This is a genomic window from Streptomyces sp. NPDC003635, assembly GCF_053587635.1.
The window spans coordinates 32,017-86,008 of sequence record NZ_JBSFOK010000002.1 but is presented as its reverse complement, the minus strand read 5'-3'; the positions used below and the strand labels follow the sequence as shown (position 1 = coordinate 86,008).

Here is a 53,992-nt window from a genome sequence, read left to right as displayed (position 1 = left end):
CTCCTGGACGGCCTTCGGGTCGGTGTTGCGCACGGCGTCGATCCGGGCCGGGGCCTCGGTGCGCAGCTGCTCGACCAGGCCCGGGACCTTCTTGGCCTGCTGGAAGGCGAGGTCGGCGGTGCCGGCGGCGAAGTAGAGGGGGGTCGGGTCGCTCAGGGTCTTGCGGAGGTCGTCGGTGATGGCCATGGTGATGGTCCTCCCGGGGTCGCTTGGCAGATGAGGGTGTGTTGTGGGTGCGTTCCCGCAGGCCCGGTGCGACGACGGCCGGTTGCCGGGCTCAGCCGGCCGACCGCCGCGGCTCCTGCGGGTGCGGTGGGTCGTACGGGTCTTCCGTGTCCTTCACATCGGCTATGCCGGCCGCGTCGGCGTCATTGCCGGAGCCGCCGTGGTCGGCGTCGTTGCCGGAGCCGCCGGAGTCGGCGTCCGCGCCGGTGTCCGCGTCCGTACCGGTGAGCGTCGTCGCTTCCTCGGCCGTCGCGATCCCGAAGCCGTTCTCCTTGCGGAAGGACTCGTAGATCTGGAGCAGCACCTGCTTCTGCTGCTCGTTCAGCGTGGGGTCGGCGAGGATGACGGCGCGCGTCTCCACCTCGTCCCGATCCCGCTCGGCGTCCAGGATCCCGGCCCGCACGTACAGCGTCTCGGCGGAGATCCGCAGCGCCTTGGCGACCTGCTGCAGCACCTCCGCGCTCGGCTTGCGCAGCCCGCGCTCGATCTGGCTCAGATACGGGTTGGACACCCCGGCGGCATCGGCGAGCTGCCGCAGCGAGAGCTGGGCGTTACGCCGCTGCTCGCGCAGGTACTCACCGAGATTGCCGACGTTGAGCGTTGCCATACCCCCACCTTGCCCCACCCCCGCTAACTATTGCAAGCAGCCGCTTGCAAAAGTGTGCCACGTCATGTCCCGGCGTCAGGTCCGGTCGGTCCGGCGGGTGTTCAGCGCAGGGTGAGGCGGGTCTCCGCGTCGATGTGGGTGAGCTTCTCGGGGTTGCGGACGTAGTAGATGCCGGTGATGCGGTCGTCCTCGAAGCGGATGGCCATGATGCCGTCGGTCACGCCGTCCACGCTGAGGGCGAAGGCCGGGTGGCCGTTGATCAGGGTCGGCTCGTAGGCGATCGTGACCTGGGCCTTTCCGAGGCCGCCGAGGACGTAACGGCCGACCTTGTCGGCGCCGACGATCGGGCGTACGGCCGCCTGCTTGAGGCCGCCGCCGTCGCTCATGAGGACGACCTCGGGGGCCAGGATGTCGAGGAGGCCCTGGAGGTCGCCGGTCTCCAGGGTGCGCCGGAAGGAGTCGAGAGCGGCGCGGGTCCGGCTCGCGGAGACGGCCTCGCGGGGGCGCCGGGCCTCGACGTGCCGACGGGCGCGGTGGGCGATCTGGCGTACGGCGGCGGGTGTCTTGTCGAGCGCGGTGGCGATCTCGTCGTAGCCGACGTCGAAGACCTCGCGAAGGACGAAGACGGCGCGCTCCGTCGGGGCGAGGGTCTCCAGGACGAGCATGAGCGCCATCGAGACGCTCTCGGCGAGTTCGACGTCCTCGGCGACGTCCGGCGAGGTGAGCAGCGGCTCGGGCAGCCACGGGCCGACGTACGCCTCCTTGCGGCGCTTCATGCTGCGCAGCCGGTTGAGGGACTGGCGGGTGGTGATCCGCACGAGGTAGGCGCGATGGTCACGCACCTGTTCCAGGTCCAGGTCGACCCAGCGCATCCAGGTCTCCTGGAGCACGTCCTCCGCGTCGGCCGCCGAGCCGAGCATCTCGTAGGCGACGGTGAAGAGCAGATTCCGGTGGGCGACGAACACCTCGGTCGCCGCGTCGGTGACGTGATCACTCATACCCGCACTCTCCCCTGTCGGCGCCCGCGCTGGCCCAGGCATTCGGCACCCCTGAGACACCGCCCACCGGAGACCTGTGACAGTACGTGACTCGGATCACTCGGGGGTGGGGCGGTGGAGCACCCTGCGCCGTCAGAGGCTCTCCTCCGCCTCCTCCCGCCGCGCCCTGTTCGCCTCGCGCATCACCGCCCACGCGTCCGCCACCGGGCCGAGATGCGTCAGTTTCTCGGGGTTGATCACCGAGCGGATCGTCCGGACGCGGCCGTCCGCGATGTCCAGCGCCATGATGTTGATGACCTTGCCGTCGCGGTCCCGGAAGAGCACGCCCGGCTGGCCGTTGATGTCCCGTGGTTCGGCCGTGACGCCGATCCGGAGGAAGGGATGCGCCAGCGCGCCGAGCAGCCGGGACACGTTCTCGGCGCCCGAGATGGCCCGCGCCCACTGCGGAGCCTTGCCACCACCGTCGCCGACCATCTGCACGTCCCCGGCCAACAGCTCCCGCAGACCGTCGACGTCCCCCTCCCGGAACGCGTCGAAGAAGCGCTCCGCCAGTTCCTCGCGTTCCTTGCGGTCCGCCTCGAACCGGGGCCGCCCGGCTTCCATGTGCCGCCGTGCCCGTACCGCCAGCTGACGGCACGCCGCCTCCGAGCGGTCCACCGCCGACGCGATCTCCGGGAAGCCGAACCCGAACACCTCCCGCAGCACGAACACCGCCCGCTCCAGTGGCGACAGCCGCTCCAGCAGCACCAGCGCCGCCATCGACAGGGAGTCCGCCAGTTCCGCCGAGCGCTCCGGGTCCTCGTACGGGTCGTTCAGCAGGGGCTCGGGGAACCACGGCCCGACGTACGCCTCCCGGCGCACCCGCGCCGAACGCAGCACGTCGATGGAGATCCGGGTGACCACCGCCGACAGGTACGCCTTCGTCGACGCCGGGCGGGTCGCCACCGCCTCCCAGCGCAGCCAGGCCTCCTGGACGGCGTCCTCCGCCTCGCTGACGCTGCCGAGAATCCGGTAGGCGATGGCGAACAGCAGCGGCCGCAGCTCCTCGAACTCCTCACCACGCCTCACACCGACCACCCCGTCCATACCGACCACCCTGAGCACCCCGACCGACGCAACCACCCTGAGCACCCCGACCGACCAGACGAACCCGACCAGCCCGACCAGCCCGAGCACCCCGACCGGCCGACCCCCCGACCACTCCGTCCACGCCGCCGTCCACCCACCCCGGCCATCCCACGCGTCCCCTCACGCCAGCCCCTCCCTGAACCCGTCCCGCCAGGACGGATACCGCGGCTTCCAGCCCAGTTCCCGTTTCGCCTTGGCGTTGGAGAAGCCGCGGCCCTCGGTCATCATCACCACCGCGACCTCGCCCGCCAGCAGCCGCGCCAGCCAGACCGGCACCCGCATCGGCGGGCTCGCGCCCGCGCACGCGGCCAGGTGCGGAAGCCACTCGGCCGCCGGGGCCGGTTCGTCGTCGACGATCGAGTACACCCCGGTCGCCCGCCGCTCGACCGCCAGTACGGTCGCGCTCGCCGCGTCGGACAGATGGATCCAGGAGCAGTACCCACTCCCCCGCCCGACCAGCGGAAACTGCCGTTTCCGAACGAGCGCCACCTGGTCGTCGGTCGCGCCGGCGCCGTAGAACGCGCCGTACCGCAGCACCGCACCGCCCGCCTTCGTGACCGCCTCCTCCAAGTGCCGTACCGCCGCCATGACGGGCTCGGCCGGGGTGCCGGTCAGCGGGTCCGTCGGATCGTCCTCGGTCTTGACCCAGCCGCCCGCACGGATGCCGTTCCACGCGCCGTAGCTCTGCGCGACGACATGCGGCACACCGGTCGCCTCCGCGGCGGCCAGCAGATGGTCCGTGCCTTCCGTGCGCAGCCGGTTGGTGGTGGCGAACCAGCGGTCCATGTGCTTGATGTCGGGCTTCCCGGCGATCGCGGTCATCTCGTGCACGATCGCGTCGGGGCGGGCCGAGGCCACCGCCTCACCGACCGACATCGCGTCCAGACCGTCCATCACCACCGCCCGCGCGCCGAGCCGCTCCAGCACGACCAGCTTGGCCGCGCTGGTCGTGGTCGCGGTCACCTCGTGCCCACGGGCCACCAGCTGCGGCACGAGATGCCGCCCCAGCATCCCGGCCCCGCCTGCCACGAACACCCGCATGACCCTCACCTTCCCTGTCCCGGGAACCGCCTCTCACCCACGAGACGAGTCAGGCCGCCCGCCTGTGACACGCCCGGCTGCCTCCGCGCCCCGCGTACCCACAAAAAAGTGGGTACTTGGCAGCGCTCACCGCAGCCGCGAGTCTGGACGCAGGTGATCAGGAAGCCGCCAGCCGCTCCAGACGGCGGTGGCCCCAGTCGGAGAGGGGACCGAGGAGTTCGGAGAGTTCACGGCCGAAGCCGGTCAGCGAGTAGACCGTCTTCAGCGGGAGGACGTCATGCACCTCGCGGTGCACCAGACCGTCCTCCTCCATCTCGCGCAACGCCTGCGTCAGCACCTTCTCGCTGAGCCCCGGCAGCCTGCGGCGCAGTTCGCCGGGCCGGAGCGGGCCTGATTCGAGCAGCCACAGCAGGCTCGTCTTCCACTTGCCGTCGATCACCGCGATCGCGGCGGTCACTCCACAGACGTTCAGGTCCTGAGCACGGCTGCGCGTCATCCTCGCCCCTTTTGTTCACGTGTATTCAGAAAACGCTGCTTATGGGAGTTGAAGAAGCATGTCCTCGTACGACGACCAGTCTGCCGTCACCGTCCTCGGCCTCGGCCCGATGGGCCGCGCGCTGGCCGGTGCCTTCCTCGCCGCGGGCGTACGGACCACGGTGTGGAACCGCACCCCCGGCCGCGACACCGACCTGGTCGCCCGTGGCGCGACCGGCGCCGGCACGGCGGCGGAGGCGGTCGCCGCGAGCCCGCTGACCGTGGTGTGCGTGGTCAACTACGACGCCTCCGACGCGATTCTGCGCCAGGCCGACGTCACCGACGCCCTCAAGGGCCGTACGGTCGTCAACCTCACCGCCGACATCCCGGACCGCGCACGGTCCACGGCCGCCTGGGCCGACGACCACGGTGTCGCCTATCTGGACGGCGCGATCATGACCCCGACGCCGAGCATCGGGACGCCGGACGCGGTGTTCATCCTCAGCGGCCCGAGGGACCTCTACGACCGGCACCACCCGGTCCTGTCCGCGCTGGGCGGCACCCACACCCACCTCGGTACGGACATCGGCCGGGCCGCCGCGTACGACGTCGCCCTGCTGGACATCTTCTGGACAGCGATGGCGGGCTACGCGCACGCCGTCGCGGTGGCCGGCGCCGAGGGCGTCACCGCCCGGGAGCTGGCCCCCTTCGCGCAGGGCATCGGGGCGATCCTGCCGCCGCTGTTCGAGGAGTTCGCGGCGGACGTCGACGAGGGGACGTACTCCGGCGAGCTGAACCCGATCACCTCTGCCGTCTCCTCGATGTCCCACATCGTGCACGCGTCCGAGTCCCACGGCATCGACGCGAGCCTGATGCGCGTCGTCGAGGGCCTCGCCCGCCGGGTCGTCGCCGCCGGTCACGGCGGTGACGGCTTCATGCGCGTCAGCCAGCTCCTGACCCACCAGGCCCACTGATCCACCGCCTCAGTTCGGCGAAGTCCGCGTCGGTCAGCCCCGTCCGCTGATCGACGCGGTGGAGCAGCGCGGGCCCGGGACAACGGTCCGCGACCCAGGCCCGGTCGGCGTCCCCGATCTCGTCGTCCACCCAGACGAAGGGCCGTCCGGCCGCCCAGGAGAGCAGCGGCAGGGTCTTCCAGTGCAGCCCCGGCGGGACGGTCGCGTCCTCCGGCCAGTCCAGCAGCGGCAGCGGGGGGAGTCCCAGCCAGGGCGCCAGGCAGGTGTTCGCGTCGTCCATCCAGGTCGTGGCCCACACGAGTTCGCAGCCGAGCCCGGCCAACCGCGGCCCGAGCGCCGGGTCGACGCGGGCCAGGAGGGGGTGGAGGGCGGCGGACCCGGCCACGGGACCGTCGTACTCGGGGTACGGCCCCGAGCCGCCGAAGGGCAGCAGCGTTCCGTCGACGTCCAGGAAGAGCAGCATCACTCCAGGATTCCTGAGGCTGCGGGCCCTCAGAACGGCAACCCCCGCGCGTGCACCACGTCGAGCCGGGACACCGCGCGGGTCAGGGCGACGTACAGGCGGTGCGGGCCGCGTTCCTCGGCGGCGGCGATCGCGGCCGGCTCCACGACGATCACGTGGTCGTACTCCAGACCCTTGACCGCGGTGGCCTCGATCAACGTCACCCGGCAGGTCAGCGCCCCGGCCGCCGTCAGGGTCTCGCGCAGCCACGGTACGTCCGCGTCCGCCGCGACGACCCCGACGGCGCCCTCGTGCGCCAGAGCCTCTCCTACGGCGGTGGCGACCGCCTCGGGGAGGCCGGCCGCCCCCGCCTCGCGCATCGTCAGTTCGCCGTCCCGGCGCAGGGAACGGGCCGCCGCGACGTCCACGTCGAGGCGGGACAGCAACCGGTTCGCCAGCTCCGCGACCGCCACGGGCATGCGGAAGCCGTTGGTCAGGGAGACCAGGGCCGCGTCCGGCTTGCCCAGGTGCCCGAGCAGCGCGCCCCAGGACCGGGCCGCCCACGGCGTCGTGCCCTGCGCCAGATCCCCCAGCACCGTGAGCGAGCCGAAGGGCGCGCGGCGCGCGATCGCCCGGCACTCCATGGGCGACAGATCCTGCGCCTCGTCGACGACAACGTGGCCGTACCCCTGTGGATGGTCGACGAGCCCGGACAGCTCGTCGAGGAGGACCAGGTCGGCCGGGGACCAGCGCGCCGACTTCCAGGACCGCGGCGGCCTCGCCCACAGCACCGCCTTCTGTTCGTCGGCGTCGAGCAGCCCGTCGGCCGCGGCGGCCAGCACCTCCGAGCGCGAGAGGAGTTCGGCGAGCACCTCCTCGGGCCGTGCCTTCGGCCATACGGCGTCGACGTACGGCCCCACGCCCTTCGCCCCCGCCATCCGGCGCACCCAGAGATTCGGCCGGGGTCCGCTCCGCCGTTCGGCCTGCCGCCGCAGCGCCCCCACCATCCGGGTCCGCACCCGCTCCCGGCCCACGCCGTACGGCAGGTCCTCGGCCCGTACCTCCCGTACGATCCGCGCGAGTTCGTCCTCGCCGACCCGCCAGCGGTAGGAGCCGTCCGGCACCGCCAGCGCCCCGGCCCCCTCCTCGGCCACCCGCGCGTACAGCGCCCGGCGCAACACCTTGGCCATCCGGGCGTCGTGCTTGACGGCGGCCGCCCGCTCCTCGTCGGCGCCGGTGACCGGCCCGCGGGCGATCTCCTCCAGGAGCGTCGACTGGCGTACCCCCGTCTCGCCGAGCGCCGGGAGCACCTCGGAGATGTAGGCGAGGAAGGTGCGGTTGGGGCCGAGGATCAGCAGGCCGGAGCGCTGGATGCGCTGGGGGTGGGTGTAGAGGAGGTAGGCCGCCCGGTGCAGGCCCACCGCCGTCTTGCCGGTACCGGGGGCGCCCTGCACGCAGACCGATACGGCGAGGTCGGCGCGGACGAGATCGTCCTGCTCGGGCTGGATCGTCGCGGCGATGTCCCGCATCGGCCCGACGCGCGGCCGCTCGATCTCCCGCGTGACGATCTCGCTGACCCGCGACTCCCCGCGCTCCAGGTGCTCGTCCTCCAGACCGGTGAGGTCCGCGGCGGCGCCCCGGCTGCCGGGCGCCCACCCGAACCGCCGCCGTACGGCGACGCCTTGCGGATCGCGGGCGCTCGCCTGGTAGAAGGCGCGGGAGACGGGCGCGCGCCAGTCGACGACGAGCGGTGGGGCGGAGGGATGCTCGGTGATGCGCGACCGGCCCACGTGGTAGCTCTGCCCGTGGTGCGGACCGTCGCCGAAGTCCAGGCGGCCGAAGAACAGCGGTCCTTCGGGCAGTTCCCGCATCGCCCGCGCCTTGCTGCGCAGCTGGTACCCGAGGACTTCGGCGTCGGCCCCGGACGCGGAGACGTCCTCGCCCACGACGACGTGGCTATCGGCCCCGGCGACCATCGCGTCGAGGGCGGCACGGCAGCGGTCGTGGTGGGCGCGTTCGGCGCGGAGGGCGTGCTGGAGGGCGTGGTCGGCGGCGCTCATGCCATCGAGCCTACGGGAAAAGCGTAACCGAGTTAAATTTTTTACCGAGTCAGGTACGGCAGTCCTGCCTCCAGGAGCCGAAACGCCCGGTCAGCCGCCGCCACCGCGTCCTCGCGCATGTCCCGCACCCGCTCCCCACCGGAGATCCGCCGCCAGTTGTCCATCGCGAGGACCCGCTGCACCGCGCAGATCTGCCCCGCGGCCAGCCGAGCGTCCAGATCACCGCCCAGCGCCTCGGCGAGCGCGGCCTCGGACCGCTGCTGGTGGGTGTGGGCGCGGGCGACGAGGGAGGGCGTCCCGTACAGCAGCCGGTGAAAGGCGAGCACCTGAGGATGGTCATTGAGCCCGGTGACGGGATCCCCCCGCTCGAGCCCCTCCAGGAAATGCCGCCGCAGCGCGTCGAGGGGCGCGCCCTCCGCCTGGGCCACCACCCGCGCGGCCTCGTCCTCGTGATCGGAGATCCGGTACAGGACGAGGTCCTCCTTGGCCGGGAAGTACCGGAAGAGGGTCGGCTTGGAGATCTCCGCCGCGGCGGCGACCTCCGCGACGGACACGGCGTCGAACCCCTTCTCCAGAAAGAGCCGAATCGCCACCTCCGACACGGCCTCGTACATCCGCCGCTTCTTCCGCTCCCGCAGGCCGGTCTCGCTCATGGGTCGAGCGTACGGGCCGCCCTCGGCCTCAGGCCGCCGCGCCCCGACGCCAGGGCGGCCGCTCGGCCAGGCCCCACAGGTCGTCGAAGTGCTTGTTCCAGGTCGCCACGGCGGCCTTGGCGTCGTCGCTGTCCTCACGGGACCAGGTGTTGAGGTCCGTGCGGTAGCCCTTGGGGTCGTAGTACTCGGGTTCCGCGCCGATGCCCATGGTGCGGGCGACGACGTCGTAGAGGCCGTGCAGCACCAGCTCCCGGTTGAAGATGCACACCTTGTCCCGCGGTATGCCCGGGTAGAAACGGTATTCGCACTCGACGGTCACCCGCCCGAGCATGGTCACCCGCTGCGCGATCGCGGACAGCGTCTGGTCGTATTCCCGGCACTTCACCTCAAGGCGCTTGCGGAACTCCTCGTCGTCGACCGGCGCACCGCCCTCGCCCACCCGGGCCGGGACGATCATCGGCTGCCGGAAGTCCGGGACCAGGAACCTGATCGAGACGTGCCTCGTGGGACCCGGATCGTCGAGGAAACTCTCCAGCCGGTGATAGAGCGCGTTGTAGAGCGTCTCACCCGTGTAGCCGAGGAAGCTGATCTCCACGTGGCGCGCCAGGAAGGCGTCGGTCACGAACCTGCCGAGGTCCCGTGACTTCACCTGTCCACGCGTCGGCGCCCTGAGCGAAGCGGCCAGGTCCTTCACGGTGTCGTAGAGCACATAGCCCACCAGGCTGAGCAGCGCACCGCCCAGGAAGGCCTTTCCCTCCAGGGCGTCACCGACGGGCTTCACGAACTGGGCCGTCAGTCCCGTGACGAAGATGCCCAGCAGCAACAACCGCGTGACGGTGGGCTCGTAGCGTGCCTGTAAGCGCTTCAGCCGTTCGCCCATCCCATCGTCGGGCCTCCCGCTCGCACCACCGGACATGCGCAGCCCCTCCCCCGGCCGAAGGACGCCGACCTGGTGTCACGTGCCTTCGGGATACCCGTGCAGCGACGGGCCTCCATGGTCTCCGTGCGGCAACGCGCGGGCAAGATAGGGGTTGGCGGTGGACTTCACCTGCAGGCCCAGGTTCGCGGTCGCCTCGATCAGGGTCATGGAGTATCTCTCCACCGCCCGGCGGACGTTCGGGGCCTCCAGACTGTCGCCTGTCACCAGGCGGTCGAGGTCCACATAGGCCGAGCGGACGGTCTCGATCCAGCGGTACACCCGCCAGTCCTTCTGCCAGCCCCTGGTGCAGTCTTCAGGCAGCAGCCTGGACCAGCGGGTGAACAACCGGGTGCGGATGTCAGGCAGGGTCGGGGTCAGGTGCATATGGCGCACCAGGTCGTAGAGCGGATCCCCCACCATCGCCATCTCCCAGTCGATGAAGGTCAGACCGCTGCCGTCCTCACGTCGCACGAGGTTCCACGGGTTCAGGTCGCCGTGCAGGAGCACGGGCCGCCGCGGGGTCATCAGGTGACGGCCGAGGATCTCGCCGAGCCTGAGACTGCTGGGCAGCCCGAGTTCGCGCGCCAGGTCGGTGGTCTGCTTGGGGAGCTCCGAGACCATGCGGATCAGCTCTTTCCGCAGATGTGCGTAGTAGAACTCCCGGTACGCGAAGGGATGATCGAGCTTCTCGCAGTTCACATACGTCAGAGCGCAGAGCTGATTGACGAGATCGTCCGCCTCGTGCGGCAGCAGCCCGCTCTCCGGATGGTCCGGATGCCTGATCTCACCCTTCGGCCCCTCGTAGGAGTGAATCGTGAACTGGTCACCGAGTTCGCTCGTGCCCAGCGCCAGCACCCTCGGCGCTCGCACCAGCACGCCGGACGCCTCGATCGCCCTCAGGACCGCGTGCTCGTGGAGGTACCGGCGCTCCCGGGAGCTGCCCGTGCCCACTTTGCGCCGCACCATCACCGGGTCGGGATACCCGGTCACCCGCACCGCCGTGCTGAGGTGCTCCGTTCCCTTGAACACCCGGTCCGCCGAGGCCGCGCCCTCCTCGAACAGCGCCTCCCGCACCGCCGACGGGGGGAACAGCGGATGCTGCGGCATCCGCGTGTCGGGCTCCCACGAGATCGACGAAACCGCCCGGTCGCGGCTGTGCCGCTTGCCGTGGGAAACGTTCCAGCGGAAGAGGATGCGCTCGATCGCCTTCTGGTCCGGCACGCTCTTGAGCCGCAAGGGCTCTTCCGCCGCCACCAAAGCCCGGTGCACCGCACGAGTCGCCGCGTCCAGGTCCCGCTGGTCGTAGGAGTCACCGAGCGAGGTCGCGGCGCGCATCACGTCCGGGTAGACGGACTGGGCGCGTTCGAAGGCGATGTAGTGCTTGAGGTCCCGGTCGAGGCCGTTGACCGCCTTGAGGCGTCGCTTCGCCATGCTGTCGCGCCACGCCTCCACCACCTCCCACCACTGGTGATCGGGATACCGCATCCGCACCAGATGGGTGGCGAGATCGTGCAGGGGGTCGCCGTAGCTGGCGAGTTCCCAGTCGACGCAGATCAGCGGCGGATCACCGTGGTACGACACGATCACGTTGTCCCGGTGCAGATCGGTGTGGATCAGGCTGAAAGGGCGGCTGATCATCGCCGGCACCCGCTCGGCGAACCGCACCATCGCGTCCTCGGGAATGCCGAGCGTGGCGAACAGGCCACCGAACCTTTCCCAGTTGCGCTGCCTGATCTGCTCCTCCGCCGCATGAGCCAGAGCCCGCAGAAAGGCCCGGCTGTCCCGGCTGGAGCGGGGCCAGTACTGCGGCAGCGGCGGCAGATCCTTTCTGCCCACCTGCGTCATGTCGGCGAGCAGACCGGCCATGGCGGAGATCAGCCCGGAGTCCACCGGCTTGCCGTTGGGGCAGATGCTGGACAGTGGCACGCCCTGCACATAGCTCAGAATGGTCGCGCTGCCGCGCCGGGCCAGGCAGCGGGGCGCATGCGGCAGAACCCTGCTGATGGCGCCGAGGATCTCCGCCTCGTCCTGCCAGGTCCTGATGACCACGGGAAGCGCCGAGCGGATCCGCTCCCGCAGCGTGAAGAGCTCCCCGTCCTCACAGCCGACGAGCCGGCGCTGCGCCTCCGTCAACGGCCGCACCATGTAGTTGAGATTGTGGTGCCCCCGGCCGAACTCGCCCAGGGTCCGGGCATAGCGCACGAGCTGGTCGTACGGCAATGGCCGCGTGCGGGGCACTGGTGGACCACCCAAGGGGCACTCCTGCTGAACAACTATGCAAGGAAACTGAATTCCATGCCGTGATGGGGCGGAGCCACTCTAATGTTTCGTACACGTCCCTGAGTCCAATGCCGCTGGAGAACGGCGACCTTCACCACACCGTGACCGGACAGTCAGCGGGCCAGAAGGGTCCACCAGGAGTGAAAGGCCGCCTGCCAGCTCTCGATGAAGACCGACCCGGTGGAGTTGGGGTCGCCCTCGTCATTGACGTGTCGGGTCAGCGTCGACCCCAGGCCCAGAACGTCCAGGGCCTCGATCTCCGTCTCGTCGTCCAACAGGATGGAACGCTCGACCACCTTGTACGGACCGAACAGTGCCTCGGTGTCCCGCAGGAGGTAGAGCTTGAACGGGGGGACCAGCGGTATCTTCCGGACCTCGACGGTCACCGACGGCACCAGCCCTTCCGTCTCCAGGTCCCGCAAGGCGTCCCGCAGCGAGGCCGTGTGCCGCCGGATGATGCCGTGCAGCCGCTCCTGGAGTCGCCGGTCGATCTCGGCCGGATCACCTTGGTCCTGCACTGACGGATTGGACCGGGGGTACGGCAACTTGACCGATTCGTCGGGCAGGATCATCCGCAGCTCGATGCGCTCGGGGCTGATCTCTTTGGTACGGACCCGCTCGGCCTGCACCCGGATGTGTGCGTCGAGGCTCTCGGAGGTGAGCGTGAAGACGTCCAGTTGCACCGACCGCTGGGCGAAGACCCGGGCGATGAACGGCCCCAGCGCCGGCCTCAGTCGCGGTGCGGTCTGAGGCTGGGTCGTCGAGTGTATGGGCGGCTCGCTGACCCACGTCCCGCTGCCCTGACGGGAAGCGACCCACCCTTCGCTCTTCAGCTCACGCAGAACGCGCTGCACGGTGTCGCGCGAGACGCCGAACTCCTCGGCGAGCGAGCGCTGCGCGGGCAACGACGAGCCCACTGGGTAGTCGCCGTTCGCCATGCGGGCGCGCAGCGTCTCCAGGAGATGGGATCCCGATCCCCTGCCGACGCCGTCGCCGCGTTCCCCGCTCACAGCGCGACCGTACCTCTTCGGCCGCACGAGCAAACCACTTCCAGTCACATTGGAAGCCGAGTTGACGGTTCCACATCCCGGAGTTGAGGGTCAGTTAAGGGATCAAGCCGTCAGGGCACAACCAATTCAGTGCAGTCAGTCCAATTGGACCGATAGTTGATCGGTTCTATGGAATGGTGAGGGATTGGATTGGGGTGGGGACCCATGACGGTGGTCCAAGTACTCTTCAGCACCATGTTGGCGCCGGGCCTGGAGCAGCTGATCCAGACCCGTTACGGGGTACTCGCGACCCTGGGGTTCAGCTTCACCGCCGCCGGCATCAAGGCCCGCAATGCGACCTGCGCGTCCATCGGGGCCGTGCTCCTGGCCCTCCTGGTGATTCAGGCCTGACCCTGGACCACGCGCAGCAACGACCACAGCGACCCGACGACCGACGTGGCCCCGGCCTCCCTCAGCCACCGCTCCTTGTGCTCGTTACGCGCGTAGCCCAGGAAGGGGACCCCGGCGCTGCGGGCGGCCAGATAGTCCGAGGGGGTGTCGCCGATCATCAGGGCCGCGCCGGGGGCCGAGCCTGTCGCGTTCAGCGCGCGGTGGAGGCAGTGGGGGTGCGGTTTGAGGTGGTGCAGGTTCTGGGTGCGGCCGTATATGTGCGGGGCGAAGCAGCCGTTGAGGCCGCGTCCCGTCAGATAGGCGCGCACCACACGAGGAGAGTTGTTCGTGACCACGGCCAGCCGCGCGCCGACGGCCGTCCAGGTACGGATCAGTGGATCGGCGTACGGCGTCGGCATCGCTGAGGACGTGGCCCGCAGTTCCTCATTGGTGAGACGTTCCTCCAACTCGGCGACCAGATCGCTGCCCGGATGCCGGCGGTCCACGGCCCGGAGTACGGCGTGCGGGTCGAGGGACTCGCGTTCGCCTTCCGTCAACAGACCGTGCAGGCCCCGCCCCTCCAGCCACTGCACCAGGTCGGTCGCCACCCGTTCGGCCGCGTGCCCGGCGAACAGACGGCAGACCGGCCCGTCGAAGTCCCAGAGCACCACTCGGGCGTTGCTGATCAGATTCCGAAGTTGCTTCGTATCGTTCTCGGTCTCGGCTGCCACCGGATCAGTCTGCGTCGTATCAGAAGCCACTACGAGAGTGTCAGGTCCGTCGTGATGGTTTCCCAGAGGGCGTCGAACCACTTCTGGGATTCGCCCACGAACGCCTCGTCGCGGTCGCCGGACTGCTTGGCGAAGGAGAAGAGCAGGGACTGGGCCCCCAGCGCGTCGTACATCTCCAAGGTCCGGCTCTCGTACTCCTCCTCCCGCTCGGTGACCACGTAGTACCCGATCAGGGCCTCTTCGCCGTTGAGCAGGTACAGCTTCACCGGCGGGGTGAAGGGGAGCGCCCGGAAGGTGACCTGCACGTCGATGCGGTGCGTCGCCCGCAGCGCCAGCAGGTTGTGCTGGAGGACCTGGGCCTGGGCGTTGCGCATGGCCAGCCAGCGTTTGTGCACGGAGTCGTCGGTGTTGTCGCCCTCCACCAGGACCGGGAAGGCCAGGGTGATGTCGCGGGAGGGGAGCAGGATGCGTACGTCGACCGACTCCGGACGGACGGTGGCCTCGTGGATGCGGCGAAGGGGTTCCCCCAACGCCAGCATCAGAGTCTCCGCGGTGTGGCAGACGACGTCCACGCGAACATGCCGGGCCGCGAACGCCTCGACCAGTCGTGGAGCCAGGCCGACCATCGTCGGCTGGGGCTCGCCGCGGGACGGGGCCGGGACGGCGATGCGCGGGGGGCTGCCCTTGCTGACGTTGGTGAGGAGGCCGTCCTCCTGGAGGGCGCGCAGGGCCTGGCGGACGGCGCCGCGCTCCACGCCGAACTCGTCCGCGAGCTCGGCCTGGGTGGGCAGGCGGTCACCCGCCTTGAGCTCTCCGGCGCGGATCCGCTCCCGCAGGATGTCGGCGATCTCCTGGGGGGAGAGCCTTCTGCTGCCGTTCACTGCCACGTTCTCCTGAGTCACGACCAAACGCTACAACTCCACCCCATCTGCCGGGAGTTGTCGGCAACTTGTTTATGAGTAGTAACCAAGTGGGGACAACATAAGCATAGTTGGCACCAACTTGGTTGAGTTGGCGGAAGCTTTACTTCAAGGGGGAAACGTCATGCAGGTCATCGCCCTCCTGGCCGCGATACTGGTCGTCAGCATCGAACAGGCTATCGAAGTCAAGTACGGCACCACCGGCATCGTCGGCGTGCTGCTCCTCACCATCGGCATCAAGGCCAAGAGCCCGGCCGTCAGCTCCGTCGGCGCCGTGGTGCTGGCCCTGCTGCTCTCGGGCCCCGCGATCAGCTAGTGAGCTCCAGCTCGGAACTGATCGTCTCCCACAGCGAGTTGAACCACAGGTTGGACTGCTCCACGAAGGTGGTGTCGCGCATCCCGGCGCCCTGCTCGAAGGCGAAGAGCATCGACTGGGTGCCCTCCGCGTCGTACATCTCCAGGAACTCGTGGTCGACCTCCTCCTCGCGGCGCTTCACCGTGTAGTAGGCGAAGAGCGCCTCCGCGCCGTTGAGCAGGTACAGCTTGACCGGCGGGGTGAAGGGCAGCGCGCGGAAAGTGACCCGCACATCTATCCCGTGCGTCGCCCGCAGGGCCAGCAGATTGTGCTGGAGCACCTGCCCCTGGGCATTGCGCTGGGCCAGCCAGTGGCGGCGCAGCCGGCCCGCGGCCGCGGCGTCCACGGGGGCCGGGAAGGCGAGGTCGATATGGCGGCTGGGGAGCAGGATGCGGACGTCGACCTTGGCCGGTTTCAGCTGTCCCGCGTGGATCCGGCGCAGCGGTTCACCGATGGCGAGGGTGAGCGAGATCGCGGTCAGACAGAGGGCGTCGATCTCGACGTGCGGGGCGGCGAAGGCGGCCCCTATGCGGGGCGCCAGGGCCACCATGGTGGGCTGCGGCGGGGCTCCGGGGCCGGTCAGCGCCCTGCCGAGGTCGAGCGCGACGGTGGCGGGGCTGCCCTTGGAGACATTGGTGAGCAGGTGCTCGGACTGCAGTATGCGCAGCGCCTGCCGTACGGCCCCCCGCTCCACCCCGAACTCGTCGGCGAGCCTCGCCTGGGTGGGCATGCGCTGGCCGGGCTGCAATTCGCCGGACCTGATCCGGGCGCGCAGCGCGTCGGCCACGTCTCGATGTGACGTCTGTGGCCGCTTCCGTCCATTGACGGAGGCGTGTTTCGGGTCCACGGCCAAACAGTACAACTTCCCGCCATCTTTGGGCAGTTCACTGAAAGGTGGTTATGAGCCGCATCTACGCGGTCATAAGTACAGTGAAGTTGGTCGCCAACTTGCGCAACATGGTCAAACTTTCAGAGGGTTGGCGATCCGCACCGCAGGATCAGGCTGAGCCGGGCTCCCTTCCGGAGGGGAGCCGGGAGCCCGGTTCGGTCAGCGCCACCGCACAACAACCACAACTGAAGAGCACGCTACGGATGAGTACGGAGGACAAGGCCTGTCGTCGGGGGAAGGGGCTCAGAACACGTCCGGGCACCAAGGCCGCCTGGACGTACGCAGCAGGGCGTCGGCCACACGGGCGGCGCCCGCTCGTTCTTCCCGGACCCGGCCGAGCGCGGCGAGCCGTACCGCGGACTCGTCGCCGAGCCACAGGGTGGCGAGGTCGGAGAGGCTGAGCGCGAGGTCGGCGCGGTCTCCGGTGGGCGTACAGGCCCCCGCGCCGGTGGCGTCCGCCTCCACCCGGTACCGGCCACCGCCGTCGACGACGTCGAGCACCAGCGTCCCCGTGCCCGCGTAGGTGCGCGCCTCCAGGGCCCGTACGACATCGAGGATCCGCACCCACAACCAGTCGGCCTGGGTGGTCAGACGGGCCGCGCGCGGGTCGGGCAGGAAGTGCGGCAGCAGGTCGTCGGGGGCCCGCCAGCCGGTCCTGACCGTGGTGATCCAGTCGATGGAGCACAGATAGCGCCACAGCGCGCGCTCGGCGGCCGGGGTGACGCCGATCAGCCACTTCACCTTCGCCGTGTTCAGCGGCTGCTTGCCGTCGCCCCAGCGATCGTCCGCGGTGTACGCCACCATGCCCTCGACCTCGCCGGCCGCCGAGCGGTACACGGCGTAGTGGGGCTCGGTGAAGCTGTGGAAGAACAGGACGGCGCCGGTCGTGAGCTGCCACCACACGTCGTCGCGGCTGACCGCGCCCGGCTGACCGCGGCGCAGGCGTTCGTGCAGTTCGGGACCGAGCTTGCGGACGTCCGGGGCGTCCACGAGGTCGATCCGGCCGCCGTCCTCGGGACCGGACCAGCGGGGGTCGAGGCCGGTGCGGGGCACGTCGATCGTCCACTCGGCCATGGTGGTGGCGGGGCCGAAGCCGTAGCGGCCGTAGATCGGGTACTCCGCGGCGATGAGGGTCGCGACGACGGCACCGCGCTCCTTGGCGGCGGTGAGGTCCCGCTCCATCATGCGGCTGAGGAGGCCTCGGCGGCGGTGGGTCGGGGAGACGGTGACATTGGTGATCGCGTCGGAGGGGACCTCGGCGCCGCCGACGGCGGTGAGCCGCTGGTCGAAGGAACGGAAGGTGGCGACGCAACGGCCGCCGTCGAAGGCACCGAGCACCCGGCCGGGGACGAACCAGGCCTCCCGTGCGGCCAGTTGCTCCTCGCTGAGCGTGGGCTCTCGCAGGAACCCGGTGTTCACGGCACGATGCCAGTCCGGCTGCTCGGCCTCGGTGATCGGTCGGACGTCGATGTCAGCGGCGCGGGTCATGAACTCACGTTAGGCGCGGGCCGGTGGAGGTGTCGCGCCCATTTCCCGCGGCCCGACCTCGGCCCCGGCCACAGTGCAGATGGCGCCCCGACCCCAGCACCGACCTCCCGTCGCGGCCGTCCCGCGCCCACCCCCACCATCCTCACAACAACAAGTCGTCGACCTGCGCCTCGCCCTCCCGGTAGCGGCGGGCGATCTCCGCGCTGCAGTCGTCCGTCGTGTGCTGAAGGCGCTGACGGCGCAGGGAGACCTGCTGCTCGTAGCGGATCAGGCGGGCCATCGCCTCGGTCAGTTCACCGTCCGTCCGCGCGCCCAGGTCCGACAGCTCCACCTCCGCCAGCATCTCCGCCGCCAGCAGCCGGTACTCCTCACTGTGCGGCGTCCCGAGCGTGACGTGCCGGGCCGAGGAACGGTGCCGCGCCGGAGCGTCCCGCAGGATCTCCGCCAGCCGCTCCACCACCGACGCCGCCCCGACCGGCGACCGCCGCGCCAGCTCCGCCCGCAGGATGTCGATCCGCCCCTGCAGCAGCCGCCGCACATAGCTCAGGTCCGCCTCGTCGCGCTGCGCGTCCCGCCGCAGCGTCCGCAGCTCCGGCAGGCTCAGCACCGTCAGGTCGTGCTCGGGCGGCTCGACCGGCAGCCGCTGTGCGGGCGGGCGGAGCTGGCCCCGCTCGCCCGCGCGGGTCAACGAGACAGCCCCGGGCGGCTGCCAGGTACTCGGTGTGCTCATGTGCCTCTACCGTCCCCTCGACCGGCGTGTGGGAAGCATCGTGCCACCCCAAGTGGCCGCTATGTGACCGAGTGCCCCCGATCGGCCCCAGATGGGGGGTTAAGGAACAAAAATGAGCCCCTCGCACGGCACTTCCGGCCGCACGGCATCATGGGCCCATGCGTGCAGTGGTGCAGAGAGTGGACGGCGCGAGCGTCGTCGTGGACGGCGAGACCGTCGGAGAGATCGTCGGCGAAGGGCTGTGCGTCCTGGTCGGCGTGACCCATGAGGACACCAAGGAGAAGGCGGCCCAACTCGCCCGCAAGCTCTGGTCGATCCGCATGCTCGAGGACGAGAGGTCGTGCAGCGACATCGACGCCCCGCTCCTCGTCATCAGCCAGTTCACCCTGTACGGCGACGCCCGCAAGGGCCGCCGCCCCACCTGGAACGCCGCCGCCCCCGGCGATGTCGCCGAGCCGCTGGTCGAGGAGGTCGTCGCCCAGCTGCGCGCCCTCGGCGCGACCGTGGCGACGGGCCGCTTCGGAGCCAAGATGCGCGTCTCGCTCACGAACGACGGCCCGTTCACCGTGCTGCTCGAAATGTAGGGCTCCACAGCTCCACGAGGACCTCTACGGCGGCTCCCAGACGACCTCTACGGCGCTACGACGACCTCTTACGGCGCGACGACGACTTCCTGGGCGGCCGCCGTCTCCCCCGCCACCAGCGGCGCGTCCGTCGGCACGTTCCGCTTCACCAGCGCCAGCGCCACCGGTCCCAGCTCGTGATGGCGTACCGACGTCGTGATGAACCCGATCTTCCGGCCGTCGGGGCCCTCCTCCGCGAGCCGCAGCTCCGTGCCGGCGGCCGGGAGGTGGACCTCGCTGCCGTCGAGGTGGAGGAAGACCAGCCGCCGCGGCGGCTTGCCGAGGTTCTGGACCCGGGCGACCGTCTCCTGGCCCCGGTAGCAGCCCTTCTGCAGGTGCACGGCGGTACCGATCCAGCCCAGCTCGTGCGGGATGGTCCGGTGGTCGGTCTCGAAACCGAGCCGCGGCCGGTGGTGCTCGACGCGCAGCGCCTCGTAGGCGAGCAGCCCGGCGGCCGGCCCGGCCTTCTCGGCGTACGCCTCCAGGTCCGCGCGCGGGAGGAAGAGATCACGGCCGTACGCCGTCTCGCGGACGACGACCCCGTCCGGTACCTGGGCGATGGACCCGGCGGGCAGGTGGACGACGGCGAAGTCGGACGTCCGGTCCAGGACCTCGACCTGGTAGAAGAACTTCATCGACTCCAGGTAGGCGATCAGCGCGTCCTGGGTGCCGGGCTCGACATGAACCCAGACCGTGGCGCCGTCGTCGACGAGATACAGCGCGTGCTCGATGTGGCCGTGCGCGGAGAGGATCAGCGCCTCCGTGGCCTCGCCCGCGGGCAGGTCGCTGACATGCTGGGTGAGCAGCAGATGCAGCCAGCTCAGCCGGTCCTGGCCGGTCACGGTGACGACCCCGCGGTGCGAGAGGTCGACGAAACCGACGCCGTCGGCGAGCGCGCGCTGCTCGCGGAACAGATCGCCGTAGTGGGCGGCGACGCCTTCGTCCACACCTTCGGCGGGGACGGCGCCGGGCAGGGTCAGCAGAGGGCTCTTCATGGACGCAAGCCTACGACTCGGTAGTTGAATTCTTCAGCGAGCCGTCGTCCTGTGCGCAGTCCTGGCATCTGCCGAAGATCGCGAAGTGCTTCATATCGGTCTCGAACCCGAAGGTGTCGCGCAGTTTGGCGATGAACTCGGTGGCCACCGACACATCCGCCTCGATCACGTTCGTGCAGTCGCGGCAGACCAGATGGATGTGGTGGTGCCGGTCGGCGAGGTGGTACGTCGGAGCGCCGTGCCCAAGGTGGGCGTGGCTCACCAGACCGAGTTCCTCCAGGAGCTCCAGGGTCCGGTACACCGTCGAAATGTTGACCCCCGACGCCGTCTTCCTCACTTCCACGAGGATGTCGTCGGGGGTCGCGTGCTCAAGGGTGTCCACGGCTTCGAGCACGAGTTGCCGCTGCGGCGTCAGCCGGTAGCCGCGCTGCCTGAGGTCGCTCTTCCAGTCGGTGCTCACCACACCGACGAGTTTAGGCCCAGTCGTACGAAGACCTACTTGAAGAAGGCGATCCCGTCGTCCGGCATATCGTCCGGCAGGGCCTTGGCCCAGCGCTCGACGTCCTCCGGAGTGACGACCTTCTTCAGGTGCGCGGACATGTAGGGGCGCAGCTCGACCTCGGGGGTCTGCTTCTCGCCGACCCACATCAGGTCGCTCTTGACGTAGCCGTACAGGCGCTTGCCGCCGGTGTAGGGGCCGGAGGCGGCCGTACGGGCCACGGCGTCGGTGACCAGGTCGATCTGCGGCTTCTTGGCGGCCATCTCGCCGTACCAGATCTCGACGACACCGTCGTCGCGGACCATCGTCACCTCGACCTTGCGGTCGGCGTCGATGCGCCAGAAGCCGTGCTCGGACTCCAGCGGCCGGACCTTGTTTCCGTCGTTGTCCAGCACCCAGGTGTGGGACTGGTACTCCAGGAAGTCCCGGCCGTCGTGGGTGAAGCTGACCTCCTGGCCGAAGTTGCACTTCTCGGAGCCGGGGAAGTCGTGCACGCCCGCGCCCGCCCAGTTGCCGAGCAGGAAGGCGAGCGGGACGAGGTCCTTGTGGAGGTCGGACGGGATCTCGATCATGAGTGGCGGTTCCTAGACGTGGGTCAGCGCTGGCCCTGGTACAGCTTCTTCACGGTCAGGCCGGCGAAGGCGAGGACACCTACCGCGACCAGGACCAGCAGAATCTCGAAGAAGAGGATCACGGGTTGCTCCTTGGTGAGCGTACGGGCGATGGCACAGGGCCGGGCCCCAGCTTACGCGGCCGGGGACCGGCCCACTTGACGAGGTCAGCCGAGCAGCTGGCTCTGCAGCGTGACGGTCTGCCGGAAGGGGACGGTGAGCGCCTTGCCCTTGCGGGACTGGACGACGACCGCGAGCACGTCACCCGCGGTCACGTACGCCTGCCGCACCTGCTGGGCGCCGTACGGCTTGGCCTCCGCGTAGGCGTACCTCCTGGTCTCCGGGACGACCTTGATCTCCGCGAAGCCCAGGTCGAACTCGGAGACGCTGTCGCCGCGCACGCGGTAGGACGGTCCCCCGTACGGGGTCAGGTCGACGGAGGTGAGCTCGTCCACGACCTCCGCGGTGCCGAAGCGCAGCAGGTACACCCGGGTGCTGGTGCCGTCTTCGGTGGTCCAGCCGCGGGCGGCGATGTGCCGCAGCCCGTGGTCGACGAGCTTCTGGCCCAGTTCCTCGCGGTGCGCCTTCTCGGGGAACTGCGCCAGGAAGTCCTTCGTCGCGAGCCAGCCGTCGTCGCCGCGCAGCGCCTTGTCCTCCGTGGCGCCCTCGGGCGCGGGCAGGACCAGGGCGCGCAGGTCCGCGTGGTGGGTGCCGGCCGGGTTGGTCTCGGCGAACGGCCCCGGGCTGCCGGAGGGCAGCGGCGGCCTGGTGAGCGTCGGGTAGTCCCACCGCCCGTCCGAGGCGGTCGCGAGCCCCGGTACGTCGGTCCGCTCCAGCCGCGTGACGCCGTACGCCGAGGCCGCGCCGACCGCCGCGAAGACGGTGACGGCGGCGGTCCAGCGCAGCACGGCCCGCAGCACCCGGCGGTCCTTCACGGGGGCCGCGGGCGCCGCCTCGGCCTGCGCGACCTGGGCGGCCTCCGCGGCCTCCGCCGGCGGCAGCTGTTCGTCGATGGTCGTCATACGGCCTCTCCCGGCTCGGCGATGCGGTCGAGCTGGACGCGGAACAGCGTCGCGACCTCTTCGGTTTCGAGCGGACCGACTCCGTCCGCGGTGACGGTGATCAGGACGTTGCCCTGGTACGCGGAGCAGGACAGGTAGTCCAGGTCCGTGTCCTCGTCCTTCGGCGACAGGAAGCAGCGGGCGTTCTTGTAGCCCTTGATCTTCGGGCCGTCGCGGAAGACGTCCAGGGAGTCGAAGAGCTCGTTCTGGAGCGTGGACAGGCCCCGGACGGTCGTCCGGTTCTCCATCTGGGCCAGCACGACGCCGACGGTGACGGCGTTGCCGGCCTCCGTGTTCACGAAGCTGCGCATCGCGAGGCCGGTGAGTTCCGCCTTGTCGATGCGCTTCTCCACCTCCCGGCGCTGGGTGCGCGGCAGCTCGCGCAGTGACTCCTTGCGCAGGGCGGTGGCCTGGGCGCCGGTGAGCGAGACGTCGGACCCGAGCTCGCCGAAGTCGGGCCCGCGGGTCCAGCCGTAGGTGCCGTACGGCACGAGTTGCCCGGCGAGCCCGGAGGGTGCCGCCGCCTCGGTCTCCTCGGCGGGCTCGCCCTTCGGGAACTGCCACCGGGGCGCACCCGCGTCCCGGTCGGCGTCCCGCACGGTCACCACGGTGTACCCGACGCCGACGACGACGGCCCCGGCCAGCAGCACGGCTCCGGCGACGGCGGCGATACGACCGAGGCGCAGCGGCTTCTTCACGCGGGCGGCCGGCACTCCCGCGACCTCACCGCCCCCCTCCCCCCCGACCGGCCCTTCGGCGGCAGCCGGGCCCGCGGGGCTGGCCGGGCCCTCGGGGGTGGCCGGGCCATCGGCGGCAGCCGGGCCCTCGACCACGGCCGGGCCCTCGACCGCGGCCAGGCCCTCGACGCTAGCCAACCCATCGACGGCAGGCCCCTCGGCCGAAGCCGAACCCTCGATCGCGGCCAGCCCCTCGGCTTCGACCCGGCTCTCCGCCCCGGCCGAGCTCTCGACTCCGCCAGGGTTGTCGATCCCGCCAGGGTTCTCGGCTCCGCCAGGGTTGTCGACCGCGCCGAGGTTCTCGGCTCCGCCGAAGTCCTCGACCCCGCCAGCGTTCTCGCCCCCGCCAGGGTTCTCGGCTCCGCCAGGGTTGTCGACCGCGCCGAGGTTCTCGGCTCCGCCGAAGTCCTCGACCCCGCCAGGGTTCTCGACCCCGCCAGCGTTCTCGCCCCCACCAGGGTTCTCGGCTCCGCCAGGGTTGTCGACCGCGCCGAGGTTCTCGGCTCCGCCGAAGTCCTCGACCCCGCCAGGGTTGTCGACCCCGCCAGGGTTGTCGACCCCGCCAGGGTTCTCGGCTCCGCCGGAGTCCTCGACCCCGCCAGGGTTCTCCGTCTCGTTCACAGCCGCTCCATCTGCCGCTCGGCCAGGCTCAGGACCGTCTTCCTGCTGATCGGGGCGCTGCCGTCGACCCAGATCTCGACCGCGATGTCCCCGCGCCACGCGTGCGCCTCCGCGCTGTACAGCGGCTCGTAGCCCGGCTCGGTCTCCGGGACGGTGTGGACGTAGGCCATGCCGTCCTCGGTGCCGGGGACGGTCCAGCTCTTGGTGTCCTTGTCGCCCTCGGACCAGGGACTGTCCCAGCTGTCGCCGTCGAAGGTCGCCCAGAACTGGGCCTGATCGACGGCGTCCGCGGCGGCCGTCGACTCCTCCTGCCGGTACTGGATCAGTCGGATCTCGACGGTGTACGAGTCCGTCCGCCAGCCGGTGACGGCCGCACGGCGGAAGCTGGAGGCCATGTTGCCGAAGGCCTGACCCGGCTTTCCGAAGGTGTCGGCGTAGTCGGCCAGTTCCATCCAGCCGTCGTAGCCCATGAACCACTCGGCCTCCCGCGCCCCGGCCGGCTTCTTCAGCAGCAGCTTGCGCAGGTCGCCCTCGGTCCTGACCTGGCGGTCGCGCGCGGCGGACAGCGGCTCGGGCGCCTTGCCCTCGGCTCGCGTCAGCTCCGGCTGCGACAGCGAGGGCAGCTTCGTCGGCTCGCGGTCGGCCTGGACGAGGTAGCCGGCGCAGGTGCCGGCCACCAGGCCCAGCACGGCCGCGCCAACGATGATCAGGGCGGTACGCCCGCGGCGGCGGGCGCGTGGCCGGGGGTCAGCCGCCTCTGACACTTCGGGTACTTCTGGAGTTTCCAACACGTCCCCCCACAGAACATGAGGCGCTCATTCCGTATGCGCGCCTCACAGGAGACCCATGGCCAAAGCCTTGGGTTGTAAGGGGTTTGATTACGATTCAGCCATGGCGAAGAAGCTCGTGATCAAGGTGACGGCCGGGGCGGACGCCCCTGAGCGGTGCTCGCAGGCGTTCACGGTGGCAGCGGTGGCCGTGGCCAGTGGCGTCGAGGTCTCGGTGTGGCTGACCGGGGAGTCCGCGTGGTTCGCGCTGCCGGGCCGGGCCGCCGAGTTCGAACTCCCGCACGCGGCCCCGCTCCCCGACCTGATCGACTCGATCCTCGCGGGCGGAAAGCTGACCCTGTGCACCCAGTGCGCGGCCCGCCGGGACATCACGGAGAAGGACGTCATCGAGGGCGTACGCATCGCCGGCGCGCAGGTCTTCGTACAGGAGGCCCTGGGGGACGGGACGCAGGCGCTCGTTTACTGACGCGGGCGCTTCTTGCCGTCCAGTTCGTCCCACCACTCGTCCGACTTGGGGTCGCCGGAGGGGTCGTCCCACCAGCGGTCGTCGGGGCCGCGGCGGTTGGCGATCATCGCGGCCAGCGGCGGGATGACCATCGCCACCACGCACATGCCGACCGCCACCGGGACCGACCACAGGCGCACCACGCCCCACGCGAGGACGAAGAGCGTCAGGCACGTCCCCATCAGCGCGAAGTACGTGTGGCGTCGCCGTGCGTACATACGTCCAGAGTAGGTCCGCGGCGGCCATCGGGCCCGGGGCCGGACAGCCCGAGGGGCCGCACCCTGGCGTCCAACCCGTGGGTGCGGCCCCTCGGCCGTTCGATGCGGTGGATCAGACCGCGATGGCGACCTCCGCCAGGCCGCCCTGCTGGGCGACGACGGTACGGTCGGCGGTGCCGCCGGGAACCAGCGCGCGCACGGTCCACGTGCCTTCGGCCGCGTAGAAGCGGAACTGACCCGTGGCGGAGGTCGGGACCTCCGCGGTGAACTCGCCGGTCGAGTCCAGCAGACGGACGTAGCCCGTCACCGGCTCGCCGTCGCGGGTCACCTGGCCCTGGATCGTGGTCTCACCGGGCTTGATCGTCGAGGCGTCGGGGCCACCGGCCTTCGCTCCGCACATGTGAATCTCCTGAGGGGTTGGGAAGGTCGGGGCTTACTTGTTGGCGCCGAGCTCGATCGGCACGCCGACGAGGGAGCCGTACTCGGTCCAGGAACCGTCGTAGTTCTTGACGTTCTCCACGCCGAGCAGCTCGTGCAGCACGAACCAGGTCAGCGCGGAGCGCTCGCCGATACGGCAGTAGGCGATGGTGTCCTTGGCGAGGTCCACCTGCTCCTCGGCGTAGAGCTCCTTGAGCTCCTCGTCCGACTTGAAGGTGCCGTCGTCGTTGGCGTTCTTCGACCACGGGATGTTGCGGGCGCTCGGGACGTGGCCCGGGCGCTGCGACTGCTCCTGCGGCAGGTGCGCCGGGGCGAGCAGCTTGCCGGAGAACTCGTCGGGGGAACGGACGTCGACCAGGTTCTGCGAACCGATGGCCGCCACCACGTCGTCGCGGAAGGCGCGGATCGAGGTGTCCTGGGCCTTGGCCTTGTACTCGGTCGCCGCGCGCTCGGGCACCTCGTCGCCGCCGACCAGCTCGCGGGCGTCCAGCTCCCACTTCTTACGGCCGCCGTCGAGGAGCTTGACGTTCTCGTGGCCGTACAGCTTGAAGTACCAGTAGGCGTAGGACGCGAACCAGTTGTTGTTGCCGCCGTAGAGGATCACCAGCGTGTCGTTGGCGATGCCCTTCTTCGACAGGAGCTTCTCGAAGCCCTCCTGGTCGATGAAGTCGCGGCGGACCGGGTCCTGCAGGTCCTTGGTCCAGTCGATGCGGATCGCGTTCTTGATGTGGTTCTTCTCGTAGGCGGACGTGTCCTCGTCCACTTCCACGATCGCGATGTTGCTGTCGTCCAGGTGCTCCTGGAGCCAGTCGGCGTCGACCAGGACGTCGCTGCGGCTCATGCTTCTTCTCCTCCGGGGCAGTTGCGGCGGGGCGTGCGAGTGAGACGGGTGCGCTCGGTCCGGGTGCGGCGGCGCACGGGTGCCCAGGGCAGGGCGGCGGGGAATGCGAGGAGTCGGTGCTCTTCGCTCAGAAGGGGCGACAGAGCATGGCGGCGACGCGGCACAGGTCTACTGCCCGCCGCTTCGTGAGATCCGCCTGTCGCTTCATGGTTGCGATCGTAGGGAGGGACAGGCGCGCGTGTCACCGGCGTGTCGTATATTGAGACACGATCGTCCGGAATGCGGGATGAGCGAGAGCTCGAAGCCCGTCCCGCACGGCATCCGGGTGGGTGTATCCGTCGTCACCTCTACGGTACGGACGGCGGTGTCTCGCGTTGTGGACACCGGGTGTTCACCAACGGCCGCGGCCGTACTACCCCGCGAGCCGGACGTTCGAACCCTTCACCGTGATCTCCACGCCGTCCTGCGCCGCCTGGACCTTGTCCAGCTGGATGCCGCCGGGCAGGCCGTCGATCCGCTGCTCGAAGTCGGTGATCGAGCGGACCTCGCCCTCCGCGACCTCGACGACCAGGTTGGGCAGGTTGTCGGCGTGCACCTTCACCGTGTCGCCCTCGGCGGTGACCGTGCTGATCACGGGGTAGGTCCGCGTCAGGCCCGCGGCCCCGACCTCGATGTTCACCTTGATCTTGCCGTTTCCGCCGTCGGAGAGACCGACGACCGCGGCGGTCACCCCCGGGAAGATCTCCCTCTTCTCGGACTTGGTGGCCTTGAGCAGCTCGTCGTACGAGACGGTCGCGGTGCCGTTCGCGCTGGCCGCGGTCGCGGAACTGTAGTCGCCGGAGAACTGGACGCCCTTCATGTGGGCCTTGAGTCCGTCGATGCGGATGGTCTCGCCGTTGGCGCCCGCCGTGGCCTCGTAGTCCTCTATGCCGACCTCGACGTCGTCCAGCTCGCCGCCGACGACCTGGGTGAGGAAGGGGAAGCCCTTGATGGACACGTCCGGCGTCGCGGCGAGGTTCTCCGAGGCCTTCAGCTTCTCGGCGGCCTCGTCCTCGGCGAAGCCCACGGCGAGGCGGTCGGCGAGGACGAAGAGGCCGCCGAGGATGATGACGACGATCAGAGTGATCCGCAGTGCGCGCATGTCCGGTGTTCCCCCACCTAGGCGGTCCCGACGACCGGGTGGCCGCCCAGGGGCAAAGGTAACCCCGCCGGTATGGGCGGCCGCGGAATTGTCGATCACCTGTGACAGGGGCGGCCGGGCCCTCGGACTAACCGAGCGCCCGTCCCAGCACGTAGACCGCCGGGGCCGCCGCTGCCAGGGGCAATGCCACTCCCGCGGTGAAGTGGACGAACCGCGACGGGTAGTCGTAGCTCGCCACGCGGTGGCCGATCAGGGCGCAGCCGGCCGCCGCCGCGCCGAGCAGGGCGCCCTCGGGGCCGACGTCCGTCAAGGCTCCGACCGCGATGCCCGCGCCCGCCGCGGCGAGGAGGGAGACGATCACCGAGGCGGGGGTGGGCAGGGGAAGGGCGCGGGCCAGTACGGCCACCGCCACCGCCGCCGCTCCCACGGTCACCGCGTCGGCCTCCGCCGCGAGGTGGCCGGCCGCCACGATGGACAGCGCCGCCGACGCCACCGTCGCCATCAGGCCGTACATCCGCTCGTCGGGGTCCGCGTGGGAGCGGAGCTGGAGAACCAGCGAGAGCAGGACCCAGACGCCCAGCGTGCCGAGGATCGCCGACGGGGCCCGGTCCGCCACGAGCAGGGCCACGTCCGCCGTCAGCGCGCCCGCGAAGGCCAGCGCGATGCCCTGGCGGGCGGGCCACATGCCGTTCAGCCGGAACCAGCCGGCCGCGGTGACCGCCTGGAGGAGGACCAGCGGGACGAGGAGCGCGTACTCGCCGATCGCCGCCGCCCCGGACAGCAGCAGGCCGAGCAGTGCCGTCAGCGCCGCCGGCTGCATCCCGGGCTCGATGATCGGGGAACGGCCCTCCAGGCGCGCCCGCTGCGCGTCGGTGACGCGGGCGTTGCCGCCGAGGGTGGCGGGGCCGTACGCGGTGGTGTCCGGGGTCTCGGGAGACGGGGCGGCCGCCCGGTGCGCGTCGTGCGTCCCGGACTCGGGTGGCATCTGCGCGTCGGGGGTCGTCCAGGAAGGGATGGCACCGGACGCCTCGGGCGGCAGTGGGGCGTGTCCGTGGGCCGGGCCGTGGGCTTCGGCCGGAGCGGGCGCCGGGTAGGGCTGGCCCGCGTACGGCTCGTATCCCTGCCGGCCCTGCGGGTTCTCCTGGCCGTAGCCCTGCCGGCCGTACCCCTCCTGGTCGTACCCCTGCTGCGGCAGATACGCCGTCTCCGCCGCCGACACCGGTGCCTGGACCTGCGTCTCCCAGGTCTGTCCCTGCCACTGCTGCGTGTACTGCTGGGCGCCGGCCTGCGGATCCTCGTAACCCTGCCAGCCCTGGGCCTGCTGCCACCCCGGCTGACCCTCTGCCTGCGCTTGCGCCCGCGGCTGCCGGCCCTGCCCGTACGGGTCGTGGCCGTCGCCGTCGTAGCCGTCGTACCCGCCCTGATACGGCTGGTCGGTCATCGTCACCCTCCTGCGAACGGCGGGAGCACCTCGACCGTGCCGCCGTCGGCCAGCCGTACCGTCTCATGCTCGCGGGTGCCCACGGGGTCACCGTCGACGAGGAAGGAGCATCGCCGCAGGACGACCGCCAGTTCCCCGGGGTGTCGCTCGCGCACCGCGGCGAGCGCCTCGGCGAGCGTGGCCGCGTCGTACGCCTCCTCGGCGACCCCGGCCGCGGCCTTCGCGGCGGCCCAGTAGCGCACCGTGACCTTTGCCATCCCGTTCCTCTGTTCCTTCGGCTGCCGACCGCTGTCGACAGGGGCCAGGCTAGCCCGCCCGGCCGACCGCCCAGCGACCGATCCGGTCCAGCAACTCGTCCTCGGCCGCGTGCTCCGCGTGGCCCATGTCCGGCTCCAGCCAGAGTTCGCCGTGGTCACCGGCCGCCTCCGCCAGCATGCGCGGATGATCGACCGGGAAGTAGCCGTCGCGGTCGCCGTGCACGATCAGCAGCGGGGTCGGCGCGATCCTCGGCACCGCCTCCACCGGGGAGAGCGGGACCGGGTCCCACCCCCGGTGGTGGATGCGCGTCCGCAGGCCGTAGCGGGTCAGCAGCCGGCCCTCGCGGCGGGTTACCAGCCAGTGGACCCGTCGCATAGGGGCCGTACCGCGGTAGTACCAGCGGGCGGGGGCACTGACCGAAACCACCGCGTCCGACCGCGCCTCCGTCCCGCAAGCGCCCTCGGTGCCGTACAGCGCGCCGTGCCGCAGCACCACCGAGCCGCCCATCGAGAAGCCGATCGTCGCCACGCGCGTGTGCCCGAGTTCGCGCGCCCACGCCACCGCCGCCGCCAGATCGAGCACCTCCCGGTCGCCCACCGTCGAGCGGCCGCCGGAGCGCCCGTGCCCGCGGAAGGAGAACGTGACGACGGCCCCGTACCGCGCGAACGCCGACGCCACCCGGCGCACGTGCGGGCGGTCCACGTCACCCGTGAACCCGTGCGCGACCACGAACACCAGATCACGGGAGGATGGACTTCCGGTGTCGTATACGAGCGCACCCGGTTCGTATACGGAATCGATCGGCACTCCGTCCTGGGTGCGCAGATATGTCCGTATAGGGGTGCGTCTGCTCGTCTCAGAGTTCGGAACAGCCGTCGAACGCGCCACATGACCTGCCGGACCAGTCCTCATGTGGGCTATTCTGCTGGGCAGAGGACTCGGGCAGCGAAGCCCCCGGGTCCTTTTGTGCTTTCGGAAGCGTTGTATACGACGCGGGAAACCGCGGGTGTACGGCGCGTCGGGAGTGCAGAGCAGTGCCGTACCGCCCACGTCCTCGCAGGGACCGAGGAGGAACCAGACGTATGAGTTCTCTGCTGCTCCTGACCAACGCCCTCCAGCCGTCGACGGAGGTGCTCCCGGCTCTCGGCCTGCTCCTGCACAACGTGCGAGTGGCTCCCGCCGAAGGCCCCGCGCTCGTCGACACCCCGGGCGCCGACGTCATCCTGATCGACGGCCGCCGCGACCTGCCGCAGGTGCGCAGCCTGTGTCAGCTGCTGCGCTCCACCGGACCCGGCTGCCCGCTCATCCTCGTCGTCACCGAGGGCGGTCTCGCCGCCGTCACCGCCGACTGGGGCATCGACGACGTCCTGCTCGACACCGCGGGCCCGGCCGAGGTCGAGGCGCGGCTGCGCCTGGCCATGGGCAAGCAACAGATCGTCAACGACGACTCCCCCATGGAGATCCGCAACGGCGACCTGTCCGTCGACGAGGCGACCTACTCCGCCAAGCTCAAGGGGCGGGTCCTCGACCTCACGTTCAAGGAGTTCGAGCTCCTCAAATACCTCGCGCAGCACCCGGGCCGCGTCTTCACGCGCGCGCAGCTGCTGCAGGAGGTCTGGGGCTACGACTACTTCGGTGGCACCCGGACCGTGGACGTGCACGTACGGCGCCTGCGCGCCAAGCTCGGCCCCGAGCACGAGTCGCTGATCGGGACTGTCCGGAACGTGGGTTATCGATTCGTTACGCCCGAGAAGGGCGACCGCGCCTCCGAGGAGGCGCGGGCCAAGTCCGCCGCGCCAAAGGCGGAGGATGCGGACGAGACGGCCGTCCTGGACGGTGTCGAGGTCAAGGCGGACGCCTAGGGCACCGGCACGGCTCTCGGGCAGCGCACAGGCAAGCTCCTTCACGCCCTGCCCAGAGCCGGTCCATCCGCGTAGACTCCGCGCGTGGCCAAGGTGACTAGGGATGATGTGGCGCGGCTGGCAGGGACCTCCACTGCCGTCGTCAGCTATGTCATCAACAACGGACCCCGGCCGGTCGCCCCGGCCACGCGCGAGCGTGTCCTCGCCGCGATCAAGGAGCTGGGGTACCGGCCGGACCGGGTGGCCCAGGCCATGGCCTCGCGCCGGACGGATCTCATAGGCCTGATCATCCCGGACGCCCGCCAGCCCTTCTTCGGGGAGATGGCGCACGCGGTCGAACAGGCCGCCTCCGAGCGCGGGAAGATGGTCCTCGTCGGCAACACCGACTACGTCGGCGAGCGCGAGGTCCACTATCTGCGCGCCTTCCTCGGGATGCGGGTCTCCGGCCTCATCCTGGTCAGCCACGCGCTGAACGACCTGGCCGCGGCGGAGATCGACGCCTGGGACGCCCGGGTGGTGCTGCTCCACGAACGCCCCGAGGCCATCGACGACGTCGCCGTCGTCACGGACGACCTGGGCGGCGCGCAGCTCGCGGTCCGCCACTTGCTGGAGCACGGCTACGACTACGTCGCCTGTATGGGTGGTACGGCGGAGACGCCGTCCGTCGGTGACCCGGTCTCCGACCACGTCGAGGGCTGGAAGCGCGCGATGGAGGAGGCCGGGCTCCCCACCGAGGGACGGCTCTTCGAAGCGCCGTACAACCGCTATGACGCGTACCGCATAGCGCTGGAACTCCTCGCGGGGCCGTCCCGCCCCCCGGCGATCTTCTGCTCCACCGACGACCAGGCCATCGGTGTGCTGCGGGCGGCGCGGGAGCTGCGGATCGACGTGCCGGGCGAGCTGGCGGTGGCCGGGTTCGACGACATCAAGGAAGCGGCGCTGACGGACCCGCCGATGACAACGATCGCGAGCGACCGCTCCGCGATGGCCCGGGCGGCGGTGGACCTGGTCCTGGACGACGGCCTGCGGGTGGCGGGTTCGCGCCGGGAGCGGCTGAAGGTGTTCCCGTCCCGGTTGGTGGTACGGCGGTCCTGCGGCTGCGACTAGCGGCTTCAGGGATCTTTCTGCCCCAGAGGTTTCTGCCTCAGAGGGCTTTATAAGGGGCATACGAGGTTCTGTCGGGCTTCTCAGGGAGCACTCAGGGAGCTCTCATCGTCGGGCGACAGGCTCATGGCCATGACCGAGAGCTTCCGCCGCGATGGCGATTACGAGCAGCAGTACGCGAACCCGTACCAGCAGCACGCTTCCGCGCCCGTGAACCCGGAGTGGCCGCCGCCGCCGGCGCACCCGCCCACTGAGGTGCCGTCGGCCGGGACGCCTCGCAGGAAGCGCCCCCGAGGTCCCGTCGCCCTGCTCGCCGCCGTCGCGATCGTCGCGGCGGCCGTGGGCGGCGGCAGCGCGTACGCGGTCCAGGAGCTGACCGGCACCGACACCGTCGCCGCCAGCACCACCACGAACGTCCTGCCCTCCAGCAAGAAGGGCGACATCGCGGCCATCGCCGAGACGGTCAGCCCGAGCATCGTGGAGATCAGCGCCACCTCGAACTCCGGTGAGTCCACCGGATCCGGCGTGATCATCACCAGTGACGGCGAGATCGTCACCAACAACCACGTGATCTCCGGCGCCTCCTCGATCAAGGTGTCGACCAGCGACGGCAAGGAGTACACCGCGCAGGTCGTCGGCACCGACAGCAGCAAGGACCTGGCGCTGATCAAGCTGGACGACGCCTCGGGTCTGAAGACGGCGAGCCTCGGGAACTCCGACGGTGTGCAGGTCGGCGACACGGTCGTGGCGATCGGCTCGCCCGAGGGCCTGACCGGCACCGTGACCAGCGGCATCGTCTCGGCCCTCGACCGCGATGTCACCGTCTCCACCGGCGAGGGCCAGCAGCAACAGCAGCCGGGCGGCGAGGGCGGCTGGCCGTTCGAGTTCGGCGGCCAGGAGTTCAACGGCGACACCGGGTCGTCCACGACGACGTACAAGGCGATCCAGACGGACGCGTCCTTGAACCCCGGCAACTCCGGCGGCGCGCTGATCGACATGAACGGCAACATCATCGGCATCAACTCCGCGATGTACTCGTCCGCCGCGACCTCCTCCGACGCCGGCAGCGTGGGCCTCGGGTTCGCCATCCCGATCAACACCGTCAAGTCCGACCTCGCCAAGCTGCGCGCGGGCGAGCAGAACTGATCCTTTGCAGGAGGACGTCATGATCACGCAGGTCTTCCGCTCGGTGGCCGACCCGGGCCCGGCGAGTGTCGCGCCGGCCCTTCAGGTGGCGTACGAGCTGCACGCGCCGGCGGCCACCCGGGCCCCGGAGCCGGCCACCGGCCGTACGCCGGTCCGCCGCACCGCCCGCCGCCGTACGACGGCCCGCGCACAGCCCACTGTGCGAGGCTGAAGGCACGTTGATGAACCGCCCCTGCGCACCCGAGGAACCCGAAGCCCATGAGCCCCGCCGATGTCGACCGTGAACCCCAGCGCATCCTGATCGTCGACGACGAGCCCGCGGTGCGGGAGGCCCTGCAGCGCAGCCTCGCCTTCGAGGGGTACGACACGGAGGTGGCCGTGGACGGCGCGGACGCCCTGGAGAAGGCGACGGCGTACCGTCCCGACCTGATCGTCCTGGACATCCAGATGCCCCGCATGGACGGACTGACCGCCGCGCGCCGCATCCGCGGGGCGGGCGACACGACCCCGATCCTGATGCTGACGGCCCGGGACACGGTCGGCGACCGCGTCACCGGGCTGGACGCCGGGGCCGACGACTACCTGGTGAAGCCGTTCGAGCTGGACGAGCTGTTCGCCCGTGTCCGTGCGCTGCTGCGGCGCAGCTCGTACGCGGGTTCCGGGGCGGCAGCGGTGGAGGAGGACGAGGCGCTGACCTTCGCCGACCTCCGCATGGACCTGGCGACGCGGGAGGTGACGCGGGGCGGGCGGCCGGTGGAGCTGACCCGCACGGAGTTCACCCTGCTGGAGATGTTCATGGCACACCCGCGCCAGGTGCTGACCCGGGAGCAGATCCTGAAGGCGGTCTGGGGCTTCGACTTCGAGCCGTCGTCGAACTCGCTGGACGTGTACGTGATGTACCTCCGCCGCAAGACGGAAGCGGGCGGCGAGCCCCGGCTCGTCCACACGGTGCGCGGGGTGGGGTACGTGCTGCGACAGGGCGGCGCGGAGTGAGCAAGCTGTTCCGCCGGTTCCGCTCCCTGCCCATCCGCTCACGGCTGGCGCTGCTGGTGGCTTCGGCGGTGGCGTTCGCGGTGGCGGCGGTCTCGGTGACGTGCTGGTTCATTGTGCAGGGGAAGCTGTACGAGCAGGTCGACAGCGACCTGAAGGAGATGGTCAAACGGCCCGGCACGGTGGCCTCGCTGCTCCAGAACTGCGCCCAGACTCCCGAACAGGGCACCGGCGCTCGGTGGATCGCCAAGGACTACATCCAGCTGATCAAGGAGGAGGGTGAGCCCTGCGTCGACCCGAACTCCCTCGGTGTCGTCAAGGTCACCGACTCCGACAAGGACGTGATCAGGGAGGCGGAACGCCGGGAGGCAACGGTCCGCAACGGCACCGACGAGGACGGCAACACCCTTCGCGTGCTGACCCTGTACCTGGGTGTCGACGCCTCGGACTCGCAGGGCGTGGCCCTGCAGGTGGGGACCCCCCTCAAGAGCACCGAGTCCACCCTCAACGAACTCGCCCTCATCCTCCTCCTGGTTTCCGGCGTCGGAGTGCTCGGCGCCGGAGCCGCCGGCCTCGCCGTGGCCCGTGCGGGCCTGCGCCCCGTCGACAAGCTCACCGAAGCCGTGGAACACGTGGCCCGTACCGAGGACCTGAGCGTCCGCATCCCCGTGGAGGAGGAGGCCGAGGACGAGGTCGCGCGCCTGTCCCGTTCCTTCAACTCGATGACGTCGGCGCTGGCGAGTTCCAGGGAACTGCAGCAACAGCTGATCGCGGACGCGGGCCACGAACTCCGTACGCCCCTCACCTCCCTCCGCACCAACATCGAACTCCTCACCCGCAGCGAGGAGACAGGCCGCCCCATCCCCCCGGCGGACCGCAAGGCACTGCTCGCCTCGGTGAAGGCGCAGATGACGGAACTGGCCTCCTTGATCGGCGACCTGCAGGAGCTGTCCCGTTCGGAAGGCCAGCGAGGAGAACGCGTCCAGGTAGTGGCACTGGAGGACACCGTCGAAGCCGCCCTCCGCCGTGCCCGCCTCCGCGGCCCCGAGCTGACGATCACCGCCGACCTCCAGCCCTGGTACGTCCGAGCGGAACCGTCCGCCCTGGAACGAGCCGTCGTCAACATCCTCGACAACGCGGTGAAGTTCAGCCCGGATAGCGGAACCATCGAGGTGCACCTCGCGAAGGGCGTCCTCACCGTCCGCGACCACGGCCCGGGCATCCCCGCCGAGGAACTCCCCTACGTCTTCGACCGTTTCTGGCGCTCACCCAGCGCCCGCGCCCTCCCCGGCTCGGGCCTCGGCCTCTCCATCGTGGCCCGCACGGTGGAACAGGCGGGCGGCGAGGTCACCCTCGCGCGCGCGGAGGGCGGCGGGACGGTGGCGACGGTACGCCTGCCGGGGGCGCCGACGCCTCCGCCGGAGACCCCGTCCGACGCTTCGGGGTGATGCTTGGACGCGTACGTCTAGCCAGTGATCGAGAAGAAGATCGTGTCCTGGGTGTACCAGTCGAGCTTCTCCGTGGCGAACTCCCACTCGTTGTGCTCGAACTCGAGCTTCTCGATGACCTGTTCCAGGTCGTACCGGAAGCTCGGGTCGAGCCGGTCGAGTACGGCCCGGTAGGCGTCCACGGCGGGCTTTGCCTTGGCCAGCGGGAACATGCCGATGTGCGGGCCGTCGTAGGGATAGGGAATGGGGAAGGGAATCTCCCGCGGCGGCCCGGCGAACAAGTGGTCGTGCAGCAGCAGATCGGCACTCACGCCCAGGCGGCGCAGCTCGTCGTCCAGCAGGCCGAAGAAGGTGGAGGGCTTGGAGTAGACGCCCAGCTCGGAGGGGTCGGAGGCGTTGCAGTCGATGATGTGCTGGAGCGCGCGGTAGTAGGCACCCGCGGCATACTCCGCATCCGAGTCGGCGTGACCGGCCAGGAGATGCTCAAGGGCATCGGGAATGGCCAGACCCCAGTCGATGTCCTGCCGCTCGAGCTCGAGTTGGCTCCTCCGCGCCTTCTCACGCATCGAGCCCAACCGACGCTCCTGGTCCGCGGTGAGCTCCCCGGCACCTCCGAGGTACGCCAGGACGTGGGCCTTGTCAGCAGTGCTGTACGAAATGATCCGACTCATGATCACCATGCTGCCAGCCACCACTGACAACCGGCTCGGCAGGCAAGGGGTTTCACCTCCGTAGGCTCAGGCGTCCAGCAGCGTTCCCGGCAAGGCGAACTGTTCGGTTCGGCCTGTCGGAAGATCCACCCGGGTCACCGCGCTCTCGGTGTAGAGCAGCCAGCCCGCCGGTGTCGGCGTGAGCGCGAGGGACGCCGCCACCCCCTCGACTCGTGCGCGGTGGAGTTCGCCACCGGTGGTGGCGTCGATCTCGATGAGTTCGGTGTCCTCTTCCGTGGCGACCGCGATCACGATCGAGGAGTCCGTCGCCACCACCGCGTCAGGGCGGCCGGCTGCGACCGAGACCGTCGTGGCGGTTTCCGTCCGGGTGAGCGTCACGTCCGCCCTTCCCACCCGGCCCGACGACGTCGGTGATCCCACGATCACCGGTCGGCCGGACGGGCAGGCGAGTTCCGTCACCTCCAAGTCCCTGGGCGTGGGCGCGGGTTCCACCTCCCCTTTGTTCAGGTCAGCGACGACGACCTCAGTGTCCGTGGCCAGGCACAGGGAGTCCGAGCCGGGATCGGAGGCGGCCAGGCCGATGGTGCCGGGGATGCTCAGCTCACGGCGTGTGGTCCAGTCCGACGGGTCCTTGACCAGCACACTGCTCGCGTCCGCCTGGTCCGGCAGCCCCGCCACCTCCGCGACCAGGCTCCGGCCCGGCAGGACCCGGCGCAGCCGTCCCCCGCCCGCCATGCCGTCCAGAACGTGGTCCGTTCGGTTGACCATGTATCGACGATCGGGCCCGCCGTCGCCCTTCGGAACGCTCACCAGCCATCGCCCGTCGGCGAGTTCGACGATACTCGGACTGACCGCGCTCGTGTCGTCGGCCTGTTGCGGAACCACCGCGAGACTTTCCGCGCGTGCCTGAGGGGCGTTGATCCCGACAACCGTCACCAACCCGTCGACCCTTGCCAGGGCGAACGTCGTCGCGCCCTTCCAGTCTCGCCCCAGCTCCACCCCGCCCGGGCCGGCGCACGCGGCCAGCACCGCCGTCGTAGCCAGCGCGGCCAGTGCGCGCAGCGGACGCGTCGTGCAAACCATCGAGCAGCTCACCAGTCCCTCATCGCGTCGGTCGGCGCCATGGTCGCCGCCCTGCGTGCGGGGAACAGCGCCCCGGCCATCACCACCGACACCGTCAGTCCCACGAGCAGCAGGAATGTGCCGAACGAGGGCAGCGGCACCCGGTCCTCGACGTAGGGCGCGAGGTCCGCGCTGCGGCGCAGCACCGCCGCACCGGCCCCACCGAGCACCGCGCCCAGGACGGCGCCGATCAGCGCGGCGACCGCACCCGCCAGTGCCATCTCGGTGAGGAGCATGACCAGCACCGCTCTCGTCCGGAATCCGACCGCCTTCAGGATCCCGATCTCTCGCGCCCGGCGTCGCGACAGCGCACCCGTCACCGTGACCGCGCCCGCGAACGCCAGCACGCCCAGCACCGCCAGCAGCACCTGCCCGGCCACCTTGACCAGTTCCAGGACGGCCGGCAGCGCGTCGAGCTGCTGGCGCAGGGTGACCGCGGGATAGCCAAGTTCCTGCACGGCCCGCATCACGCCCGGCACGTCCGCCGCGGTCCGCGCGACAACGGTCAGCTGGTCGTAACCGACGCTGCCGAGATAGGCGCTCTCCGGCTGCCCCGCCCGCCGCGCCGCCCACGTGATCACGGTGGAGTCGGCCGCGTACGCCGCGTCCGGCCCGTCGATCTGCCAGGAGGGGTCGTAGACACCGACGAGACGGGCCTTGCCGGTGACTCCGGTTCCCTCCCCCGGTCGTACGTAGCGGATCGTCTCCACCTCGATCTCGGTGCCCACCAGCCTGCTCAGGTTCACTCCTTGAGAGGCTGCCGGTGCCACGATCTCCCCCGGTTTCAGGGGGAAGAGCTCCTTGCGTACGGACTTGGTCACGGGCGGAGGGACTGCGGAGCGGTAAGTCGTCGCGTACAGCAGGGCGGTGGCACCGGCCTCACTCGCCACGCCGAACGACACCTGGGCCCGGTGCTGCACCGACACCACGTTCGGCAGCTTGGCCAGGCGCGCGGCCGTACGGTCGGTCAACTGCGGGGTGCCGGGGCGCCCTTCGGGACGGTCGACGGTGATGCTGCGGTTGGCCGCGCTCTCCCGGACGCCGGTGTCCGTGACGCTCTGCGCCCGGTCCGCGATGCCCAGGGCACCGAGGCAGACGGCCGCGGCCACGGCAACCAGTGCCGTGAGCCCGTACAGGCGGCGGCGCAGGGCGCGCACGTTGGCCACCGCCAGCGCGAAGACGCTCATGCGGCACTCCCCTCGGTCACCAGCGCGCCGGAGTCGAGGCGGTGCACGACATCCGCCGCCTCTGTCACGGCCTGGTTGTGCGTCACCAGCAGGACCGCCCGCCCCTCCTCCGCCAGTTCACGGAAGAGCGCGAGAAGCATCCGCTCGCTGCGGCTGTCGAGGTTGCCGGTGGGTTCGTCGGCCAGCACGACCGGCGGGTCGTTGATCAGCGCGCGAGCCAGCGCGACCCGCTGCTGCTCGCCTCCCGACAGCTCGCCGGGAAGGTGGTCGGCGCGCTCGGCGAGCCCGACCCGGTCCAGGAGGCTCCGGGCACGGGCCTCGCCTTCGCTCGGGCGGCCGAGGAACGGCAGCACGACGTTGCGCAGGGCCGTGTGCTGCGGCAGCAGGTTGTACGCCTGGAAGACGAACCCCAGCCGGGACCGCCGCAGGTCGGCGAGTGCAGAGTCGCCGAGGCCCGAGGTGTCCGCGTCCCCCGCGAAGACTCGGCCCTCGTCCGGCGGGGTGAGCAGCCCGAGGATGTGCAGCAGCGTGCTCTTGCCCGACCCCGAACGGCCGACCAGCGCCGACACCTTCCCTTCCGGCACGACGAGTTCGACATCGCGAAGGATGTCGACCCTCTTTCCACGCAGGGTGTAGGCCTTGCCCACGCCCTCCGCCCGCAGCAACGCGCTCACCGACGTGCTCCCGTCCTGTGTTCGTTTCCTTGTCCCGGGCCCCAGCCCATGGCCCCGCGCAATTGCCGGTCCAACGTCCACACGCCCCAGGTGGTCTTGAGGTCACAGGCGGGGTCTCCGGCGCCCACCTGGTACAGATCGGGCAGGCCCGGACAGCCCCGGTACGGGGTGACGCCGGCCCGCAGAGCGGCGCGCAAGGGCGCGTCCAGTGCTCCGTCGAGGAGCGCGTACGCCCGGACCACCAGGCTGTAGTCGTAGAGGGCGGCGAAGCGCTCCGGGCGCAGAGCCCACCGCCGCAGATCGGGTGCGGCGATCCGGAAGGTGCCGCGCGCCCGTCGTCCGATGTCGGACAGGCCCACGACCACCGTGGCCGCCGCCACCGCCGTGTCCGGCGTGCTCGGTTTCCACTCCCGGACCTCGGGGCTGCCGATGTCCGCTCCGGCGTCGGCGCAGTTGAGGGCCGTGCGCTGCCACTGTGTTGCGTTGTGCCGGGTCACGATCCTGGGCAGCAGCGCGCTGTCGGCGCAGAGCACTCGGGCGTCCTCGCCGGTGTCGCCGCCCGCGAGCCTGCGCAACGCCGCCCGACTGAGACGTTCGGTTCCGTCCTGGCTCGCGTTGCCGGACCTCTCGTCGTGGTCGAGGGCCGCGAGAAGACGGGGGTCTGTGCGGGGCCGGCCCGCGACGGCCCGCAGTCGCTCGACGAACACGGAGGCCTCCGGGTTTCCGACATAGGCAGCGGGGTCTCGCACCGTCCCGTCGTCGAGTCGCTCCTTCTCGAGCCGCCGCACCACCGGTGCGAACACCTCGCGGGACGCACCGGCCGCCTTGACCACGTGCGCGAGGTAGTAGAGCTGTTCGTACGGCAGGGTGTCCGCGCCCTCCCGGAGCACCGCCTCCCAGGTCGCGCGGTCGATGTCGGGCCGCCGGCCGGCCGCCTCCTGGATCAGGACGTAGTGGTACGTGTCGTTGAGCCGGTCCGCTCGGCCGTGGGGTGTCAGAGTCGCCCAATCGCCGGTTCCGGGAGCGGCGATCGAGGTGAGGGCGGCGGGGACGGGCTCGTCCAACAGGCGCAGCGAACTCGCCAGCGCGGCACTCCGGTCGAGCGGCAGGCCCGTCCTGACGCGTGAGCGCAACCAGCGGACGGTGGCGGCCCGGTCGGCGGCCGACAGATCCCGCAGCCGCCCGAGGGCTTCGAGTACGTCGAGTGCCGCCCAGGTGGCACCCAGCCGGGCCGCCACCGTGTCGTCGCCGAGCGCGGGGTCGACGTACCAGCCGCCCTTCGCCCTGAACTTCCGCACGGCACGCGCGTCCGCCGCGCCGAGCGCTTCAGGGGCACCGGCCCGACGCAGGGGGACCAGCCAGTCACGGCCCCACAGCGGCGACGCCGCCAACGCACCCCGGCGCAGCGCTGCGACCCGGTCCGCGGACGCGCTCGCCCTGGGGCTTCGGCCCAGCTCGGACAGGGTCCGCAGCGCATAGGACTGTGCCTCGGGAGGCGCGGGCTGGTCCCGCAGGAACGGCGGGTAGTGGTAGCCGTTCTGTGCGCTGACCAGGAGCTCGAACTGCCGGGACACAGGCTCTCCCGGTGATCTCACCTGCTCGGTGCCCGATGCGCACGACGCGAGCAGCGTGACGGCCACGACCGGCCCGGCACAGCTCAGGAGGCGCCCGCGTAAGCGCACTTCTCGCTGACCTTGATCGCGCCGGTCACCTGCGCCGAGCCACAACTGCGGGTCGACACGTAGAGGGTCGACTTGCTCGGGCGCATCTGGCCGTACGTGTCGGAGATGCTGGCGCGGGTGTTCTTCCAGCGCACCACGCCCAGGGACTTGCTGACCATGGTCAGCGTGGCCTCGGGGTTCTTCGAGATCGTGATGGAGACACCGACGCCGTGTGCCTTCAGCTCGGCGCGGTTCTGGATCCACTTCGCCCGCCTGGGGTTGGTGCCGGACATCTTCGTCGACGCCTTCCAGTCGCAGGCGTTGGCGTAGAGCGCGCAGTGCCAGGCGTTGATCACGATCCTGTTGCCGCCGGGCAGCCCCACGGAGGTGGCCGCGGAGGTCGCGTGCGTGGGGGTGGCGGAGAGCACCAGAGTCGCGGCGGCTAACGCGGCGGCAGACCCGTGCAGCAAACGTGTACGCAGCTCCTTGTTCACGGAGCGACTCCCTTGAGGTCCAGGACGACGGGCCTCATGAATACCGGGAGACGTTCTCGCAGCACACCTTGTCGATCACCACCAAGAGTGAATGACCTGCAAAAACACCCCTCAAGTGTCAAGCGTGCGACGGCTGCTGACCCGCCCTGAGGACCAAAGTGCCCTCCGTCGACGCCGCCCCCGCCAGCAGCGCATACGTCCCGTCCCTCCCCAGCAACTCCTCATGCGTCCCCGTTTCCGCCAGGCGGCCGTCCTTCAGGACCAGGATGCGGTCCGCGTCCGGGGCCAGGGTCAGGTCGTGGGTGATCAGGATGGTCGTGCGGCCCGACATCAGGCGCCGCAGGGGGCGGATCACCTGGTGGGCGGCCGGCGCGTCCAGGCCCGCTGTCGGTTCGTCCAGGATGAGGACCGGGGAGGAGCGGAGCATCGCCCGGGCTATCGCTATGCGTTGCAGCTGGCCTCCCGAGAGGGCCGCCGTGCCGGGGGCAATGCGGGTGTCGTAGCCCGCCGGGAGGGATGTGATGAAGTCGTGCGCCGCTGCCGCCCTCGCCGCCCCCTCGATGTCGTCCTCCGTCGCGTCCTCGCGGCCGCACGCGATGTTGTCGCGGATCGTTCCCGTCAGGATCAGGGTCTGCTGCGGCAGCAGCGTCACTTGTTCGCGCAGGAACTCCAGCGGTACGTCCGTCAGCGGCACCCCGTCCAGGCGGATCGTGCCCCGCGTCGGGTCGTAGAACCTCGTCAGGAGCTTCGTCAGCGTCGACTTGCCCGCCCCGCTCGCGCCCGTCACCAGGACCAGTTCGCCCGGGGACGCCGTCAGTGTCACGTCGTGGAGGGAGTCGGGAGCCGCGCCCGGGTAGCGGAACGATGCCCCGTGCACGCTCAGCCGGCCCCGTACCGGCCACGCCCCCACCGGTTCCGTCGGGTCCGTCACCGCCGGGCGCTCGTCCAGGATCTCGCCCAGCCGCTGCGCGCCCGCCGTCGCCGCCGTCAGGGTCAGGCCCAGTTGTCCCAGGCTCCGCACCGGCGGGTACAGGTAGCCGATGAAGGCCGCGAAGGCCAGCAGTTCACCCAAAGTCATACGGTTCGCGGAGATCTCCCAGACGCCCAGGCCGATCACCGTCAGGACGCAGAGCGTCTCCACCACTTCCACGAACTGTTCGTACAGCTCGCTCAGGCGCGCTCCGCGCACCGACGCCTTCATCCAGGCCCGGGCCTCCTGGTCCAGCCGCCTCGACTCGGCCCCGCCCCGGTTGTACGCCTGTGTCAGCACCACATTGCCCAGGGACTCCTCGACCACCGACGTGATCGCCCCGTCCGCCACCCGTTCCTCCCGGGACGTCGAGCGGACACGGCTCACGAAACCCCTGGCCGCCAGGAGGAACAGCGGCGCCAGGACGAACGTCACCAGCGCCAGGTCCCACCGCAGCCACAGCGCCGCCGCCGCGTAGAACAGCGCGGAGAAGGCTGCCGAGAAAGCCCCTACCGCCCCCGACACCACCATCTGTTCGATGGCCTCGACGTCTCCCGTCAGGCGCTCCACCAGGTCGCCCCGGCGGTGCTTCTGGAAGAAGTGCGGGGAGAGGGATTGAACGTGCGTGAACACCTGCGCCCGCAGGCGCCTGACGAATCTCTCCGCCGTCCAGGTCGCCAGTGAGTTGCCGGCGTAGCCGACCGCCGCCCCCAGGACCGCCACGGCGAGCCACTGCCCCGCCGGGGCCCAGAACGCCGACAGCGAGCCCGCCTTCAGCGCGTGATCCGTCAGCTCGGCGAACAGCAGAATCGCGGCCGTTTCGGCGAGCGCGGACAGCGTCACGCACATCAGAATCACAGCCAACCATCGCCGGTCGCCTCTCGTCAGCGGCCAGAAACGGGCGAAGGATTCTCTGGTCTCCCGCATACTCGCATTCCCTTCGGACCTGACCGGATATGGACCTGCCTGGACATGGACCTGCCTGGACATGGACCTGCCTGGACATGGCCGAGGCGGGGCCCGGAGAGGGAATCCCCGGGTCCCGCCTCGTGGCGTCGGCCTCAGCCCTGGTGGCCCACCGGGCGGCGGTTCCGGGCCTGCTTCTTCGGCGTCGGCCGAGCAGCACGCTTCTCGGCCGGGGCGGCGGGCTTGCGGTTCTTCCTGACCGGGGTGACCTTGTGGAAGCTCATCGGGTTCTCCTTTTCGCTTTCATGTCGTCCACGGCTTTCGCTTTCGACATGGAAAACACTACGAGATCCAGAACCCGAAAATCACCAATTCCGGTTAGAGCTGCATTAATAGCCACTGAGATCGGATTTCAGGCCGCCTCGGGAACCATTCGCCAATTCACACAGGACTTATTACGGGAAATCCAGACCCGCCCCGGCGAGACGCACCCTGATCCCCTCTTCCTCCACCCGGACGTCCGTCAGCCGCAGTTCCCCGCCCGGCGGCGGCTCGGGGAGCCGGAAACCGAGGGAGAGGCGGTCCGCCAGGGCCGGGCGGGTCAGTCCGGGCAGTGCCTTCATGAGCCCCGGGTCCAGACCCAGGCGCTCCAGGACCCCGGGATGCTCCAGCGCCAGGTCGATCAGGTTCACCCGCGTCGCCTGCTGGACGAAGCGAGGCGTTCCCGTCAGCTTCGACAGTTCCGCGTCCGAGCGCAGCGCCTCCCGTGCCGCCGCCTCCGGCAGCCCCAGACTGCGCGCCACCGACGGCACCGACAGCAACGCCTTCGCCTTCCGCGTCTCCTTCGCGAGGCGGGCGGCGGTCGCGCGCTTCAGGTGCAGGCCCTCCGAGGCGCGGGTTCCGGGGCGGTACGTCGCCAACTCGCCCACATCCAGCCGTATGCCGCCGATCTCGGTGGCAAGGCCGCCGGCGCCGTCCCTCCCGATGCGCGCCCGTGCCCGCAGCCGCAGATCGTGTCCGGCGACCGGCAGCACACCGCGCGCCAGGACCCGGTCCGGGCCGTCGGCGCTGAACTTGACCTGGGAGGCGCCCAGTTCACGCCCGAGGTCCGCGAAGGACAGCAGCACGTCGCCGTCCATCGACGGGACGCTCAGGCCGCGTATCGAGGCACCGTCCGTGGCCAGCCGTACGTCCGATGCCGTCGCCGTCACCTTCGCCAGGGACACCCGGTCCGCGGCCACGTCGGGGACCGTGACGCGCACCGACTCCAGGCGTTCGTCGGCCAGTTGGGTCAGGAAGGGGAAGCCGCCGATCTCCACCTCGGGAGCGGTGGTCAGGTTCATGCGGTCCTTGAGGGCGTCCGCGGCCCGGTGCTCGGCGTAGAGCAGGGCCCAGCGGTCCGCCAGAAGCAGGAAGGCGGTGACGGCCGAGAGGCCGATCACCGCCTTCGCCGCGAGCGGCAGACCCGCGAGGCGGCCGCGGCGGCGGCGACGCCTGCCGCCGCGGCGATGGTTGGGCGGAGCCCAGGGCTCCTCGGTCGAGTCGTCCGCCGACGCCTCGACCGGAAAATGCTCGCCTCCGTGCAGGGGATGCGTGTCTACGTGGTGGGGGGTACGCATCGATCCATCCGACCATGCGCACCGACCCCACCCGCAACCGTTACCCCTTGTTTGCGATTCAGCTCACGATCGTGATCCGGTTCGCCGCCGGCGGCGCGATCGGGTTGGTGGCCGAGGAGTTCGCCGTCAGGTACTGCTCCAGCGCCGTCAGGTCATCCGAGCCGACCAGGTCGTTCGTGCCCTGGCCCAGCGTGGTGAAGCCGTCGCCGCCGCCCGCGAGGAAGCTGTTGGTCGCGACGCGGTAGGTGGCCGCCGGGTCGATGGCCGAGCCGTTCAGCAGAATCGAGTCCGTCACCACACGGTCGGCGCCGGTCTTCGTCATGTCCAGCGTGTACGTCAGACCCGCCGACGGCTGCAGGATCTTCGGCGCGCTCGCGTTCGAGCCGCTGACCTGCTCCTTGAGCACCTGGATGAGCTGGGCGCCGGTGAAGTCCTGGAGGTTCACCGTGTTGGAGAACGGCTGGACCGTGAAGCCCTCGGCGTAGGTCACCACGCCGTCGCCCTCGGTGCCCTTGGCCGCGTAGGTCAGACCGGCCCGCACACCGCCCGGGTTCATCAGCGCCAGGTCGGTCCCGGGGTCCAGTTGCCTGCCGTGCGCCAGCTGAGCGTCCGCGATCAGGTCGCCCATCGGGGACTCGGTGCCGGTGCTCGGGACGTCGGCGGAGATGTAGCCGATCGCGCGGTTGCCGATGGGCGCCGCGAGGGTGTTCCACCTGGTGATCAGCTCGGTCATGTCGGTCGCCTTGGCGACGTCCCGGGTGACCACGTGGTTCGTCGACTTCACGGCCGTACGGGCGATGTCACCCGTCCACCGGTCGTACGTCAGCGTCGTGTCCGTGTAGAGACGGCCGAAGGACGCGGCCGAGGTGACCGTGCGGGGCTTGCCCGACGGGTCGTTGATCGTGCAGGCGTAGGCCGCGTGCGTGTGGCCGGTGACCAGCGCGTCGACCTGCGGGGTGATGTTCTTGGCGATGTCGACGATCGGTCCGGAGATGCCGTCACCGGCGCCCGGGGAGTCACAGTCGTAGTTGTACGCCTGCGAGGCCGGGGCCCCGCCCTCGTGGATCAGCGCGACGATCGACCGCACACCCTGGCGCTGGAGCTCCCGGGCGTACTTGTTGATCGTCTCGACCTCGTCCTTGAACTTCAGGCCCTTGACGCCCTCGGCGGAGACGACACCGGGGGTGTCCTCCAGCGTGACGCCGATGAAGCCGATCTTGACGTCCTTCTTCTTCCACACCCAGTACGGCTTGAGAAGCGGCTTGCCGGTCTTCTCGTTCAGCACGTTCGCCGCGAGGTAGGGGAAGTCGGCGCCCGCGAACTCCTCGTCGGTGTAGCAGCCGGCCGTCTCGTGGCAGCCGCCGTACTGGAGGCGCTTCAGCTCCGCCGGGCCCTCGTCGAACTCGTGGTTGCCGACGCTCGTGACGTCGAGGTCCAGCTTGTTCAGCGCCTCGATGGTGGGCTCGTCGTGGAAGAGGCCCGAGATCAGCGGGGAGGCGCCGACCATGTCACCGCCGGCCGCGGTGATGGAGTACTTGTTGCCCTCGCGGGCCTGGCGCAGGTGGGTGGCGAGGTACTCGACACCACCCGCGTTGATGGTCTGGGTGGTGCCGTCCTCGTTGAGGTGCGTGACCCGGCCGGAGGAGCCGGACGGCGGCTCCAGGTTGCCGTGCAGGTCGTTGAAGGACAGCAGCTGGACGTCCTGGTAGCGGCTGTACGAGCCGCCCTTGGCGCCCTCGTCCGCGGTCGCGGTGGCCGGCAGTGCGGCGGCCAGGGCGCCGACGGTGGCGAGGCCCGCGGCGGCGGTGAGGATGAGCGTCCGGCGTCTGCGACGGTGCCGTTGCTGCGTGGACATGGCTGGCATACGCCCCCCTGTGAGTCGTACGAAGCGGAAGAGAAGTCATGTGAGGGCGGTAGATCGCCCCGGCGCAGCCTAGAGTCAACGCGCGTAGCGCGGAAGGTGGTTCCGGGTTACATCATGGTTTCCGTCGGTCTGACTCCCCCGCGGCTTACCCTCGTACGCATGACCAGCGACGACACCGCACGGCCCGGTGGGGGCCGCTCCATCGAGACCTACTCCGCACTCGCCCCCGAGCAGACCGAGGCGGTGCTGGCGCTGCTCGCCGAGGCCGCCCGCACCGACGGCCAGCAGGCGGTGTCCGAACAGGGACGGCTGCAGCTGCGCGGCGGCGAGCGCGAGGGCGTGGCGCATCTGCTGCTCACCGCGGGCTCCGAACTCGTCGGGTACGCCCAGCTGGAGGACACCGATCCGGTGGAGGCGCCGGCCGCCGAGCTGGTCGTCCACCCGGCCCATCGGGGTCACGGGCACGGGCGGGCGCTGGGTTCCGCCCTCCTCGCCGCGTCCGGCAAGCGGCTGCGGGTGTGGGCCCACGGGGGTCACTCGGCGGCGCGTCACCTGGCGCAGGTGCTGGGGCTGACCCTGTTCCGGGAACTGCGGCAGATGCGGCGGCCGTTGGCGGACCTGTCCCTGCCCGAGCCCGGTCTGCCCGCGGATGTGACGGTTCGTACCTTTGTGCCGGGACAGGATGACGCCGCGTGGCTCGCGGTGAACGCCGCGGCCTTCGCCCACCACCCGGAGCAGGGTTCTCTCACGCAGCGGGACCTCGACGACCGCAAGGCCGAGCCGTGGTTCGATCCCTCGGGGTTCTTCCTGGCGGAGCGGGCCGGTGAGCTGATCGGGTTCCACTGGACCAAGGTGCACGCCGAGGAGGGGCTGGGCGAGGTGTACGTCCTCGGTGTGCGGCCGGGGGCGCAGGGGGGTGGGCTGGGGAAGGCGTTGACCGCGATCGGGCTGCGCCATCTCGCGGCGCAGGGATTGCCCACGGTGATGCTGTACGTCGACGCCGACAACAAGGCCGCGGTGTCCGTGTACGAGGGGATGGGGTTCAGTACCTACGAGACGGACCTGATGTACCGCACGGAGACGTAGTCCCTCGGCCGCTGGTGCGCGGGGGCCGGCCGTGCGGTTCCCCGCGACCCCAGGTGCGTACCGGCTCCCTCGACCACCAGGTCCAGCCCGCCACCGCCCCCGCCACCACCAGCGCCCACCACTGATGGGCGTCCGCCCACCCCGGATCCCCCACCCCCACGAACAGGTCCGGTACGAACAGCGCCGCCAGCACCCCCGCCGTCAGCAGGCCCGCTCCCACGCCCACCCCGGGTTCCGGCTCCTCGGAGCGTCTGATCCAGGCCGCCGACACCGCCGGCGCGAGCAGCCACGCGGCGCCCGCCTCCAGGGTGACCGCGCCCACCGGGGGCCGTAGTTCGGAAGGGACCAGCAGCACCGCCGAAGTCCAGAACAGGCCTGCGAAAGGCACCACCCACGCCAGGCGCAGGGCCTGCCGGACGGGCCGCCGTACCGGCACCGTCGCCGTCGTGTGACGGGCCGGGTCGTCCAGAAGGAAGGCCAGGCCCAGGGCGAAGGCCAGGGCCGCGGCGCGCAGGGCGTTCAACGTGAGCCAGGGTGTGAAGGCCTCGGGGAACAGCCGCGCCGAGCCGGTCAGCGCGAGTCCCGCGGCGGCCCCGGCGCCGAGCGCCCGCCAGGGCACCGTACGCCCGACGTACCGGATCACTCCTCGCATCCGTCCTTCTCCGTGATCCCCTTCACCCCGACCAACTCGGCGGCCTCGGCCGTGGTGAGCCCCGGTGTCGTCAGCTCGGTCCAGTGCCGCTTCACCAGCGCCGTCACCTCCGCCTTCGGGCGGGTGAGCAGCCGCCGTACGACCTCGGTCTGGCCCTCGGACATGTACAGCGGGTTCGTCGGGGAGAGCACGACCGCCGCGCCGGAGACGCTGTCGTCGAGGCGGACCGCCCGCAGCGCGTCCATCGGTGCGTCCTGCCAGCCGAGGGCCAGCCACATCACGGTGACCACCCGCCCGTCGCACAGTTCGTTGGCCCCCCGCTCCTTCCCGGTCACCAGCACGGTGGCGACGGCCGAGGAGAACTCGGGCACCCGGGGTCCGCCCCAGCGGGTGCCGACGGTGACCTCGTGCGCGGTGCCGGAGGGGTCCAGTGCGCCGTCGCCGGACAGGCCGTACCGCGCCTCCACCCGCTGGCGGACGTGGAGCGGCTGGTCGTGGGCGCTGCCGCCGGCGAGGCCCGAGACCTCGTCCACCACCTGCGCCCAGGTGCCGATCCGGGGCGTCCACTCCGGATACGCGCAGTACGTCGACCGCCCGCGCTGCACGCACTCCTGTTCCGGGTCGAACGTGGCCTTCTCGCGGGCCGCCGTGAGGGAGGCCGGAGTCCCCCCGGACTGGGCGACCGCGCCGATCAGGGTCAGGGCGACCGCGACGCCGAGGGCGGGATAGAGGGCCCGGACGCGGTGGCCGCCACCGGCCACCACCGCGAGGACGCCGACCGTGAGGCCGAGGCCCAGCAGGTACAGGGCGTGCCAGGCGGCCGGGCGGCCCAGCAGGTCGGAGGGGAGCGACTCGGAACTGCTCTCGCCGACCACCGGGGTCAGCCAGCGGGTCCCCGACTCGCCGTCGCCCGGGGCCACACCGAGGACCAGGAAGAAGAGGAAGAACACGACCAGGAGCGGGCCCACGAAGGGCGATTTCAGCAGCCGGGCCAGCAGGACGCCGAGCGCGCCGAACAGCAGCACCGTCAGCGGTCCGACCAGCAGCTCGGCCGGTGAACCGTGTCCCACGGCACCCGGCTTGAGCGCCTCCCAGCCGAACTGCAGGCCCACGCCCACGGCGGTCAGCAGCGCGGCGGGCACGACGGACAGCACATGGGCGAGCGAGCGGCGCCAGGTGCTGACAACCAGCACGCCGAAGAGCCGTTCGGTGTCGCGGCGCCTGGCGCGCAGCACGGCCAGGTTCACGCTCAGCAGGACCGCGAGGGCGACGAGCAGGGGCGCGCTCTGGGTGGCGCGGTCGGCGTCCTGGAGGGCGGGGAAACCGCCGTAGGAGTCGCGGGTGGTCCAGACGATCCAGGCCCCGTACACCGCGAAGGCGACCAGGACCGGGACCGACAGCAGGAGCCTGCGCGCCTCGACCCGGGCGAGTGCGAGGACGGACGTGCCGGAGGCGGCGGACCGGGAGACCACAGGGGGTCGCTCGAGGGTCGTGGTCATGCCGTCACCGCCAGGCCCTGGCCGTCGAGGGTGAGCAGGTAGCCGTCCTCCAGGGTGGGTTCGAGGAGTTCGGCGCCGGGCGGTGGATCGCCCACGTTGCGGAAGGTGCCGGCGCCGGTGCGCCAGCCCGCCATGGCGTGCGGGGCGCGCTCGGCGCCGCTCCACACCCGGCCGGCCGCGCGCTCGGTGAGTTCGGCGGGGGTGCCGTCGAAGTGGATCCGGCCGCCGGCCATCACCAGGACGCGGTGGCAGAGCATCGCCACGTCCTCGGTCTGGTGGGTAGACAGCAGCACGGTCCGCCCCTCACCGGCCCGCGCGATCAACTCCCGGAACCGCATGCGCTGTTCGGGGTCGAGCCCGACGGTGGGCTCGTCGAGGACCAGGAACCCGGGGTCACCGACGAGGGCCGCGGCGAGCGCGACCCGCTGCCGCATACCGCCGGACAGCTTCTTGATCTTCTTGCCGCGTACGTCGCCCAGGCCGACCTCGTCCAGGACGCGGCGCACCTCGCGGTGGCGGGCCGCACGTTGGTGGAGTTCCTTGAGGATCGCGACGTAGTCGACGAACTCGAAGGAGGTGAAGTCCGGGTGGAAGCCGGGCGTCTGCGGCAGATAGCCGAGCCGCCGCCGCACCTCCTGGCGTCCGCGCGCCGAACCGGGGTCGTGCCCGAGCACGGTGAAGGAGCCGCGCTGTGCGGGCACGGCGGTGGCGAGCACCCGCAACAGGGTGGTCTTTCCGGCGCCGTTGGGCCCGAGCAGCCCGGTCACGCCCGGGGTGAGCCCCAGCGACACGTCGTCGAGGGCACGGGTGCCGCCGTAGTGCAGGCTGAGGCCCGCGGCGGAGACGGTGAAGGTCATACGGCGCTCCTGGGGAACACGTCGAATCGGTCACGTACGAGGTAGAGCAGGCCGACCGCGAGGGCGGCGATCGCGGCGGCCGTGGCCTGGCCGGCGGCGGTGAACGGGATGAGCTGTTCCGTGTCGCGCGCCTGGGCCGCCGCGACTACGGCCACCCACACCCCGCCTACCAGGCAGGGCGCGAGGACCGGGCCGAGCCGTGGGGTGAGGGCGAGCGCGGTGGCGGTGAGGGCGAGGGCGGGCAGCAGCCAGGCGAGGGCGCGCAGACCGTAGGCGGGCAGGGCGAGCGTCGCCACGCCGTTGAGGCCGAGTCCGGTGGCGAGTACGGCGGTCGTACGGATCATCAGCAGCCGGAACCCGTGCACCGGGGAGACGACGGCCATCTCGTACGTCGGGTCCAGCGCGGGTCCGTAGCTGAGCGCGACCCCGGCCAGCGGCAGCAGCGGGGCGAGGGCGAGGAAGAGGGTCACGTTGCCGGCGGTGTACACCACACCGACCGTCATGAGCAGCAGGACCACCACCGACGCCAGCCAGGAGTGGCGGAGCACCGGCGTGGCCGCGAGCAGGCGCGCGGTGTGGTCGGCGACGCCGAGCCGCAGCAGCAGCCCCTCGACGAGGCCCGGCCGGGGCGCGTCCAGTTCGGCGTCGAGCCGCTCCCAGCCGAGGTCGACGGGGTCGCTCAGCTCGGCGAGGCCGGCCCGGCACTCGGCGCAGGCGGCGAGGTGGGTATCGGCGGACCAGAGCAGGGGCGCCGCCAGCTCGGCCCGGGCGTAGGCCCGCAGGTCCTCTTCGGATACGTGCCAGGTCATGCCAGCGCCTCCCGCAGTTGCTTCCGGGCCCGCATCGCCCGTGTCTTGACGGTCCCGGGCGGGATGCCCAGCACCACGGCCGCCTCCCGGGTGGTCAGCCCGTCGACGACCGTGGCCTGGAGCACCGCGCGCAGTTCCGGTGAGAGCCGGACCAGCGCCCCCGCGAGGTCCCCGTGCTCCACCCCCGCGAGCACGCGTTCCTCGGCGGACACCTCCTCCCGGTGCCGCAGCCGGGCCAGCGCCTGCCGCAGTCGGCCCCGGGCGCCGTCGCCGCGCAGCACGTCGACGAGACGCCGAGACCCGATCCGCCACAGCCACCCGGCTGGATCTGCGGTGGACCCGTCCTCCCGGTACTTCGCGGTCCCCCGCCACACCTGGAGAAACGTCTCCTGTACGACGTCGTCGACGATCCCGGGGTCGGCGCACCGGCTGCGCAGCCGTGCGGTCAGCCAGGGGGCGAACCGCCGGTACAGCTCCTCGAAGGCGCGCCGGTCCCTGTCCGCCGCGACGGCACGCAGCAGTTCCCCGTCGCTTCTCGTTTCGCTCACGTCACCTCATCGGACGAGCCCCCAGGACCGGTTCACGGAATCACGGCTTGACTTTCGGGCTCCACTTGCACCACCCTTTCACTACTCAATTAGTGAAAGGGTGGTGGAGCGGGTGGTCGAGTACCGCATCGACCGGCGCAGCGGCGTCGCCACCTACCTGCAGATCGTCCAGCAGACCAAACAGGCCCTGCGCCTGGGCCTGTTGGCACCGGGGGACAAGCTGCCCACCGCACGGGAGGTCGTGGAGGCGACCGCCATCAACCCGAACACCGTCCTGAAGGCCTATCGCGAGCTGGAGCGCGAGGGTCTGGTCGAGGCCCGCCGCGGGCTCGGCACGTTCGTGCGGAAGTCCCTGGGCGCCGCGCCCGCCGACTCCCCGCTGCACGCGGAACTCACGGACTGGGCGGTGCGGGCGCGAGCGGCGGGCCTGGAGCACGACGACGTCGCGGCCCTGTTCACGGCCGTACTGGAAGAGCACTTCAAGGGGGACGAGGCATGACCGACACCGCCATGGCGGCGGCCGGACTCGGCAGGAGATTCGGCCGGCGTGGCAAGCGCGCCCTGGAGGGCTGCGAGTTCCGGCTCCCCGTCGGACGGATCTGTGCCGTCGTCGGGCCCAACGGCGCCGGGAAGTCCACGCTGCTCGCCCTCGCCGCCGGGCTGCTCCGGCCGAGCGAGGGGAGCATCAGCGTGCTGGGCACCAGCCCGGCCGAGGCCCGCGAGCGCATCGCCTACGTCGCCCAGGACAAGCCCCTGCACCCCCAGCTCACCGTCGCCGCCATGCTGCGGTTCGGGCGGGAGCTGAACCCCGGGCGCTGGGACGCGGCGGTCGCCGAGCGGATCGTCGCCGAGGGCGATCTGGACCCGTCCTGCAAGATCCGCACGCTCTCCGGCGGCCAGCGCACCCGGGTCGCGCTGGCGCTCGCCCTCGGCAAGCGCCCCGAACTGCTGCTCCTGGACGAGCCGATGGCCGACCTCGACCCGCTCGCCCGGCACCAGCTCACCGGCACGCTGATGGCGGACGCGGCCGAACACGGCACTACGGTTGTCATGTCCTCGCACGTGGTGGCGGAGCTGGAGGGCTCCTGCGACCACCTGCTGCTGCTCGGCTCCGGCCGGGTCCGGCTCGCCGGCCCCCTGGAGGACGTCCTGGCCGCGCACACCCTCGTCACCGGCCGCGCCGAGGACTCCCTCGCCCCGCACACGGTCGTCGAGTCCCGCACGACGGGCCGCCAGCTCACGGCGCTGATCCGCCCCGAGGGCCCCCTGGCCCCCGGCCTCCAGCCGACCGAGCCGACCCTGGAGGAGCTGGTCCTCGCCCACCTGCGCGCCCCCGAGGCGCCGGCCCTGACCGTGACCGAGACCCAGGAGGCCGCCGTATGACCGCCGTGATCGCGCGAGCGCCGGGCGCCGCGCCGCACCGGCGACAGGCCCCCGGCCACAAGGGCTTCCGGTCGCGCTCGCGAGCGACCGGCGCCGCGCCGCACAGGCTTCGGGGCCTCAGCCGCGAGAGCCGCCGGCCGGACGCGCACGACCCCAACGACACGGCCGCCCCGCATGCCGCGACCAGGCAACCCGCCACCGCCGCGGCCCCCACCCCCCGACCGCAGACGCCCCCCGACCACGAGAACTTCCGGGCGGACGCCCACGACCCCCACCACAAGACCGCCCCAAGCACCACGACCAGGCAACCCGCCACCGCCGCAGCCCCCACCCCCCGACCCCAGACGCCCCCCGACCACGAGAACTTCCG

Annotated in this window: 60 protein-coding genes and 1 pseudogene (1 of these 61 cut by a window edge); 15 read left to right on the top strand and 46 right to left on the bottom strand. The window is 70.9% G+C overall.

What is annotated here, in order from left to right; genetic code table 11:
* The 6 genes from ACWDRW_RS02410 to ACWDRW_RS02385 form a co-directional block, all read right to left on the bottom strand.
* Positions 1–186, bottom strand: partial view of a hypothetical protein gene (locus tag ACWDRW_RS02410; protein WP_451718903.1) — the 5' end (the start) only. It extends 495 nt beyond the left edge of the window; the window shows 186 of its 681 coding nt (coding positions 1–186); its start codon is at positions 184–186; the stop codon falls past the left edge of the window.
* Positions 187–277: 91 nt separating this feature from the next.
* Entirely contained in the window at positions 278–832 is a 555-nt protein-coding gene (locus ACWDRW_RS02405; RefSeq protein WP_451718900.1) for a helix-turn-helix domain-containing protein, read from the bottom strand.
* A 101-nt stretch (positions 833–933) separates the two neighbouring features.
* A complete protein-coding gene (locus tag ACWDRW_RS02400) occupies positions 934–1,830 on the bottom strand; it encodes an RNA polymerase sigma-70 factor (RefSeq protein ID WP_451718898.1) in 897 nt (298 codons plus the stop codon).
* Positions 1,831–1,962: 132 nt separating this feature from the next.
* Positions 1,963–2,898, bottom strand: a complete 936-nt coding sequence (locus ACWDRW_RS02395) for an RNA polymerase sigma-70 factor (protein WP_451719562.1) — start codon at positions 2,896–2,898, stop codon at positions 1,963–1,965.
* Positions 2,899–3,078: 180 nt separating this feature from the next.
* Positions 3,079–3,999 (bottom strand): NAD-dependent epimerase/dehydratase family protein, encoded by a 921-nt coding sequence (locus ACWDRW_RS02390; protein ID WP_451718895.1) that lies wholly within the window; start codon positions 3,997–3,999, stop codon positions 3,079–3,081.
* Positions 4,000–4,156: 157 nt separating this feature from the next.
* On the bottom strand, positions 4,157–4,495 hold the full coding sequence (locus ACWDRW_RS02385; RefSeq protein WP_451718892.1) for a winged helix-turn-helix transcriptional regulator: 339 nt from the start codon (positions 4,493–4,495) through the stop codon (positions 4,157–4,159).
* Between the two features lie 58 nt (positions 4,496–4,553).
* Here ACWDRW_RS02385 and ACWDRW_RS02380 point away from each other — a divergent pair, with 58 nt between their 5' ends.
* A complete protein-coding gene (locus ACWDRW_RS02380; protein ID WP_451718890.1) occupies positions 4,554–5,447 on the top strand; it encodes an NAD(P)-dependent oxidoreductase in 894 nt (297 codons plus the stop codon).
* Here ACWDRW_RS02380 and ACWDRW_RS02375 read toward each other — a convergent pair.
* From ACWDRW_RS02375 to ACWDRW_RS02350, 6 genes are all read right to left on the bottom strand, one after another.
* Positions 5,416–5,910: an HAD domain-containing protein gene (locus tag ACWDRW_RS02375; RefSeq protein ID WP_451718887.1), complete on the bottom strand. Its 495-nt coding sequence runs from the start codon at positions 5,908–5,910 to the stop codon at positions 5,416–5,418. The genes ACWDRW_RS02380 and ACWDRW_RS02375 overlap by 32 nt on opposite strands.
* Before the next feature lie 29 nt (positions 5,911–5,939).
* Positions 5,940–7,949 carry a HelD family protein gene (locus ACWDRW_RS02370; RefSeq protein WP_451718884.1) on the bottom strand — a complete coding sequence of 670 codons (2,010 nt, stop codon included), beginning with the start codon at positions 7,947–7,949 and terminating at the stop codon, positions 5,940–5,942.
* A gap of 41 nt (positions 7,950–7,990) precedes the next feature.
* Positions 7,991–8,602, bottom strand: coding sequence for a TetR family transcriptional regulator (locus tag ACWDRW_RS02365; protein ID WP_451718881.1), 612 nt, complete (start codon positions 8,600–8,602; stop codon positions 7,991–7,993).
* Positions 8,603–8,630: 28 nt separating this feature from the next.
* On the bottom strand, positions 8,631–9,482 hold the full coding sequence (locus ACWDRW_RS02360) for a hypothetical protein (protein WP_451718878.1): 852 nt from the start codon (positions 9,480–9,482) through the stop codon (positions 8,631–8,633).
* Between the two features lie 75 nt (positions 9,483–9,557).
* A complete protein-coding gene (locus tag ACWDRW_RS02355) occupies positions 9,558–11,666 on the bottom strand; it encodes a phosphotransferase (RefSeq protein ID WP_451719559.1) in 2,109 nt (702 codons plus the stop codon).
* 248 nt (positions 11,667–11,914) lie between these two features.
* On the bottom strand, positions 11,915–12,811 hold the full coding sequence (locus tag ACWDRW_RS02350) for a GntR family transcriptional regulator (protein ID WP_451718875.1): 897 nt from the start codon (positions 12,809–12,811) through the stop codon (positions 11,915–11,917).
* Between the two features lie 204 nt (positions 12,812–13,015).
* On the opposite strand from ACWDRW_RS02350, the gene ACWDRW_RS02345 reads away from it, so the two are divergent.
* Positions 13,016–13,201, top strand: coding sequence for a hypothetical protein (locus ACWDRW_RS02345; RefSeq protein ID WP_451718872.1), 186 nt, complete (start codon positions 13,016–13,018; stop codon positions 13,199–13,201).
* Here ACWDRW_RS02345 and ACWDRW_RS02340 read toward each other — a convergent pair.
* On the bottom strand, positions 13,192–13,911 hold the full coding sequence (locus tag ACWDRW_RS02340) for an HAD family hydrolase (RefSeq protein ID WP_451718869.1): 720 nt from the start codon (positions 13,909–13,911) through the stop codon (positions 13,192–13,194). The genes ACWDRW_RS02345 and ACWDRW_RS02340 overlap by 10 nt on opposite strands.
* A gap of 29 nt (positions 13,912–13,940) precedes the next feature.
* Positions 13,941–14,819, bottom strand: a complete 879-nt coding sequence (locus ACWDRW_RS02335) for a GntR family transcriptional regulator (protein WP_451718866.1) — start codon at positions 14,817–14,819, stop codon at positions 13,941–13,943.
* 136 nt (positions 14,820–14,955) lie between these two features.
* Between ACWDRW_RS02335 and ACWDRW_RS02330 the strand changes: the two genes are divergently transcribed.
* A complete protein-coding gene (locus tag ACWDRW_RS02330) occupies positions 14,956–15,147 on the top strand; it encodes a hypothetical protein (protein ID WP_451718863.1) in 192 nt (63 codons plus the stop codon).
* Here the strand turns inward: ACWDRW_RS02330 and ACWDRW_RS02325 are convergent.
* From ACWDRW_RS02325 to ACWDRW_RS02315, 3 genes are all read right to left on the bottom strand, one after another.
* A complete protein-coding gene (locus tag ACWDRW_RS02325; RefSeq protein ID WP_451718861.1) occupies positions 15,140–16,039 on the bottom strand; it encodes a GntR family transcriptional regulator in 900 nt (299 codons plus the stop codon). The two genes, ACWDRW_RS02330 and ACWDRW_RS02325, sit on opposite strands and share 8 nt — an antisense overlap.
* A 279-nt stretch (positions 16,040–16,318) precedes the next feature.
* Complete coding sequence (locus tag ACWDRW_RS02320) at positions 16,319–17,563, bottom strand: GNAT family N-acetyltransferase (RefSeq protein ID WP_451718859.1); 1,245 nt, start codon at positions 17,561–17,563, stop codon at positions 16,319–16,321.
* Between the two features lie 142 nt (positions 17,564–17,705).
* A complete protein-coding gene (locus ACWDRW_RS02315) occupies positions 17,706–18,293 on the bottom strand; it encodes an RsiG family protein (protein ID WP_451718857.1) in 588 nt (195 codons plus the stop codon).
* 158 nt (positions 18,294–18,451) lie between these two features.
* Here ACWDRW_RS02315 and dtd point away from each other — a divergent pair, with 158 nt between their 5' ends.
* The gene (gene dtd, locus ACWDRW_RS02310) at positions 18,452–18,877 is read left to right on the top strand and encodes a D-aminoacyl-tRNA deacylase (protein ID WP_451718854.1); all 426 of its coding nucleotides are present in this window, start codon (positions 18,452–18,454) and stop codon (positions 18,875–18,877) included.
* A 68-nt stretch (positions 18,878–18,945) separates the two neighbouring features.
* On the opposite strand, the gene ygfZ is transcribed toward dtd, so the two are convergent.
* The 6 genes from ygfZ to ACWDRW_RS02280 form a co-directional block, all read right to left on the bottom strand.
* Entirely contained in the window at positions 18,946–19,911 is a 966-nt protein-coding gene (gene ygfZ, locus ACWDRW_RS02305; RefSeq protein WP_451718852.1) for a CAF17-like 4Fe-4S cluster assembly/insertion protein YgfZ, read from the bottom strand.
* 10 nt (positions 19,912–19,921) lie between these two features.
* Positions 19,922–20,374, bottom strand: coding sequence for a Fur family transcriptional regulator (locus ACWDRW_RS02300; RefSeq protein WP_451718850.1), 453 nt, complete (start codon positions 20,372–20,374; stop codon positions 19,922–19,924).
* A gap of 32 nt (positions 20,375–20,406) precedes the next feature.
* Complete coding sequence (locus ACWDRW_RS02295; protein WP_451718848.1) at positions 20,407–20,982, bottom strand: FABP family protein; 576 nt, start codon at positions 20,980–20,982, stop codon at positions 20,407–20,409.
* Positions 20,983–21,188: 206 nt separating this feature from the next.
* Positions 21,189–22,043, bottom strand: coding sequence for a hypothetical protein (locus ACWDRW_RS02290; protein ID WP_451718846.1), 855 nt, complete (start codon positions 22,041–22,043; stop codon positions 21,189–21,191).
* Entirely contained in the window at positions 22,040–23,440 is a 1,401-nt protein-coding gene (locus tag ACWDRW_RS02285; RefSeq protein WP_451718843.1) for a hypothetical protein, read from the bottom strand. Before ACWDRW_RS02285 ends, ACWDRW_RS02290 begins: the two co-directional genes overlap by 4 nt.
* Complete coding sequence (locus ACWDRW_RS02280; RefSeq protein WP_451718840.1) at positions 23,437–24,204, bottom strand: hypothetical protein; 768 nt, start codon at positions 24,202–24,204, stop codon at positions 23,437–23,439. The genes ACWDRW_RS02285 and ACWDRW_RS02280 overlap by 4 nt, the downstream gene beginning before the upstream one ends.
* 127 nt (positions 24,205–24,331) lie before the next feature.
* On the opposite strand from ACWDRW_RS02280, the gene ACWDRW_RS02275 reads away from it, so the two are divergent.
* Entirely contained in the window at positions 24,332–24,694 is a 363-nt protein-coding gene (locus ACWDRW_RS02275) for a DsrE family protein (RefSeq protein WP_451718837.1), read from the top strand.
* Here the strand turns inward: ACWDRW_RS02275 and ACWDRW_RS02270 are convergent.
* The 8 genes from ACWDRW_RS02270 to ACWDRW_RS02235 form a co-directional block, all read right to left on the bottom strand.
* Positions 24,688–24,951, bottom strand: coding sequence for a DUF3099 domain-containing protein (locus ACWDRW_RS02270; protein WP_451718835.1), 264 nt, complete (start codon positions 24,949–24,951; stop codon positions 24,688–24,690). The two genes, ACWDRW_RS02275 and ACWDRW_RS02270, sit on opposite strands and share 7 nt — an antisense overlap.
* Positions 24,952–25,063: 112 nt before the next feature.
* The gene (locus tag ACWDRW_RS02265; RefSeq protein WP_004986406.1) at positions 25,064–25,351 is read right to left on the bottom strand and encodes a DUF1416 domain-containing protein; all 288 of its coding nucleotides are present in this window, start codon (positions 25,349–25,351) and stop codon (positions 25,064–25,066) included.
* A gap of 33 nt (positions 25,352–25,384) precedes the next feature.
* Positions 25,385–26,230: a sulfurtransferase gene (locus tag ACWDRW_RS02260; RefSeq protein WP_451718832.1), complete on the bottom strand. Its 846-nt coding sequence runs from the start codon at positions 26,228–26,230 to the stop codon at positions 25,385–25,387.
* Between the two features lie 127 nt (positions 26,231–26,357).
* Positions 26,358–26,438: an Ms5788A family Cys-rich leader peptide gene (locus ACWDRW_RS02255; RefSeq protein WP_350751515.1), complete on the bottom strand. Its 81-nt coding sequence runs from the start codon at positions 26,436–26,438 to the stop codon at positions 26,358–26,360.
* 204 nt (positions 26,439–26,642) lie between these two features.
* Complete coding sequence (locus ACWDRW_RS02250) at positions 26,643–27,371, bottom strand: LmeA family phospholipid-binding protein (RefSeq protein WP_451718829.1); 729 nt, start codon at positions 27,369–27,371, stop codon at positions 26,643–26,645.
* A 127-nt stretch (positions 27,372–27,498) separates the two neighbouring features.
* Entirely contained in the window at positions 27,499–28,812 is a 1,314-nt protein-coding gene (locus ACWDRW_RS02245; protein ID WP_451718826.1) for a hypothetical protein, read from the bottom strand.
* Positions 28,813–28,814: 2 nt separating this feature from the next.
* On the bottom strand, positions 28,815–29,069 hold the full coding sequence (locus tag ACWDRW_RS02240; RefSeq protein ID WP_451718823.1) for a MoaD/ThiS family protein: 255 nt from the start codon (positions 29,067–29,069) through the stop codon (positions 28,815–28,817).
* 49 nt (positions 29,070–29,118) lie between these two features.
* Positions 29,119–29,982, bottom strand: a complete 864-nt coding sequence (locus tag ACWDRW_RS02235) for an alpha/beta hydrolase (RefSeq protein WP_451718820.1) — start codon at positions 29,980–29,982, stop codon at positions 29,119–29,121.
* A 170-nt stretch (positions 29,983–30,152) separates the two neighbouring features.
* On the opposite strand from ACWDRW_RS02235, the gene ACWDRW_RS02230 reads away from it, so the two are divergent.
* The 6 genes from ACWDRW_RS02230 (at position 30,153) to ACWDRW_RS02205 (ending at position 35,620) form a co-directional block, all read left to right on the top strand.
* Positions 30,153–30,932: a winged helix-turn-helix transcriptional regulator gene (locus ACWDRW_RS02230; RefSeq protein WP_451718817.1), complete on the top strand. Its 780-nt coding sequence runs from the start codon at positions 30,153–30,155 to the stop codon at positions 30,930–30,932.
* 84 nt (positions 30,933–31,016) lie between these two features.
* Positions 31,017–32,039 (top strand): LacI family DNA-binding transcriptional regulator, encoded by a 1,023-nt coding sequence (locus ACWDRW_RS02225; protein WP_451718814.1) that lies wholly within the window; start codon positions 31,017–31,019, stop codon positions 32,037–32,039.
* 129 nt (positions 32,040–32,168) lie between these two features.
* The gene (locus ACWDRW_RS02220) at positions 32,169–33,182 is read left to right on the top strand and encodes a S1C family serine protease (protein WP_451718812.1); all 1,014 of its coding nucleotides are present in this window, start codon (positions 32,169–32,171) and stop codon (positions 33,180–33,182) included.
* A 19-nt stretch (positions 33,183–33,201) separates the two neighbouring features.
* Positions 33,202–33,393, top strand: coding sequence for a hypothetical protein (locus tag ACWDRW_RS02215; protein ID WP_451718810.1), 192 nt, complete (start codon positions 33,202–33,204; stop codon positions 33,391–33,393).
* A gap of 47 nt (positions 33,394–33,440) precedes the next feature.
* Positions 33,441–34,175, top strand: coding sequence for a response regulator transcription factor (locus ACWDRW_RS02210; protein WP_451718808.1), 735 nt, complete (start codon positions 33,441–33,443; stop codon positions 34,173–34,175).
* The gene (locus tag ACWDRW_RS02205) at positions 34,172–35,620 is read left to right on the top strand and encodes a HAMP domain-containing sensor histidine kinase (RefSeq protein WP_451718804.1); all 1,449 of its coding nucleotides are present in this window, start codon (positions 34,172–34,174) and stop codon (positions 35,618–35,620) included. Before ACWDRW_RS02210 ends, ACWDRW_RS02205 begins: the two co-directional genes overlap by 4 nt.
* Positions 35,621–35,637: 17 nt before the next feature.
* Here the strand turns inward: ACWDRW_RS02205 and ACWDRW_RS02200 are convergent, their stop codons facing one another.
* The 10 genes from ACWDRW_RS02200 to ACWDRW_RS02155 all read right to left on the bottom strand — a co-directional run bounded on the left by ACWDRW_RS02200 (position 35,638) and on the right by ACWDRW_RS02155 (position 46,788).
* Complete coding sequence (locus tag ACWDRW_RS02200) at positions 35,638–36,291, bottom strand: DUF7691 family protein (RefSeq protein WP_451718801.1); 654 nt, start codon at positions 36,289–36,291, stop codon at positions 35,638–35,640.
* A 66-nt stretch (positions 36,292–36,357) separates the two neighbouring features.
* A complete protein-coding gene (locus ACWDRW_RS02195; RefSeq protein WP_451718799.1) occupies positions 36,358–37,374 on the bottom strand; it encodes a hypothetical protein in 1,017 nt (338 codons plus the stop codon).
* Between the two features lie 8 nt (positions 37,375–37,382).
* Positions 37,383–38,600, bottom strand: a complete 1,218-nt coding sequence (locus ACWDRW_RS02190) for an ABC transporter permease (RefSeq protein ID WP_451718796.1) — start codon at positions 38,598–38,600, stop codon at positions 37,383–37,385.
* Entirely contained in the window at positions 38,597–39,274 is a 678-nt protein-coding gene (locus tag ACWDRW_RS02185; RefSeq protein ID WP_451718793.1) for an ABC transporter ATP-binding protein, read from the bottom strand. The genes ACWDRW_RS02190 and ACWDRW_RS02185 overlap by 4 nt, the downstream gene beginning before the upstream one ends.
* Positions 39,271–40,848: a hypothetical protein gene (locus tag ACWDRW_RS02180; protein WP_451718791.1), complete on the bottom strand. Its 1,578-nt coding sequence runs from the start codon at positions 40,846–40,848 to the stop codon at positions 39,271–39,273. The genes ACWDRW_RS02185 and ACWDRW_RS02180 overlap by 4 nt, the downstream gene beginning before the upstream one ends.
* 83 nt (positions 40,849–40,931) lie before the next feature.
* Entirely contained in the window at positions 40,932–41,429 is a 498-nt protein-coding gene (locus ACWDRW_RS02175; protein WP_451718788.1) for a hypothetical protein, read from the bottom strand.
* 118 nt (positions 41,430–41,547) lie between these two features.
* The gene (locus tag ACWDRW_RS02170) at positions 41,548–43,326 is read right to left on the bottom strand and encodes an ABC transporter ATP-binding protein (RefSeq protein WP_451718786.1); all 1,779 of its coding nucleotides are present in this window, start codon (positions 43,324–43,326) and stop codon (positions 41,548–41,550) included.
* 134 nt (positions 43,327–43,460) lie between these two features.
* Entirely contained in the window at positions 43,461–43,589 is a 129-nt protein-coding gene (locus ACWDRW_RS02165) for a hypothetical protein (protein ID WP_451718783.1), read from the bottom strand.
* A gap of 171 nt (positions 43,590–43,760) precedes the next feature.
* The gene (locus ACWDRW_RS02160) at positions 43,761–44,924 is read right to left on the bottom strand and encodes an LmeA family phospholipid-binding protein (RefSeq protein ID WP_451718780.1); all 1,164 of its coding nucleotides are present in this window, start codon (positions 44,922–44,924) and stop codon (positions 43,761–43,763) included.
* Positions 44,925–44,982: 58 nt separating this feature from the next.
* Positions 44,983–46,788 (bottom strand): bifunctional metallophosphatase/5'-nucleotidase, encoded by a 1,806-nt coding sequence (locus tag ACWDRW_RS02155; protein ID WP_451718777.1) that lies wholly within the window; start codon positions 46,786–46,788, stop codon positions 44,983–44,985.
* Between the two features lie 159 nt (positions 46,789–46,947).
* Between ACWDRW_RS02155 and mshD the strand changes: the two genes are divergently transcribed.
* On the top strand, positions 46,948–47,874 hold the full coding sequence (gene mshD, locus ACWDRW_RS02150; RefSeq protein WP_451718774.1) for a mycothiol synthase: 927 nt from the start codon (positions 46,948–46,950) through the stop codon (positions 47,872–47,874).
* Here the strand turns inward: mshD and ACWDRW_RS02145 are convergent.
* Genes ACWDRW_RS02145 through ACWDRW_RS02125 form a run of 5 tightly spaced genes read right to left on the bottom strand, consistent with a single transcriptional unit; the run spans position 47,831 to position 52,239 of the window.
* Positions 47,831–48,526 carry an ABC transporter gene (locus ACWDRW_RS02145; RefSeq protein WP_451718772.1) on the bottom strand — a complete coding sequence of 232 codons (696 nt, stop codon included), beginning with the start codon at positions 48,524–48,526 and terminating at the stop codon, positions 47,831–47,833. The two genes, mshD and ACWDRW_RS02145, sit on opposite strands and share 44 nt — an antisense overlap.
* A complete protein-coding gene (locus ACWDRW_RS02140) occupies positions 48,514–50,025 on the bottom strand; it encodes an ABC transporter permease (protein WP_451718770.1) in 1,512 nt (503 codons plus the stop codon). Before ACWDRW_RS02140 ends, ACWDRW_RS02145 begins: the two co-directional genes overlap by 13 nt.
* Complete coding sequence (locus tag ACWDRW_RS02135; protein WP_451718767.1) at positions 50,022–50,882, bottom strand: ABC transporter ATP-binding protein; 861 nt, start codon at positions 50,880–50,882, stop codon at positions 50,022–50,024. Before ACWDRW_RS02135 ends, ACWDRW_RS02140 begins: the two co-directional genes overlap by 4 nt.
* Positions 50,879–51,691, bottom strand: a complete 813-nt coding sequence (locus ACWDRW_RS02130) for a zf-HC2 domain-containing protein (protein ID WP_451718764.1) — start codon at positions 51,689–51,691, stop codon at positions 50,879–50,881. Before ACWDRW_RS02130 ends, ACWDRW_RS02135 begins: the two co-directional genes overlap by 4 nt.
* Positions 51,688–52,239 carry an RNA polymerase sigma factor gene (locus tag ACWDRW_RS02125; RefSeq protein WP_451718761.1) on the bottom strand — a complete coding sequence of 184 codons (552 nt, stop codon included), beginning with the start codon at positions 52,237–52,239 and terminating at the stop codon, positions 51,688–51,690. The genes ACWDRW_RS02130 and ACWDRW_RS02125 overlap by 4 nt, the downstream gene beginning before the upstream one ends.
* 112 nt (positions 52,240–52,351) lie before the next feature.
* Between ACWDRW_RS02125 and ACWDRW_RS02120 the strand changes: the two genes are divergently transcribed.
* The 3 genes and pseudogenes from ACWDRW_RS02120 to ACWDRW_RS02110 form a co-directional block, all read left to right on the top strand.
* Positions 52,352–52,738: a GntR family transcriptional regulator gene (locus ACWDRW_RS02120; RefSeq protein WP_451719556.1), complete on the top strand. Its 387-nt coding sequence runs from the start codon at positions 52,352–52,354 to the stop codon at positions 52,736–52,738.
* Complete coding sequence (locus tag ACWDRW_RS02115; protein ID WP_451718758.1) at positions 52,735–53,622, top strand: ABC transporter ATP-binding protein; 888 nt, start codon at positions 52,735–52,737, stop codon at positions 53,620–53,622. The genes ACWDRW_RS02120 and ACWDRW_RS02115 overlap by 4 nt, the downstream gene beginning before the upstream one ends.
* Positions 53,619–53,992, top strand: a pseudogene (locus ACWDRW_RS02110) (hypothetical protein); the annotation flags it as partial. The gene ACWDRW_RS02115 and the pseudogene ACWDRW_RS02110, both read left to right, overlap by 4 nt.

What these genes read in the sequence shown, in the direction of transcription:
- ACWDRW_RS02405 (WP_451718900.1), bottom strand. Translation starts at nt 832, where the DNA reads ATGGCAACGCTCAACGTCGGCAATCTCGGTGAGTACCTGCGCGAGCAG.
- ACWDRW_RS02400 (WP_451718898.1), bottom strand. Translation starts at nt 1,830, where the DNA reads ATGAGTGATCACGTCACCGACGCGGCGACCGAGGTGTTCGTCGCCCAC.
- ACWDRW_RS02390 (WP_451718895.1), bottom strand. Translation starts at nt 3,999, where the DNA reads ATGCGGGTGTTCGTGGCAGGCGGGGCCGGGATGCTGGGGCGGCATCTC.
- ACWDRW_RS02385 (WP_451718892.1), bottom strand. Translation starts at nt 4,495, where the DNA reads ATGACGCGCAGCCGTGCTCAGGACCTGAACGTCTGTGGAGTGACCGCC.
- ACWDRW_RS02380 (WP_451718890.1), top strand. Translation starts at nt 4,554, where the DNA reads ATGTCCTCGTACGACGACCAGTCTGCCGTCACCGTCCTCGGCCTCGGC.
- ACWDRW_RS02375 (WP_451718887.1), bottom strand. Translation starts at nt 5,910, where the DNA reads ATGCTGCTCTTCCTGGACGTCGACGGAACGCTGCTGCCCTTCGGCGGC.
- ACWDRW_RS02370 (WP_451718884.1), bottom strand. Translation starts at nt 7,949, where the DNA reads ATGAGCGCCGCCGACCACGCCCTCCAGCACGCCCTCCGCGCCGAACGC.
- ACWDRW_RS02365 (WP_451718881.1), bottom strand. Translation starts at nt 8,602, where the DNA reads ATGAGCGAGACCGGCCTGCGGGAGCGGAAGAAGCGGCGGATGTACGAG.
- ACWDRW_RS02360 (WP_451718878.1), bottom strand. Translation starts at nt 9,482, where the DNA reads ATGGGCGAACGGCTGAAGCGCTTACAGGCACGCTACGAGCCCACCGTC.
- ACWDRW_RS02355 (WP_451719559.1), bottom strand. Translation starts at nt 11,666, where the DNA reads ATGGTGCGGCCGTTGACGGAGGCGCAGCGCCGGCTCGTCGGCTGTGAG.
- ACWDRW_RS02345 (WP_451718872.1), top strand. Translation starts at nt 13,016, where the DNA reads ATGACGGTGGTCCAAGTACTCTTCAGCACCATGTTGGCGCCGGGCCTG.
- ACWDRW_RS02330 (WP_451718863.1), top strand. Translation starts at nt 14,956, where the DNA reads ATGCAGGTCATCGCCCTCCTGGCCGCGATACTGGTCGTCAGCATCGAA.
- ACWDRW_RS02320 (WP_451718859.1), bottom strand. Translation starts at nt 17,563, where the DNA reads ATGACCCGCGCCGCTGACATCGACGTCCGACCGATCACCGAGGCCGAG.
- ACWDRW_RS02315 (WP_451718857.1), bottom strand. Translation starts at nt 18,293, where the DNA reads ATGAGCACACCGAGTACCTGGCAGCCGCCCGGGGCTGTCTCGTTGACC.
- dtd (WP_451718854.1), top strand. Translation starts at nt 18,452, where the DNA reads ATGCGTGCAGTGGTGCAGAGAGTGGACGGCGCGAGCGTCGTCGTGGAC.
- ygfZ (WP_451718852.1), bottom strand. Translation starts at nt 19,911, where the DNA reads ATGAAGAGCCCTCTGCTGACCCTGCCCGGCGCCGTCCCCGCCGAAGGT.
- ACWDRW_RS02295 (WP_451718848.1), bottom strand. Translation starts at nt 20,982, where the DNA reads ATGATCGAGATCCCGTCCGACCTCCACAAGGACCTCGTCCCGCTCGCC.
- ACWDRW_RS02290 (WP_451718846.1), bottom strand. Translation starts at nt 22,043, where the DNA reads ATGACGACCATCGACGAACAGCTGCCGCCGGCGGAGGCCGCGGAGGCC.
- ACWDRW_RS02275 (WP_451718837.1), top strand. Translation starts at nt 24,332, where the DNA reads ATGGCGAAGAAGCTCGTGATCAAGGTGACGGCCGGGGCGGACGCCCCT.
- ACWDRW_RS02270 (WP_451718835.1), bottom strand. Translation starts at nt 24,951, where the DNA reads ATGTACGCACGGCGACGCCACACGTACTTCGCGCTGATGGGGACGTGC.
- ACWDRW_RS02265 (WP_004986406.1), bottom strand. Translation starts at nt 25,351, where the DNA reads ATGTGCGGAGCGAAGGCCGGTGGCCCCGACGCCTCGACGATCAAGCCC.
- ACWDRW_RS02260 (WP_451718832.1), bottom strand. Translation starts at nt 26,230, where the DNA reads ATGAGCCGCAGCGACGTCCTGGTCGACGCCGACTGGCTCCAGGAGCAC.
- ACWDRW_RS02255 (WP_350751515.1), bottom strand. Translation starts at nt 26,438, where the DNA reads ATGAAGCGACAGGCGGATCTCACGAAGCGGCGGGCAGTAGACCTGTGC.
- ACWDRW_RS02250 (WP_451718829.1), bottom strand. Translation starts at nt 27,371, where the DNA reads ATGCGCGCACTGCGGATCACTCTGATCGTCGTCATCATCCTCGGCGGC.
- ACWDRW_RS02245 (WP_451718826.1), bottom strand. Translation starts at nt 28,812, where the DNA reads ATGACCGACCAGCCGTATCAGGGCGGGTACGACGGCTACGACGGCGAC.
- ACWDRW_RS02240 (WP_451718823.1), bottom strand. Translation starts at nt 29,069, where the DNA reads ATGGCAAAGGTCACGGTGCGCTACTGGGCCGCCGCGAAGGCCGCGGCC.
- ACWDRW_RS02235 (WP_451718820.1), bottom strand. Translation starts at nt 29,982, where the DNA reads ATGAGGACTGGTCCGGCAGGTCATGTGGCGCGTTCGACGGCTGTTCCG.
- ACWDRW_RS02230 (WP_451718817.1), top strand. Translation starts at nt 30,153, where the DNA reads ATGAGTTCTCTGCTGCTCCTGACCAACGCCCTCCAGCCGTCGACGGAG.
- ACWDRW_RS02220 (WP_451718812.1), top strand. Translation starts at nt 32,169, where the DNA reads ATGACCGAGAGCTTCCGCCGCGATGGCGATTACGAGCAGCAGTACGCG.
- ACWDRW_RS02215 (WP_451718810.1), top strand. Translation starts at nt 33,202, where the DNA reads ATGATCACGCAGGTCTTCCGCTCGGTGGCCGACCCGGGCCCGGCGAGT.
- ACWDRW_RS02210 (WP_451718808.1), top strand. Translation starts at nt 33,441, where the DNA reads ATGAGCCCCGCCGATGTCGACCGTGAACCCCAGCGCATCCTGATCGTC.
- ACWDRW_RS02200 (WP_451718801.1), bottom strand. Translation starts at nt 36,291, where the DNA reads ATGAGTCGGATCATTTCGTACAGCACTGCTGACAAGGCCCACGTCCTG.
- ACWDRW_RS02195 (WP_451718799.1), bottom strand. Translation starts at nt 37,374, where the DNA reads ATGGTTTGCACGACGCGTCCGCTGCGCGCACTGGCCGCGCTGGCTACG.
- ACWDRW_RS02190 (WP_451718796.1), bottom strand. Translation starts at nt 38,600, where the DNA reads ATGAGCGTCTTCGCGCTGGCGGTGGCCAACGTGCGCGCCCTGCGCCGC.
- ACWDRW_RS02170 (WP_451718786.1), bottom strand. Translation starts at nt 43,326, where the DNA reads ATGCGGGAGACCAGAGAATCCTTCGCCCGTTTCTGGCCGCTGACGAGA.
- ACWDRW_RS02165 (WP_451718783.1), bottom strand. Translation starts at nt 43,589, where the DNA reads ATGAGCTTCCACAAGGTCACCCCGGTCAGGAAGAACCGCAAGCCCGCC.
- ACWDRW_RS02160 (WP_451718780.1), bottom strand. Translation starts at nt 44,924, where the DNA reads ATGCGTACCCCCCACCACGTAGACACGCATCCCCTGCACGGAGGCGAG.
- ACWDRW_RS02155 (WP_451718777.1), bottom strand. Translation starts at nt 46,788, where the DNA reads ATGCCAGCCATGTCCACGCAGCAACGGCACCGTCGCAGACGCCGGACG.
- mshD (WP_451718774.1), top strand. Translation starts at nt 46,948, where the DNA reads ATGACCAGCGACGACACCGCACGGCCCGGTGGGGGCCGCTCCATCGAG.
- ACWDRW_RS02145 (WP_451718772.1), bottom strand. Translation starts at nt 48,526, where the DNA reads ATGCGAGGAGTGATCCGGTACGTCGGGCGTACGGTGCCCTGGCGGGCG.
- ACWDRW_RS02140 (WP_451718770.1), bottom strand. Translation starts at nt 50,025, where the DNA reads ATGACCACGACCCTCGAGCGACCCCCTGTGGTCTCCCGGTCCGCCGCC.
- ACWDRW_RS02135 (WP_451718767.1), bottom strand. Translation starts at nt 50,882, where the DNA reads ATGACCTTCACCGTCTCCGCCGCGGGCCTCAGCCTGCACTACGGCGGC.
- ACWDRW_RS02130 (WP_451718764.1), bottom strand. Translation starts at nt 51,691, where the DNA reads ATGACCTGGCACGTATCCGAAGAGGACCTGCGGGCCTACGCCCGGGCC.
- ACWDRW_RS02115 (WP_451718758.1), top strand. Translation starts at nt 52,735, where the DNA reads ATGACCGACACCGCCATGGCGGCGGCCGGACTCGGCAGGAGATTCGGC.